Annotated in this window: 52 protein-coding genes and 1 pseudogene (2 of these 53 only partly in view); 31 read left to right on the top strand and 22 right to left on the bottom strand. The window is 55.7% G+C overall.

The features are described from left to right. A protein-coding gene (gene malE, locus NQ842_RS22740; protein ID WP_257256362.1) for a maltose/maltodextrin ABC transporter substrate-binding protein MalE crosses the window boundary here: on the bottom strand, nt 1-1139 show its 5' portion. Its footprint begins 52 nt before the window's first position; 1139 of the gene's 1191 nt are visible here — the first part of the coding sequence; the start codon lies at nt 1137-1139; the stop codon falls past the left edge of the window. A gap of 372 nt (nt 1140-1511) precedes the next feature. Between malE and malK the strand changes: the two genes are divergently transcribed. The 5 genes from malK (at nt 1512) to ubiA (ending at nt 6619) form a co-directional block, all read left to right on the top strand. After that, nucleotides 1512-2621 (top strand): maltose/maltodextrin ABC transporter ATP-binding protein MalK, encoded by a 1110-nt coding sequence (malK, locus tag NQ842_RS22735; RefSeq protein ID WP_008500080.1) that lies wholly within the window; start codon nt 1512-1514, stop codon nt 2619-2621. Between the two features lie 71 nt (nt 2622-2692). After that, entirely contained in the window at nt 2693-4000 is a 1308-nt protein-coding gene (locus tag NQ842_RS22730) for a maltoporin (protein ID WP_014830276.1), read from the top strand. Between the two features lie 114 nt (nt 4001-4114). Continuing rightward, a complete protein-coding gene (gene malM / locus NQ842_RS22725; RefSeq protein WP_014830277.1) occupies nt 4115-5059 on the top strand; it encodes a maltose operon protein MalM in 945 nt (314 codons plus the stop codon). 180 nt (nt 5060-5239) lie between these two features. Next, entirely contained in the window at nt 5240-5737 is a 498-nt protein-coding gene (ubiC, locus tag NQ842_RS22720; protein ID WP_014830278.1) for a chorismate lyase, read from the top strand. A gap of 12 nt (nt 5738-5749) precedes the next feature. Continuing rightward, nucleotides 5750-6619, top strand: coding sequence for a 4-hydroxybenzoate octaprenyltransferase (gene ubiA / locus NQ842_RS22715; protein ID WP_014830279.1), 870 nt, complete (start codon nt 5750-5752; stop codon nt 6617-6619). A gap of 98 nt (nt 6620-6717) precedes the next feature. On the opposite strand, the gene plsB is transcribed toward ubiA, so the two are convergent. Then, the gene (gene plsB, locus NQ842_RS22710; protein ID WP_014830280.1) at nt 6718-9138 is read right to left on the bottom strand and encodes a glycerol-3-phosphate 1-O-acyltransferase PlsB; all 2421 of its coding nucleotides are present in this window, start codon (nt 9136-9138) and stop codon (nt 6718-6720) included. Nucleotides 9139-9292: 154 nt separating this feature from the next. Between plsB and NQ842_RS22705 the strand changes: the two genes are divergently transcribed. The 5 genes and pseudogenes from NQ842_RS22705 to NQ842_RS22690 all read left to right on the top strand — a co-directional run bounded on the left by NQ842_RS22705 (nt 9293) and on the right by NQ842_RS22690 (nt 12110). Then, nucleotides 9293-9661 carry a diacylglycerol kinase gene (locus NQ842_RS22705; RefSeq protein ID WP_050859524.1) on the top strand — a complete coding sequence of 123 codons (369 nt, stop codon included), beginning with the start codon at nt 9293-9295 and terminating at the stop codon, nt 9659-9661. Between the two features lie 108 nt (nt 9662-9769). Continuing rightward, nucleotides 9770-10378, top strand: coding sequence for a transcriptional repressor LexA (gene lexA / locus NQ842_RS22700; protein ID WP_014830282.1), 609 nt, complete (start codon nt 9770-9772; stop codon nt 10376-10378). A 64-nt stretch (nt 10379-10442) separates the two neighbouring features. Beyond that, nucleotides 10443-11780 (top strand): MATE family efflux transporter DinF, encoded by a 1338-nt coding sequence (dinF, locus tag NQ842_RS22695; protein WP_014830283.1) that lies wholly within the window; start codon nt 10443-10445, stop codon nt 11778-11780. Then, nucleotides 11777-11851, top strand: a pseudogene (locus NQ842_RS23365) (hypothetical protein); the annotation flags it as partial. The gene dinF and the pseudogene NQ842_RS23365, both read left to right, overlap by 4 nt. A 49-nt stretch (nt 11852-11900) precedes the next feature. Further along, a complete protein-coding gene (locus tag NQ842_RS22690) occupies nt 11901-12110 on the top strand; it encodes a CsbD family protein (RefSeq protein WP_014830284.1) in 210 nt (69 codons plus the stop codon). Nucleotides 12111-12176: 66 nt separating this feature from the next. Here the strand turns inward: NQ842_RS22690 and zur are convergent, their stop codons facing one another. Further along, entirely contained in the window at nt 12177-12689 is a 513-nt protein-coding gene (gene zur / locus NQ842_RS22685; RefSeq protein ID WP_257256361.1) for a zinc uptake transcriptional repressor Zur, read from the bottom strand. A 114-nt stretch (nt 12690-12803) separates the two neighbouring features. On the opposite strand from zur, the gene NQ842_RS22680 reads away from it, so the two are divergent. From NQ842_RS22680 to pspG, 4 genes are all read left to right on the top strand, one after another. After that, complete coding sequence (locus tag NQ842_RS22680; RefSeq protein ID WP_014830286.1) at nt 12804-13292, top strand: cupin domain-containing protein; 489 nt, start codon at nt 12804-12806, stop codon at nt 13290-13292. Between the two features lie 220 nt (nt 13293-13512). Beyond that, nucleotides 13513-14772, top strand: a complete 1260-nt coding sequence (gene traF / locus NQ842_RS22675; RefSeq protein ID WP_373371744.1) for a conjugal transfer protein TraF — start codon at nt 13513-13515, stop codon at nt 14770-14772. 82 nt (nt 14773-14854) lie between these two features. Beyond that, nucleotides 14855-15850 (top strand): tRNA dihydrouridine(20/20a) synthase DusA, encoded by a 996-nt coding sequence (gene dusA / locus NQ842_RS22670; protein ID WP_014830288.1) that lies wholly within the window; start codon nt 14855-14857, stop codon nt 15848-15850. A 136-nt stretch (nt 15851-15986) separates the two neighbouring features. Then, nucleotides 15987-16229 (top strand): envelope stress response protein PspG, encoded by a 243-nt coding sequence (gene pspG / locus NQ842_RS22665; protein WP_013095061.1) that lies wholly within the window; start codon nt 15987-15989, stop codon nt 16227-16229. 185 nt (nt 16230-16414) lie between these two features. On the opposite strand, the gene NQ842_RS22660 is transcribed toward pspG, so the two are convergent. Further along, the gene (locus NQ842_RS22660) at nt 16415-17398 is read right to left on the bottom strand and encodes a quinone oxidoreductase (RefSeq protein WP_046887569.1); all 984 of its coding nucleotides are present in this window, start codon (nt 17396-17398) and stop codon (nt 16415-16417) included. Nucleotides 17399-17458: 60 nt separating this feature from the next. On the opposite strand from NQ842_RS22660, the gene dnaB reads away from it, so the two are divergent. The 6 genes from dnaB (at nt 17459) to NQ842_RS22630 (ending at nt 23106) form a co-directional block, all read left to right on the top strand. After that, nucleotides 17459-18871, top strand: a complete 1413-nt coding sequence (dnaB, locus tag NQ842_RS22655) for a replicative DNA helicase (protein WP_013095063.1) — start codon at nt 17459-17461, stop codon at nt 18869-18871. A gap of 16 nt (nt 18872-18887) precedes the next feature. Beyond that, nucleotides 18888-19967, top strand: a complete 1080-nt coding sequence (gene alr, locus NQ842_RS22650) for an alanine racemase (RefSeq protein ID WP_050859518.1) — start codon at nt 18888-18890, stop codon at nt 19965-19967. Nucleotides 19968-20092: 125 nt separating this feature from the next. Further along, nucleotides 20093-21286: an aromatic amino acid transaminase gene (gene tyrB, locus NQ842_RS22645; RefSeq protein ID WP_014830291.1), complete on the top strand. Its 1194-nt coding sequence runs from the start codon at nt 20093-20095 to the stop codon at nt 21284-21286. Between the two features lie 221 nt (nt 21287-21507). Further along, complete coding sequence (aphA, locus tag NQ842_RS22640; protein ID WP_096928752.1) at nt 21508-22221, top strand: acid phosphatase AphA; 714 nt, start codon at nt 21508-21510, stop codon at nt 22219-22221. A 112-nt stretch (nt 22222-22333) separates the two neighbouring features. Further along, complete coding sequence (locus NQ842_RS22635; protein WP_047360211.1) at nt 22334-22750, top strand: secondary thiamine-phosphate synthase enzyme YjbQ; 417 nt, start codon at nt 22334-22336, stop codon at nt 22748-22750. 2 nt (nt 22751-22752) lie between these two features. Then, entirely contained in the window at nt 22753-23106 is a 354-nt protein-coding gene (locus NQ842_RS22630) for an MmcQ/YjbR family DNA-binding protein (protein ID WP_257256359.1), read from the top strand. A gap of 3 nt (nt 23107-23109) precedes the next feature. On the opposite strand, the gene uvrA is transcribed toward NQ842_RS22630, so the two are convergent. Continuing rightward, on the bottom strand, nt 23110-25932 hold the full coding sequence (gene uvrA / locus NQ842_RS22625) for an excinuclease ABC subunit UvrA (protein ID WP_257256358.1): 2823 nt from the start codon (nt 25930-25932) through the stop codon (nt 23110-23112). Nucleotides 25933-26183: 251 nt separating this feature from the next. Between uvrA and ssb1 the strand changes: the two genes are divergently transcribed. Next, the gene (gene ssb1, locus NQ842_RS22620; protein WP_008503384.1) at nt 26184-26708 is read left to right on the top strand and encodes a single-stranded DNA-binding protein SSB1; all 525 of its coding nucleotides are present in this window, start codon (nt 26184-26186) and stop codon (nt 26706-26708) included. A 62-nt stretch (nt 26709-26770) separates the two neighbouring features. Here ssb1 and NQ842_RS22615 read toward each other — a convergent pair whose 3' ends face one another. After that, nucleotides 26771-27052: a YjcB family protein gene (locus tag NQ842_RS22615; protein WP_008503385.1), complete on the bottom strand. Its 282-nt coding sequence runs from the start codon at nt 27050-27052 to the stop codon at nt 26771-26773. A gap of 671 nt (nt 27053-27723) precedes the next feature. Between NQ842_RS22615 and NQ842_RS22610 the strand changes: the two genes are divergently transcribed. Next, the gene (locus NQ842_RS22610) at nt 27724-29289 is read left to right on the top strand and encodes an EAL domain-containing protein (protein ID WP_047360212.1); all 1566 of its coding nucleotides are present in this window, start codon (nt 27724-27726) and stop codon (nt 29287-29289) included. A gap of 6 nt (nt 29290-29295) precedes the next feature. Here the strand turns inward: NQ842_RS22610 and soxS are convergent, their stop codons facing one another. After that, nucleotides 29296-29622, bottom strand: a complete 327-nt coding sequence (gene soxS, locus NQ842_RS22605; RefSeq protein WP_013095071.1) for a superoxide response transcriptional regulator SoxS — start codon at nt 29620-29622, stop codon at nt 29296-29298. Nucleotides 29623-29719: 97 nt separating this feature from the next. Between soxS and soxR the strand changes: the two genes are divergently transcribed. The 4 genes from soxR (at nt 29720) to NQ842_RS22585 (ending at nt 34609) form a co-directional block, all read left to right on the top strand. Next, a complete protein-coding gene (gene soxR / locus NQ842_RS22600; protein WP_013095072.1) occupies nt 29720-30178 on the top strand; it encodes a redox-sensitive transcriptional activator SoxR in 459 nt (152 codons plus the stop codon). 314 nt (nt 30179-30492) lie between these two features. Beyond that, on the top strand, nt 30493-31164 hold the full coding sequence (locus NQ842_RS22595) for a glutathione S-transferase family protein (protein ID WP_014830297.1): 672 nt from the start codon (nt 30493-30495) through the stop codon (nt 31162-31164). A gap of 298 nt (nt 31165-31462) precedes the next feature. Continuing rightward, nucleotides 31463-32812, top strand: coding sequence for a guanine/hypoxanthine transporter GhxP (gene ghxP, locus NQ842_RS22590; RefSeq protein WP_014830298.1), 1350 nt, complete (start codon nt 31463-31465; stop codon nt 32810-32812). Nucleotides 32813-32962: 150 nt separating this feature from the next. Beyond that, a complete protein-coding gene (locus NQ842_RS22585) occupies nt 32963-34609 on the top strand; it encodes a Na+/H+ antiporter (protein WP_014830299.1) in 1647 nt (548 codons plus the stop codon). A 178-nt stretch (nt 34610-34787) separates the two neighbouring features. Here the strand turns inward: NQ842_RS22585 and NQ842_RS22580 are convergent, their stop codons facing one another. Continuing rightward, complete coding sequence (locus NQ842_RS22580) at nt 34788-35942, bottom strand: IS481 family transposase (protein WP_373371034.1); 1155 nt, start codon at nt 35940-35942, stop codon at nt 34788-34790. 468 nt (nt 35943-36410) lie between these two features. After that, the gene (locus NQ842_RS22575) at nt 36411-37298 is read right to left on the bottom strand and encodes a LysR family transcriptional regulator (RefSeq protein ID WP_013095076.1); all 888 of its coding nucleotides are present in this window, start codon (nt 37296-37298) and stop codon (nt 36411-36413) included. Between the two features lie 102 nt (nt 37299-37400). Between NQ842_RS22575 and NQ842_RS22570 the strand changes: the two genes are divergently transcribed. Both NQ842_RS22570 and NQ842_RS22565 read left to right on the top strand, forming a co-directional pair. Beyond that, nucleotides 37401-37811, top strand: a complete 411-nt coding sequence (locus NQ842_RS22570; RefSeq protein ID WP_196373016.1) for a CidA/LrgA family protein — start codon at nt 37401-37403, stop codon at nt 37809-37811. Then, nucleotides 37804-38493 (top strand): LrgB family protein, encoded by a 690-nt coding sequence (locus NQ842_RS22565; RefSeq protein ID WP_257256357.1) that lies wholly within the window; start codon nt 37804-37806, stop codon nt 38491-38493. Before NQ842_RS22570 ends, NQ842_RS22565 begins: the two co-directional genes overlap by 8 nt. A 31-nt stretch (nt 38494-38524) precedes the next feature. Here the strand turns inward: NQ842_RS22565 and actP are convergent, their stop codons facing one another. The 3 genes from actP to acs form a co-directional block, all read right to left on the bottom strand. After that, nucleotides 38525-40174, bottom strand: coding sequence for a cation/acetate symporter ActP (actP, locus tag NQ842_RS22560; protein ID WP_046889704.1), 1650 nt, complete (start codon nt 40172-40174; stop codon nt 38525-38527). Next, nucleotides 40171-40485 (bottom strand): DUF485 domain-containing protein, encoded by a 315-nt coding sequence (locus NQ842_RS22555; RefSeq protein ID WP_013095080.1) that lies wholly within the window; start codon nt 40483-40485, stop codon nt 40171-40173. The genes actP and NQ842_RS22555 overlap by 4 nt, the downstream gene beginning before the upstream one ends. 134 nt (nt 40486-40619) lie before the next feature. Further along, a complete protein-coding gene (acs, locus tag NQ842_RS22550; protein WP_014830304.1) occupies nt 40620-42578 on the bottom strand; it encodes an acetate--CoA ligase in 1959 nt (652 codons plus the stop codon). 423 nt (nt 42579-43001) lie between these two features. On the opposite strand from acs, the gene gltP reads away from it, so the two are divergent. Beyond that, on the top strand, nt 43002-44315 hold the full coding sequence (gene gltP, locus NQ842_RS22545; protein ID WP_014830305.1) for a glutamate/aspartate:proton symporter GltP: 1314 nt from the start codon (nt 43002-43004) through the stop codon (nt 44313-44315). 53 nt (nt 44316-44368) lie between these two features. Here gltP and NQ842_RS22540 read toward each other — a convergent pair whose 3' ends face one another. The 3 genes from NQ842_RS22540 to fdhF all read right to left on the bottom strand — a co-directional run bounded on the left by NQ842_RS22540 (nt 44369) and on the right by fdhF (nt 47786). Then, complete coding sequence (locus tag NQ842_RS22540; protein ID WP_014830306.1) at nt 44369-45043, bottom strand: tetratricopeptide repeat protein; 675 nt, start codon at nt 45041-45043, stop codon at nt 44369-44371. 121 nt (nt 45044-45164) lie between these two features. Beyond that, a complete protein-coding gene (locus NQ842_RS22535) occupies nt 45165-45317 on the bottom strand; it encodes a Hok/Gef family protein (protein WP_257256356.1) in 153 nt (50 codons plus the stop codon). A 321-nt stretch (nt 45318-45638) separates the two neighbouring features. Continuing rightward, nucleotides 45639-47786, bottom strand: a complete 2148-nt coding sequence (gene fdhF / locus NQ842_RS22530) for a formate dehydrogenase subunit alpha (RefSeq protein ID WP_257256355.1) — start codon at nt 47784-47786, stop codon at nt 45639-45641. Nucleotides 47787-48038: 252 nt separating this feature from the next. Between fdhF and NQ842_RS22525 the strand changes: the two genes are divergently transcribed. Further along, nucleotides 48039-48770 (top strand): response regulator, encoded by a 732-nt coding sequence (locus NQ842_RS22525; protein ID WP_257256354.1) that lies wholly within the window; start codon nt 48039-48041, stop codon nt 48768-48770. Between the two features lie 4 nt (nt 48771-48774). Here NQ842_RS22525 and lpxO read toward each other — a convergent pair whose 3' ends face one another. The 7 genes from lpxO to NQ842_RS22490 form a co-directional block, all read right to left on the bottom strand. Next, nucleotides 48775-49683, bottom strand: a complete 909-nt coding sequence (gene lpxO / locus NQ842_RS22520) for a lipid A hydroxylase LpxO (protein WP_046889701.1) — start codon at nt 49681-49683, stop codon at nt 48775-48777. Between the two features lie 142 nt (nt 49684-49825). Further along, nucleotides 49826-50833: a carbohydrate kinase family protein gene (locus NQ842_RS22515; RefSeq protein ID WP_046889700.1), complete on the bottom strand. Its 1008-nt coding sequence runs from the start codon at nt 50831-50833 to the stop codon at nt 49826-49828. Continuing rightward, the gene (locus NQ842_RS22510; protein WP_063411721.1) at nt 50833-51693 is read right to left on the bottom strand and encodes a ketose 1,6-bisphosphate aldolase; all 861 of its coding nucleotides are present in this window, start codon (nt 51691-51693) and stop codon (nt 50833-50835) included. Before NQ842_RS22510 ends, NQ842_RS22515 begins: the two co-directional genes overlap by 1 nt. Nucleotides 51694-51703: 10 nt before the next feature. Next, a complete protein-coding gene (locus NQ842_RS22505) occupies nt 51704-52390 on the bottom strand; it encodes a D-lyxose/D-mannose family sugar isomerase (protein WP_046889699.1) in 687 nt (228 codons plus the stop codon). Between the two features lie 83 nt (nt 52391-52473). Continuing rightward, nucleotides 52474-53415: an ABC transporter substrate-binding protein gene (locus NQ842_RS22500; protein ID WP_046889698.1), complete on the bottom strand. Its 942-nt coding sequence runs from the start codon at nt 53413-53415 to the stop codon at nt 52474-52476. A gap of 28 nt (nt 53416-53443) precedes the next feature. Continuing rightward, on the bottom strand, nt 53444-54439 hold the full coding sequence (locus NQ842_RS22495; protein ID WP_014830313.1) for a ribose ABC transporter permease: 996 nt from the start codon (nt 54437-54439) through the stop codon (nt 53444-53446). After that, on the bottom strand, nt 54436-55956 hold the full coding sequence (locus NQ842_RS22490; protein ID WP_257256353.1) for a sugar ABC transporter ATP-binding protein: 1521 nt from the start codon (nt 55954-55956) through the stop codon (nt 54436-54438). Before NQ842_RS22490 ends, NQ842_RS22495 begins: the two co-directional genes overlap by 4 nt. Before the next feature lie 183 nt (nt 55957-56139). Between NQ842_RS22490 and NQ842_RS22485 the strand changes: the two genes are divergently transcribed. Further along, nucleotides 56140-57333: the 5' portion of a hybrid sensor histidine kinase/response regulator gene (locus NQ842_RS22485; protein WP_257256352.1), read on the top strand. Its footprint extends 1083 nt past the window's final position; 1194 of the gene's 2277 nt are visible here — the first part of the coding sequence; it begins with the start codon at nt 56140-56142; its stop codon lies beyond the right edge, outside the window.

The following is a 57333-nucleotide window of genomic DNA, read 5'->3' as shown; positions in this document are numbered from 1 at the left end:
CGACCGCCTGCGGCGTTAATCACCGCAGTACGGGTGGCATACCAGAACGCGGCCATCTGTGGGATGTTCGGCATGATTTCGCCTTTCTGGGCGTTATCCATGGTTGCCGCGATACGTGGGTCTTTCGCCAGCTGATCCTGGAAGGATTTCAGCGCGACGGCACCCAGCGGTTTGTCTTTGTTCACTTCATCCAGACCCTGATCGGTCAGCAGGTAGTTTTCGAGGAACTCTTTCGCCAGCTCTTTATTCGGGCTGGCGGCGTTGATACCTGCGCTCAGCACGCCAACGAACGGTTTAGACGGTTTGCCGTTGAAGGTTGGCAGCAGCGTCACGCCGTAGTTGATTTTGCTCTTGTCGATGTTGGTCCAGGCCCACGGACCGTTGATGGTCATCGCGGTTTCGCCTTTGTTGAACGCTGCTTCCGCGATGGAGTAATCGGTATCCGCGTTCATGTGTTTGTTCTTGATCAGATCGACCAGGAAGGTCAGACCCGCTTTCGCACCCGCATTGTCCACGCCCACGTCTTTCACATCATATTTGCCGTTTTCAAACTTGAACGCGTAACCGCCATCGGCAGCAATCAGCGGCCAGGTGAAGTACGGCTCCTGCAGGTTGAACATCAGCGCGCTCTTACCTTTCGCTTTCAGCTCTTTATCCAGTTTCGGGATCTCTTCCCAGGTTTTCGGCGGGTTAGGCACCAGGTCTTTGTTATAAATCAGAGACAGGGCTTCCACCGCGATTGGGTAAGCGATCAGCTTGCCGTTATAGCGAACGGCGTCCCAGGTGAACGGGAACAGTTTGTCCTGGAAGGCTTTATCAGGCGTGACTTCCGCCAGCAGGCCGGATTGTGCATAACCTCCGAAACGGTCATGCGCCCAGAAGATGATGTCCGGGCCGTCACCGGTTGCCGCAACCTGCGGGAATTTCTCTTCCAGCTTGTCCGGGTGTTCTACGGTGACTTTGATACCGGTGTCTTTCTCGAATTTTTTACCCACTTCGGCCAGGCCGTTATAGCCTTTGTCGCCGTTAATCCAGATAACCAGCTTACCTTCTTCAATTTTGGCGAGAGCCGGTGCGGAAATCATCATTGCTGCCAGGGCGGACAATGCGAAAACGCGTGCGCCAGTCTTGATCTTCATATCTGCCATCCTTTTTTGGTGATGTGCTCGTGGATACACTGAGGTGGTTCAACGTGTCTCAGTCTCCTTATTTGACATCCTCTTTCCATCCTCCCAACCCCTACGCCCCACCCCCGGTTTGTGTGATCTGTGTTGCATAAATTTAAGTTATGAGTGCTGGCGCACATAAAAACACGCTGAATTTTGCAGGTGGCTTCACGAATTTTGCCTCAGCCCGCCAGCTGCGGTCGCAGAGCCTGCTCTCTCATCCTCCCGCCTCCTCCCCCATAAAAAAGCCGGGGGGTGGAGGATTCGCGAAAGTAATGGATACCCCATAGTGAACTTATCTTGAATGTTTCTGTCGGTGACAGGTTGTAACGAAGGGAGAAGGGCATGGCGAGCGTACAGCTGCGTAATGTAACGAAAGCCTGGGGCGATGTGGTGGTGTCAAAAGACATCAATCTCGACATCCACGAAGGTGAATTCGTGGTGTTTGTTGGCCCATCTGGCTGCGGTAAATCAACTCTGCTGCGTATGATTGCCGGTCTTGAAACCATCACCAGCGGTGATTTGCTGATTGGTGATACCCGAATGAACGACATCCCGCCTGCCGAACGAGGCGTCGGCATGGTGTTCCAGTCTTATGCACTCTATCCCCATCTCTCCGTCGCCGAGAACATGTCTTTTGGCCTGAAGCTGGCGGGGGCAAAAAAAGAGGTGATTAACCAGCGCGTCACGCAGGTGGCGGAAGTGTTACAGCTGGCACACCTGCTGGAGCGTAAACCGAAGGCGCTTTCTGGTGGACAGCGTCAGCGCGTCGCGATTGGCCGTACGCTGGTTGCCGAACCGCGCGTCTTCCTGCTGGATGAACCGCTTTCTAACCTGGATGCCGCGCTGCGCGTCCAGATGCGTATCGAAATCTCCCGTCTGCATAAACGTCTTGGCCGCACGATGATTTACGTCACCCACGATCAGGTCGAAGCGATGACGCTGGCCGACAAAATTGTGGTGCTGGACGCCGGCCGCGTGGCACAGGTGGGTAAACCGCTGGAGCTGTATCACTATCCGGCAGACCGCTTTGTTGCGGGCTTTATTGGCTCGCCAAAGATGAACTTCCTGCCCGTCAAGGTCACGGCGACAGCCATTGAACAGGTACAGGTGGAGTTGCCAAACCGTCAGCAAGTCTGGCTGCCGGTCGACAGCGCCAACGTACAGGTGGGGGCCAACATGTCCCTCGGTATTCGTCCTGAGCATTTACTCCCGAGCCACATCGCCGATGTGACGCTGGAAGGTGAAGTTCAGGTCGTCGAACAACTTGGTCACGAAACACAGATTCATATCCAGATCCCCGCCATCCGTCAGAACCTGGTCTACCGCCAGAATGACGTGGTGTTGGTAGAAGAGGGTGCCACATTCGCTATCGGTTTGCCGCCAGAGCGTTGCCATCTGTTCCGTGAAGATGGCACTGCATGTCGTCGGCTGCACAAAGAGCCAGGCGTTTAAGCAATCCCAAAAGAAGACACGAAACCGACAGGTCAAGTGTTCAAAGAAAAGCAATGATCTCAGGAGATAGAATGATGATTACTCTGCGCAAAGTCCCTCTGGCACTCGCCATTGCGGCAGGCATTATGTCTGCCCAGGCAGGCGCTGTAGACTTTAAAGGTTATGCTCGTTCCGGCATTGGCTGGACCGGGAGTGGCGGTGAACAACAATGTTTCCAGGCAACCGGTGCTCAAAGTAAATACCGTCTCGGTAACGAATGTGAGACGTACGCTGAGCTGAAACTGGGCCAGGAAGTGTGGAAAGAGGGCGACAAGAGCTTCTATTTCGACACTAACGTAGCGTATTCCGTTTCTCAGCAGAACGACTGGGAATCCACCAGCCCGGCCTTCCGTGAAGCTAACGTGCAGGGTAAAAACCTGATTGAATGGCTGCCAGGCTCCACCATCTGGGCCGGTAAGCGCTTCTATCAGCGTCATGACGTCCATATGATCGACTTCTACTACTGGGACATCTCAGGTCCTGGTGCCGGTATTGAAAACATCGATCTGGGCTTTGGTAAACTCTCTCTGGCAGCCACCCGCTCTTCTGAATCAGGCGGTTCTGCAACCTTCGCCGATCGTGATGCCAACGGCGACCGTATTTATGACAATGTTGTACCAAATGACGTCTTCGACGTGCGTTTAGCCGGTCTGGAAACCAACCCGGGCGGTACGCTGGAACTGGGCGTTGACTATGGTCACACCAACATTCCTGACGACTACTACCTGCAGCCTGGCGCTTCTAAAGATGGCTGGTTGTTCACTGCTGAACACACCCAGAGCATGATGAAGGGCTTCAACAAATTCGTACTGCAGTACGGTACGGACTCCATGACCTCTAACGGTAAGGGTATTCCACAGGGTGGCAGCGTTGATAACGACGGCTCCATGTGGCGTGTGCTGGACCACGGTGCAATCACCCTGGCAGACCGTTGGGACCTGATGTACGTCGGTATGTACCAGAACATCGATCGTGACAATAACAACGGTACCGAGTGGTGGACTGTGGGTGTTCGTCCGATGTTCAAATGGACGCCAATCATGAGCACCCTGCTGGAAGTGGGCTACGACAACGTCAAATCTCAGAGAACTGACGAGAAAAACAGCCAGTACAAAATCACCCTGGCACAGCAATGGCAGGCTGGCGACAGCATCTGGTCCCGTCCGGCTATCCGTGTCTTCGCAACCTACGCGAAGTGGGATGAGAAATGGGGTTACGCAAACAACAGCGACACTGGTTACACCTCTGGTGTGGCTTACAGTGACACCTCTGCGAAAACCTTCAGCCGTGGCGACAACGATGAGTGGACCTTCGGCGCCCAGATGGAAATCTGGTGGTAATTCGTTAGACCTGACGTAATGACCTGAAAAGAGGGGCGTAAGCCCCTCTCTCCTTAGGGTGCTGCGCGCTATTGCCTGGCCACCGCAGTGCTCACGCTATCAGAGGTAATAACAATGAAAATGAAGAAAAGTCTCGTCGCGCTGTGCCTCTCTGCGGGGCTGTTAGCCTGTGTTCCGGCCGTCTCCTTGGCAGACGTGAATTTCGTGCCACAAAATACCAGTGCTGCGCCGGCTATCCCGGCAGCGGCACTCCAGCAACTGACATGGACGCCGGTTGATCAATCCAAAACGCAGTCAACCCAGCTCTCTATGGGTGGCCAACAGCTGAATGTGCCGGGGATTTCTGGCCCCGTTGCGGCTTATAGCGTACCGGCGAACATTGGTGAATTGACCCTGACGCTGACCAGCGAAGTGAACAAACAGACCAGCGTGTTTGCGCCAAACGTCCTGATCCTCGATCAAAACATGACGCCATCGGCGTTCTTCCCGAGCGACTATTTTAGCTATCAGGAACCGGGCGTGATGAGTGCAGATCGGCTGGAAGGTGTTATGCGCCTGACGCCTGCCCTGGGTCAGCAAAAAATTTATGTTCTGGTATTCACGACCGAGAAAGATCTGCAGCAGACAACAAAGCTGGTTGACCCGGCGAAAGCTTATGCCAAAGGCACCGGTAACTCTGTCCCGGATATTCCGGATCCGCTTGCCCGTCATACCACTGATGGTCTGGTCAAACTGAAAGTTTCCACCAACAGCGCTTCCAGCGTACTCGTTGGCCCACTGTTTGGCTCGTCTGGTCCAGGTCCGGTGACCGTGGGGAATACCGCTGCACCTGTTTATACCGCGCCAGCGGCTACGGCAGCCGCGACCGCAGCCCCTGCTCCGGCGAAAAAAGCTGAGCCGGTACTGAACGACACCGAAGAATACTTCAACAACGCCATTAAGCAGGCGGTGAAGCGCGGTGATGTCGATAAGGCGCTGAAACTGCTTGATGAAGCCGAACGTTTAGGTTCAACCACTGCCCGTTCCACCTTTATCAGCAGTGTAAAAGGCAAGGGGTAACCGTTTCCCCACAGTGCTGATTTGTTAGTAGTTTAGTGCGCCTGAGTGGGCGCACTTTTTTTCGTGCCGCTCGCGCTGTTGCGCCCTTGTTGCAATCGTGATCGTTAAATAACGTTTGGCCCCCCTCAATCCGCGTTTCTGCGATACAATGCCAGTACGTTATGTATCGGAGAGTCCGGCATGTCACACCCCGCGCTAACGCAACTGCGTGCGCTGCGCTATTTTGACCAAATACCTGCGCTTGACCCGCAGCAGCTTGACTGGTTGCTGCTGGAAGATTCCATGACTAAACGTTTTGAGCAACAGGGCAAGACGGTTACGGTGACGATGATTCAGGAAGGGTTTGTCACTTCCGCTGACATTGCCAGTGAACTGCCGCTGTTGCCAAAAGAAGCACGCTACTGGTTGCGTGAAATTTTGCTCTGCGCGGATGGTGAGCCGTGGCTCGCCGGGCGAACGGTGGTGCCTGAATCCACCCTTTCCGGGCCAGAGCTGGCACTGCAACGGCTGGGAAATACCCCGCTCGGGCGGTACCTTTTCACTTCGTCTGAACTTACCCGGGATTTTATCGAGATTGGTCGCGATGCCGAACTGTTGGGACGTCGTTCCCGTCTTCGCCTGAGCGGTAAACCGTTAATACTGACGGAGCTTTTTTTACCGGCATCGCCGTTGTACTGAGAGGAAGAAAAAATGGAGTGGAGCCTGACGCAGAACAAGCTGCTGGCCTATCACCGCTTAATGCGTACCGATAAACCCATCGGCGCGCTACTGCTGTTGTGGCCGACATTATGGGCGCTATGGGTGGCGACGCCGGGCGTTCCACCGCTGTGGATCCTGGGCGTGTTTGTGGCCGGTGTCTGGCTGATGCGTGCGGCGGGCTGTGTGGTCAATGACTACGCCGATCGTAAATTCGACGGACATGTGAAACGGACAGCCAATCGTCCGTTACCCAGTGGGCAGGTCACAGAGAAAGAGGCCCGCGTGCTGTTCATCGTGCTGGTGCTGCTCTCCTTCCTGCTGGTGTTAACCCTCAACACCATGACCATCCTGCTTTCCGTTGCGGCTCTCGCGCTGGCCTGGGTCTATCCGTTTATGAAACGCTATACTCATCTGCCGCAGGTGGTGCTGGGCGCGGCGTTTGGCTGGTCGATCCCGATGGCGTTTGCGGCGGTCAGTGAGTCGGTACCGCTGAGCTGCTGGCTGATGTTCCTGGCGAACATTCTCTGGGCTGTGGCTTACGACACGCAATATGCGATGGTCGACCGCGATGACGATCTGAAAATTGGTATTAAATCGACCGCCATTCTGTTTGGTCGTCACGATAAGCTGATTATCGGTATCCTGCAGATTGCCGTGCTGGCACTGATGGTGGCGATTGGCCGCCTGAACGGGCTGAACTGGGAGTTTTACTGGTCAGTGCTGGTGGCGGGACTGCTGTTTGCTTACCAGCAGAAGCTGATCGCAAAGCGTGAGCGTGATGCCTGTTTTAAAGCGTTTATGAATAATAACTACGTGGGCCTGGTGCTGTTTCTGGGGCTGGCGATGAGCTATTTTGGCTAAAATAAAGCCCGGTGACGCTGAAGCTTACCGGGCCTGCATGATATGAAGCGTCAGATTGTGAGCCGGGTAAGGCGAAGCCGCCACCCGGCTTTTTCACATCACTCGCCCTGCGTCGCACTCTCAATCGTCAAACGCACGTCGGAGGTAATCAGCTCTGCCAGCATCTGATACACCTTCAGCGTCTCTTCCGGCTCGGCATCGCCCGTGTCGCTAATGAACCCTTCATCACGCAGCGTCAGTACCAGTGAACTGAAGACCGCTTTGTCGAAGAATTCCGGGGCGTTGATGCCGTGCAGAACGGACAGACGCTGCGCCAGCGTCCGACTCTCTTTCTCCAGCGTACCGCGGTTAATGGATGGGTTCGCGCTCAGCAGCCAGAAGGTGATAGCGTAGCGCTGCAGCGTTTCACGCGCACCCGCCGCCAGCAGTTGCAGCGTGCGGGAGCGTGACGGATTAATATGCAGCTCATCGTTAACGACGGTAATCAGCCCCTGACGACGCAACTCCTCGGTCATTTTATCCAGCTCAATCGCCAGTTCATCCTTGCTCCAGCGCAGGAACAGCTCTGCTTTCAGCATCGGATAGAGCGTCTCCACATGACGCAGCAGCTCCTGACGAGAAATACGGCGATGCTGGGTAATGATCGCCGCCATCAGCGACGGTAGCATCAGCATGTGGGCGATATTGTTACGATAGTAGGTCATCAGCACCGCCTGCTCGCGCGGGAGAATGATGATGTCGCCAATCGTATCTTTCTCGACTTCAAACTTGTTCATCTGCAGCGCATGGTCGATCAGCTCGCTCGCCGTGCTGGCAGGCGTCGTTGAATCCACCGAATAGGGAACGTTGCGCATCAGGTCAAGATAGCAATCCAGCTGCTCCGTAAGCTGTTCACGGGTCAGCGAGCGTTGACGTGACGCCAGCAGTGCAGTACAGCACAGGTTCATGGCGTTTGCGGCACCGGCGTTGTTAATACGCACCATCAGCTCAGCCGCGATACCGTTAACCGTTGGCGTCAGCCAGGCCGGACGCACCGCTTCGATAGGATCGATAGACTCGCGCCACTCAGGGACATGGTTGTTCAGGTACGTCATCAACGGCATTGGCTCGCCGAAGTTCACGTAGCCCTGGCCGAGATTGCGTAACTTGCTCAGACCGCGCAGCATCTGCGGCAGGCTCTCTTTCTCTTTGGTCGCCCCACGCAGCTCTTTGGCGTAAGTCCCCACTTCCATGACGTGCTCGTAGCCAATGTAAATGGGTACCAGCGTGATCGGACGGGTACCGCCGCGCAGCATTGCCTGGATGGTCATCGACAGCGTGCCGGTTTTCGGATCCAGCAGACGGCCGGTGCGTGAACGTCCCCCCTCCACGAAGTACTCAACGGAATAACCGCGGCTGAACAGCTCGCCCAGATATTCGCGGAACACGGTAGAGTAGAGCTTGTTGCCCTTAAAGGTACGACGAATAAAGAACGCCCCCAGACGGCGGAAAATCGGGCCTGCTGGCCAGAAGTTCAGGTTGATACCGGCCGCGATGTGCGGAGGCACCAGTCCCTGGTGATAAAGCACATACGAGAGAAGCAGGTAGTCCATGTGGCTGCGGTGGCAGGGCACATAAACAATTTCATGGCCGTCATGCGCCAGTTGGCGAACGCGCTCGGCGTTATGGACGTTAATGCCCTGATAGAGGCGGTTCCATGTGAAGCCAAGGATGCGGTCAGAAAGACGGATCATCTCATAGGAGAAGTTCGCGGCGATCTCTTCCATCAGCGCAATAGCGTTCTGCTGTGCTTTTTCGTGAGAAATCTTCTTAGTGCGCGCTTCGTCTTCAACGGCACGGGCGATCGCTTTGGAGGCCAGCAGCTTGTTGAACAGGTCCTGACGTGCCGGAAGACGCGGTCCCACGGCGGCCAGACGCTGACGAGCGAAATGCATGCGCGCCACGCGCGCCAGTTTTTGCGCGATGATCTTATCGGTGCCGTGCTCGTCCGCCATTCTGCGCAGCGAGACGGAAGGGGAGAAACGCACAAAGCTGTCGCGTCCCAGCCAGGAGACGGCGAAGAATTTCTGGATGCCATTAAGCATGCGTAACGGTGGGTTCTCTTCCCCTTTTTCGCGGCCCGGACGACGACCAAACATCACTGACACCGGCACCATTTGCACATCCAGATCGGGATTGCTGCGATGCAGGTCGAGATAGTCGTGGAACAGCTTAATGGACTCTTCTTTTGGCGTGTAATAGGTAAACACGCGTGGCCCACCGTGAATGAATACGTATCGCGGCAACAGCGTACCGTCGACTTCTAACGGTTCAAGCGGGTCAGGTAAGTCATGCGCCAGACATTGGGCGCGAAGCGTCAGCAAGTCTGCCTTCGAGTTGTAAGGCAAAACATACATAATAGGGCGCGACGTATCGAGCCCCAATTCCAGCGCGGGTTCTGCTGGGATAGACTTACTTTTTACCAGGACGCTTAATGGTAAATTAAGTAATTTGTAGTAAATTCGTGGCCAGCCAGACATAAACGATGTAAAGCCTCTGGTTAATAATGCAATTGCGGCGCAAGGATAACAGAAAGCGCGCGAAATTACTGTTGTTACCCGTCATACTTCAGGCTACAGCGCAACACGTTGCGCCTCCTGTTATTGACGCTATTTCAAATAAAAGGTTCTTTTAATGGCCAATAATACCACTGGGTTAACCCGAATCATCAAAGCCGCCGGCTATTCCTGGAAAGGTTTCCGTGCCGCGTGGATCAACGAAGCCGCATTTCGCCAGGAGGGCATCGCCGCAATTGTCGCCGTGATTATCGCCTGTTTCCTTGATGTTGATGCGATGACCCGCGTGCTGCTGATCGGCTCTGTACTGTTGGTGATGATAGTGGAAATTCTTAATAGCGCTATTGAGGCCGTTGTAGACCGTATCGGCTCTGATTTCCATGAGCTCTCTGGCCGGGCGAAAGACATGGGGTCTGCTGCCGTGTTGCTGGCGATTATTACTGCAGCTATTACCTGGGTCACGCTGCTTTGGTCACATTTCCGATGAGCCTCGAGGAATAATTAAGTCCCTGGTTTTTTGTGCAGTTTTTGGTTCCAAAATCGCCTTTGACTGTATATACTCACAGCATAACTGTATATACACCCAGGGGGCGGAATGAAAGCGTTAACGACCAGGCAGCAAGAGGTGTTTGATCTCATCCGGGATCATATCGGCCAGACGGGTATGCCACCCACGCGTGCGGAAATCGCTCAGCGTCTGGGCTTCCGTTCTCCGAACGCTGCCGAGGAACACCTGAAAGCGCTGGCGCGTAAAGGCGTGATTGAAATTGTATCGGGTGCTTCACGCGGTATCCGCCTGCTGGTGGAAGAAGAGACAGGCATTCCGCTGATAGGCCGCGTCGCTGCAGGTGAACCTCTGCTGGCGCAACAGCATATCGAAGGCCACTACCAGGTTGATCCTGGCATGTTCAAACCGAGCGCGGATTTCCTGCTGCGCGTAAGCGGTATGTCCATGAAAGACATCGGTATTCTTGACGGCGATCTGCTTGCGGTGCATAAAACGCAAGACGTGCGTAACGGCCAGGTTGTCGTGGCACGCATCGATGATGAAGTGACGGTTAAGCGTCTGAAAAAACAGGGCAATACCGTCCAGTTGTTGCCGGAAAACAGCGAGTTTTCCCCCATTGTGGTTGACCTGCGCGAGCAAAACTTCTCTATCGAGGGGCTGGCAGTAGGGGTTATTCGCAATGGAGAATGGCTGTAATCTCATCCTGACAGGCTACGGATCCGCCGTGGCCTGATCCCTCATCCACTCCCGGTATTTTTTCATGTCACTGCTGACGGCATCCGATAAGGCATTGTGGCGTCTTGCACTGCCGATGATTTTTTCCAATATCACCGTTCCGCTGCTGGGGCTGGTGGATACGGCAGTTATTGGTCACCTTGATTCACCCATCTATCTGGGCGGCGTGGCGATTGGCGCAACGGCGACCAGCTTCCTTTTTATGCTCCTGCTTTTTTTGCGCATGAGCACCACCGGACTCACGGCGCAGGCGTACGGTGCTAAAGATCCTTTGCGTCTGGCGCGTGCGCTGGTTCAGCCGTTAATTCTGGCGCTTGGGGCCGGCGCGTTAATCGCTATATTGCGTACCCCACTGATTGACCTGGCGCTGCATATCGTTGGCGGCAGCGAAGCGGTACTGGAGCAGGCACGACGCTTCCTTGAAATTCGTTGGCTCAGTGCGCCCGCGTCGCTGGCCAATCTGGTCCTGCTGGGGTGGTTACTCGGCGTGCAGTACGCCCGCGCGCCCGTGATCCTGCTGGTGGTAGGCAACCTCCTCAACATCGTGCTCGATCTCTGGCTGGTGATGGGCCTGCACATGAATGTGCAGGGTGCGGCACTGGCGACGGCGATTGCTGAATACGGGACGTTTATCCTCGGTCTGTGGATGGTCTGGCGGGTGCTGGTCATGCGCGGGATCTCTCTTGCGCTGCTGAAGAGCGCATGGCGCGGTAATATTCGCACGCTGTTGGCGCTCAATCGCGACATCATGCTGCGCTCCTTGCTGCTCCAGCTCTGCTTCGGCGCACTGACGGTCTTTGGCGCACGGCTTGGGCCAGACATCGTTGCGGTGAATGCCGTTCTGATGACGCTGCTGACCTTTACCGCCTATGCGCTGGATGGCTTTGCCTATGCTGTCGAAGCGCATTCCGGCCAGGCATATGGCGCACGTGAAAGTGGTCAGCTGCGGGATGTCTGGCGGGCGGCCTGTCGGCAGTCGGGGCTGGTGGCGCTGGTGTTTGCGCTGATTTACGCCTGTTTTGGCGAACAGATTATTGCGTTACTGACCTCCCTTCCTGCACTGCGCGAGCTGGCAAGCCATTACCTCATCTGGCAGGTCATTTTGCCGGTGGTGGGGGTCTGGTGTTACCTGCTGGACGGCATGTTTATTGGCGCGACGCGAGGTGCGGAGATGCGTAACAGCATGGCGGTGGCGGCGGCTGGTTTTGCCCTGACGTTACTGACGCTCCCCTGGCTGGGTAACCATGGCTTATGGCTCTCTCTGGCGGTCTTTCTCGCATTGCGGGGGGTGTCGCTGGGCTTTATCTGGTACCGTCACTGGCAAAACAATACCTGGCTTCCTTCCCGTCACGATATATCGTGACGGTTAAAGATTCCGAATATGAAATAAACCGCCGAATCCTTAACTACAATTATTATCACGTCCAGCAGAAAAGAACGTAACGGACGTTACGAACCGACGCTTAACTATGAGGACACGATGATGAATAAAGACGAAATCGGCGGCAACTGGAAGCAGTTCAAAGGTAAAGCGAAAGAACAGTGGGGTAAGCTGACGGATGACGATATGACGGTCATCGAAGGTAAACGCGATCAGCTTGTCGGGAAAATTCAGGAACGTTACGGCTACGCGAAAGACCAGGCTGAAAAAGAAGTCGGCGACTGGGAAAAACGCAACGACTACCGTTGGTAAGCGGATAATACCCGCAAGTACAAGGAAGTACTCCCTGAGGGCGGCCATGAGCCGCCTTTACTATGATTAGCGTGGCTTTTTCTTTACGAGGATCGAGTGGTCGTGGTGGCATTCATCCTGATGCCGACAGGCCTCTACTTCGACACACACTGAGCACAGACCATGCGCTTCAATCACATTATGACGCAAAGCAAAGCCCATTCTGGCTGCGAGCGTATGCATAATATCTTCTACGCCTTCCGCACCTTCTTCTTTCACCACGCCACAACGGTCGCAGATAAACATGGCCGATGTGTGGGTTGGCTGGTCAAAAAGATGACATAGCACATAGCTGTTTGTGGATTCGACCTTGTGTACAAACCCTTGTTCTAACAGGAAATCGAGTGCACGATAGACCGTAGGCGGTTTAGCCTGCGGCTCGCTTTCGCGCAGCAGATCGAGCAGGTCGTATGCGCTGATGGCGCCCTGTTGCAGGCTCATCAGGCGTAATACTTCAAGGCGCTGCGGAGTCAGGCGCACATTGCGTTGCGCGCACAGCTTCTCTGCCTGCGCTAACAGCTCTTTTGTGGACTTATCCATTCAGCACCTCGGATGTTATAGGATGGAAACCCTCACTTTATCATGTTCTGGTAAAAACGCCGAGATCCGCCAGGCTGTGCTATACCTGACCCATCGCAAACCGGGAAATTAACCATGAAAAAACCTGACTGTATTCGGCACTGGCGAGATGTGGAAGAGCCAGATAATTCAACCTATCCCGACAGTAACGAGCTTTTCTCTATCGGTGCACCGCTGGCCCGCCACCTTGGCCTTCGGCGGATTGGTATTCACCACGAACGTTTGCCGCCCGGACGTCGAACCTCCTATCCCCACGCGGAAAGCGACGAAGAGGAGTTCATCTATGTGCTGGAAGGGTATCCGGAAGCCTGGATTAACGGCTATTTGTGGAAGCTCGAACCCGGCGACAGCGTAGGCTTTCCCGCTGGTACAGGCATCTGCCATACCTTTATTAATAACACTGAAGAAGAGGTGCGATTACTGGTGGTTGGCGAGGCTAATAAGAAGCACAACCGAATCTACTATCCGCTTAATCCGGAGTATGCCGCCACGCGTGAAGATCGCTGGGTTGATCATCCCCCTCAGTTCTTTGGGCCGCACGATGGAAAACCTGGGAAAAAATAATTTCCTCTTCTATAAATATTGAGGGCCGTCACAAATAACAACAGGCCTGTCCGGAGTTTTACTTAAGGAAATAGCGGGTCTTTTTGTACTTATTCACAGCAATAGTTCGTTCCTGTTTGGGTGATAACAGACAGGGTGATGTTATTAACGACAATAAGACGAGCATACTGTGAAAAAACATTTTAAATTTTCGGTGGTTAGCATCGCTGTCTCCCTGTTTATGGCAAATCAGGCGGGAGCAGCCAATACCTGGACAGAATCACGTAGCGACGCAATGGGTGGCACGGGCGTTGCTTCAGGCAGCTATGGCAGCGGGGTGTTAATCAACCCCGCGCTGCTGGCAAAGGCAAAACCGGACGATGATGTGACGGTTATTTTACCGTCCGTCGGCGTGCAGGTGACGGATGAAGACAATCTTCAGGATGAGATTGATACCATCAACGACAAAATCAAACACTACAAGGATGTGGTTGATAGCCTTACCCCCATTGAAGTGATTACCAACCCGCTGGGCTCAATCGATCAGTTCCAGGGCGCGGCAAAAGATCTTGCCGATGAACTGGACTATCTCAAGGGCAAAACTGCACGTGCAACGGCAGGCGCGGGGATTGCGGTGAGTATCCCTAACGATGGGCTCTCCGTGGCCTTTATGGCGAAAGGCTATGCCCACGGGCGCGTCAGCTCTTCTATTGATCAGCAAGATATTGACTACCTGCGCGGTATTCAAAACAGTGATGCGGTGGCGGCGGGGGTTGCACTGGATGCGGCCCTGAACGGTACCGATCAAATCACAAAAAACCTCAACTCTACGGCGTCTGGCCGGGCGGCGATTGTCTCCGATTATGGTGTTGCGATTGCCCGTCAGTTCGATCTGGGTGGCGTCCCGGTTTCCCTTGGCGTCACGCCGAAGCTGCAGAAAACATGGGTCTATAACTACACCACCTCCATTTACGATTACGACAGTAACAAGTGGAACGACAGCCGCTACCGGACAGACGATACCGGCTTTAACGTGGATGCGGGTATCGCGGCAGATTTCGGCGAACACTGGACGGTCGGGGTGAGTGGGCAAAACCTGATGTCACGCGATATCGACACCAAAGATATTCGCATCCGCAACGGGCGCACGGGGGAAGTGGTGAGCTATAAAGACACCTATCAAATCCGTCCGCTGGTGACGGCGGGGGCTGCCTGGCACAACGATCTGGTGACCCTGACCGCCGATGGCGATCTGACAGAAACCAAGGGCTTTAAAAGCGAGGATACCTCGCAGTATGTTGGCGTAGGTGCGGAAGTGACGCCGCTGAGCTGGCTGGCCGTGCGTGCGGGTTATCGCGCCGATATGAAAGGGAATGACAGTAACGTCTTTACCGGTGGTGTCGGTTTTGCACCGTTTAACACGGTTCACGTCGACCTGATGGGGCTCTACGGTGAAGATGAAACCTGGGGCGCCGGGGCGCAGTTGAGTATGACGTTCTAAAGGGCACCGGAGGCGTTGCGCCTCCGGCTTTTCTTTATGCTATAGTAGCGCCCCTTTTCCACCAGATGCTTAAAACTTCGCCATGTCGTCAGAACACCAGACTGCTTTTCCTGCACACCGTTTCTCCATTGCGCCCATGCTCGACTGGACGGACAGACACTGCCGCTATTTCCTGCGCCAGCTTTCCCGCCATACGTTGCTGTACACCGAAATGGTCACCACTGGTGCGATTATTCACGGGAAGGGCGACTATCTGGCGTACAGCGAAGAAGAGCATCCGGTAGCCCTGCAGCTGGGCGGCAGCGATCCGGCCGCGCTGGCGCACTGTGCAAAGCTGGCAGAAGCGCGTGGCTACGACGAAATTAACCTTAACGTTGGCTGTCCGTCCGATCGCGTGCAAAACGGCATGTTCGGCGCCTGTCTGATGGGGAACGCACAGCTGGTAGCGGACTGCATCAAGGCGATGCGCGATGTGGTCTCCATTCCCGTGACGGTGAAAACCCGTATCGGTATTGACGACCAGGACAGCTACGAATTCTTGTGTGATTTCATCAATACGGTTGCCGGAAAGGGCGAGTGCGGGATGTTTATCATCCACGCGCGTAAGGCCTGGCTCTCTGGCCTGAGCCCGAAAGAGAACCGTGAAATTCCGCCGCTGGACTACCCTCGCGTGTACCAGCTGAAGCGTGATTTCCCGCATCTGACGATGTCGATTAACGGCGGCATCAAGTCGCTCGACGAGGCCAAAACACATCTGGCGCATATGGATGGTGTGATGGTCGGTCGCGAGGCATATCAGAATCCGGGCATTCTGGCGACGGTCGATCGCGAAATCTTTGGCGTTGAAGGGGCAGACAGCGATCCGGTTGCGGTAGTGAGAGCCATGTATCCGTACATCGAACGCGAGTTGAGCAACGGTACGTATCTCGGCCATATCACCCGCCATATGCTCGGCCTGTTCCAGGGGATCCCCGGGGCGCGCCAGTGGCGTCGCTATCTCAGCGAGAACGCCCATAAAGCCGGTGCCGATATTGAGGTGCTGGAACACGCGCTGCGTCTGGTCGCAGATAAACGATAAATCTCACTAAAAAATCGTCAAATTCACCACGCCCCGCACAGCATTGCGGGGCGTTTTGCTTTAAGAACAATGGGTTAGTGTTGGCATGGATCTTGTAATGCTTACTGCATTATTCGGGAACTCGTGGGAGAGCACCATGCTGGAACTACTTTTTGTGATTGGCTTTTTTGTCATGCTGTTAGCGACAGGCGTTTCGCTGCTCGGCATTCTGGCAGCGCTTGTGGTGGCGACGGTAGTCATGTTTATTGGTGGATTATTTGCCCTGACGATCAAACTTCTGCCGTGGCTGCTGCTGGCCGTTGCAGTGGTGTGGGTGATACGGGCGATTAAATCACCAAAACTGCCCACTTATCAGCGTAATAACCGCTTTCGTTACTAAGGTATTGAGGGGTTCGTCACATACCTGCAACTTTCCCGGCGGCATTGCTTAGAACGGAATAGGATTTACTTATCGAATCTGTCACTATGACTGCCGCTAAAGAATTCATCGAGCTGTACCCTACATACAGCCGAACTAAAAAAAAGAAAGGGCTTCCTCAGGGAAGCCCAATTTCTTTTATGGGATCAGGGAATTAACAGACTTGACCCCTGCGTTGACCGGCTCTCCAGCACCTCATGCGCACGTTGCGCATCGCTTAGCGCGTACTTCTGCGCATCTGCCACATCCACTTTGATGACCCCGCTTGCAATCAGTGAGAACAGCTCGTTGCTGGCTTCGAGCAACTCTTCGCGATTGGTGATGTAACCCTGCAGGGATGGGCGCGTGACATACAACGAGCCTTTCTGGTTCAGAATACCCAGATTTACCCCGGTCACCGCACCTGACGCGTTGCCGAAGCTCACCATCAGACCGCGGCGCTGCAGGCAATCCAGAGACGCTTCCCAGGTATCTTTCCCTACCGAGTCATACACCACGCGCACTTTCTTGCCGCCGGTTACCTCTTTTAAGCGTTCAACAATGCTCTCTTCCCGGTAGTTAATCACCTGCCATGCACCGGCCTGCAGCGCACGCTGGGCTTTTTGCGCGCTTCCTACGGTGCCGATCAGTTTTGCGCCTAGCGCTTTGGCCCACTGGCAGGCGATCAGCCCCACGCCGCCTGCCGCAGCATGGAACAGGAACTGCTCGTCGGGTTTGATTTCATAGGTTTTGCGCAGCAGATAATAGACCGTCAGCCCTTTCAGGAAGGAGGCCGCGGCCTGTTCAAACGAAATGGCATTGGGCAGGAGGGCAACTTTGTCAGCCGGAACGTTGTGCACGGAGCTGTAAGCGCCCAGCGCCGATTGCGCATACACCACGCGATCGCCTTCTTTAATATGCTTAACGGCGCTGCCCACTTTGCTGACCACGCCCGCCGCTTCGGTGCCCAGACCGCTCGGCAGTGACGGCGGTGGATAGAGGCCGCCGCGAATATAGGTGTCGATGTAGTTAATGCCGATGGCTTTATTTTCAACCTGTACTTCATTTTCGCCAGGCGCGGCGGGGGTAAACTCCACCGCGTTGAGTACGTCAGGGCCACCATGCTTGTGAAATTCAATACGTGTTGCCATGCTTCCTCCAGAATGTGGTAATCTTTCGACCCACTCTTTATCTCGGTAACTCCATTCACTATGGCAGGAAACAAACCCTTCAACAAACAGACTGAACCTCGTGAGCGTGATTTTCAGGTCGCCGGGTTAAAAGTCCCGCCGCACTCGATTGAAGCGGAACAGTCGGTGTTGGGCGGTTTAATGCTGGATAACGAGCGCTGGGACGACGTTGCCGAGCGCGTCGTGTCCGACGATTTCTACACCCGCCCGCACCGCCACATCTTCACCGAAATGGCGCGTCTGCAGGAATCCGGTAGTCCGATTGACCTGATTACGCTCGCGGAATCGCTGGAGCGGCAGGGGCAACTGGACAGCGTTGGCGGTTTTGCTTATTTAGCGGAACTTTCGAAAAACACACCAAGTGCGGCGAACATCAGTGCCTATGCGGATATCGTCCGCGAACGTGCCGTTGTTCGTGAGATGATCTCCGTTGCGAATGAAATCGCCGAAGCGGGCTTTGATCCGCAGGGTCGCACCAGCGAAGACCTGCTCGATCTCGCAGAATCCCGTGTCTTTAAAATCGCCGAAAGTCGCGCCAATAAAGACGAAGGCCCGAAAAATATCGCCGATGTCCTTGATGCCACCGTTGCCCGTATTGAACAGCTCTTCCAGCAGCCGCACGATGGCGTAACCGGGGTTAACACCGGCTATGACGATCTCAATAAGAAAACCGCAGGCCTGCAGCCGTCGGATTTGATTATCGTCGCTGCGCGTCCGTCGATGGGTAAAACCACGTTTGCGATGAACCTCGTCGAAAACGCGGCGATGTTGCAGGATAAACCGGTCTTGATCTTCAGTCTGGAGATGCCATCAGAGCAGATCATGATGCGTTCTCTGGCGTCGCTGTCACGTGTGGATCAGACCCGAATCCGTACCGGTCAGCTCGACGATGAGGACTGGGCGCGTATCTCCGGCACCATGGGGATCCTGCTGGAAAAACGTAACATCTATATTGATGACTCCTCCGGCCTGACGCCGACAGAAGTGCGCTCCCGTGCGCGCCGTATCGCCCGTGAGCACGGCGGTATTGGCCTTATCATGATCGATTACCTTCAGCTGATGCGCGTGCCGTCGCTTTCCGATAACCGTACGCTGGAGATTGCGGAAATTTCCCGCTCGCTCAAGGCATTAGCCAAAGAGCTGCATGTGCCGGTCGTGGCGCTCTCGCAGCTTAACCGCTCCCTGGAACAACGTGCCGACAAACGCCCGGTCAACTCCGACCTGCGTGAATCCGGCTCCATCGAGCAGGATGCCGACTTAATCATGTTCATCTACCGTGATGAGGTTTATCACGAGAACAGCGACCTGAAAGGGATCGCCGAAATTATTATCGGTAAACAACGTAACGGCCCTATCGGTACGGTACGTCTGACCTTTAACGGACAGTGGTCGCGTTTTGACAACTATGCCGGTCCTCAATATGATGATGAGTAATTTCTAAGGAAATCAAATGCAAGCGGCAACTGTTGTGATTAACCGCCGCGCTCTGCGACACAACCTGCAACGTCTGCGTGAACTGGCGCCCGCCAGTAAACTTGTTGCAGTCGTGAAAGCGAACGCTTACGGACACGGTCTTCTTGAGACCGCGCGAACGCTCCCCGATGCCGACGCCTTTGGCGTTGCCCGTCTTGAAGAAGCCCTCCGCCTGCGCGCGGGGGGGATCGCCCAACCGATTTTATTGCTCGAAGGTTTTTTTGAGGCTGCAGACCTGCCGACCATTGCAGACCAGCATCTGCACACGGCGGTACACAACGAAGAACAGCTTTCCGCACTCGAAACCGCTGAGCTGAGTGAGCCAGTCACCGTCTGGATGAAGCTCGACACGGGCATGCACCGTCTGGGTGTACGCCCGGAAAACGCGCAGGCGTTTTATCAGCGTCTGTGCCAGTGCAAAAACGTCCGCCAGCCGGTGAATATCGTCAGCCATTTTGCCCGGGCTGATGAGCCTGATTGCGGCGCCACTGAACAGCAGCTCGATATCTTTAACACCTTCTGCGAAGGCAAGCCGGGTATGCGCTCTATCGCGGCTTCTGGCGGGATTTTACTGTGGCCGCAGTCGCACTTCGACTGGGCGCGTCCGGGCATTATTCTTTACGGCGTATCGCCGCTGGAGAACAGACCCTGGGGGCCGGACTTTGGTTTCCAGCCGGTGATGTCTCTGGTGTCTAAGCTGATTGCAGTGCGCGAGCATAAAGCGGGTGAGCCGGTGGGTTACGGCGGCACCTGGACCAGCGAGCGTGACACCCGACTGGGGGTGGTAGCGATGGGGTATGGTGACGGTTATCCACGCGCCGCGCCGTCCGGTACGCCGGTTCTGGTCAATGGCCGCGAAGTAACGATTGTCGGTCGCGTGGCGATGGACATGATTTGCGTAGATCTCGGCCCCGATGCGCAGGACAAAGCAGGCGACGATGTGATGATGTGGGGTGACGGTTTGCCCGTCGAACGCATCGCGGAAATAACGAAAGTGAGTGCTTACGAACTTATTACGCGCCTGACGTCAAGGGTGGCGATGAAGTATATCGACTAAACTGCTGTGAATGCCGGGGGGCAGCGTTGCCTGACCCGGCATGAAACAGGTTAAACGCTCGATCTTCTGTCATATCCGGTTTATTGTTGAATTCCCTGCCTCATCGAATTCCGGAGAACCATCGCGTGTTTCAGAAAGTTGACGCCTACGCCGGCGACCCCATTCTCTCCTTAATGGAGCGTTTCAAAGAAGATCCTCGCAGCGACAAAGTGAACCTCAGCATTGGTCTGTATTACAACGAGGACGGCATTATTCCTCAGTTGAAAGCGGTTGCTGAAGCGGAAGCGCGTCTTAGCGCCGCCCCGCACGGTGCTTCTCTTTATCTGCCGATGGAAGGGCTCAATACTTACCGTAACGCCATCGCGCCGCTGCTGTTTGGTGCCGATCACGCGGTGCTGGCGCAAAAGCGCGTGGCGACTATCCAGACGCTGGGCGGTTCAGGCGCGCTTAAAGTGGGTGCGGATTTCCTGAAAAAATACTTCCCGGATTCAGGGGTATGGGTCAGCGATCCTACCTGGGAAAACCACGTGGCGATCTTTGAGGGTGCCGGCTTTAAGGTGGCGACCTATCCATGGTTCGACAGCGAAACCAACGGCGTACGCGTTGACGCGCTGCTGGAAAAGCTGAATACCCTGCCAGAGCGCAGTATTGTGCTGCTGCATCCGTGCTGCCATAACCCGACGGGGGCAGACCTTACCAACGCCCAGTGGGACGCGGTAATTGAGGTGCTGAAGGCGCGCAACCTGATCCCATTCCTCGACATCGCCTATCAGGGCTTTGGTGCCGGGATGGAAGACGATGCCTATGCCATCCGCGCCGTGGCCAGCGCCGGGCTGCCCGTTCTGGTCAGCAACTCTTTCTCAAAAATCTTCTCCCTGTACGGCGAGCGCGTAGGTGGCCTTTCCGTGGTGTGCGAAGACGCCGAAGCGGCGAGCCGTGTGCTGGGTCAGTTGAAGGCGACCGTACGTCGCATCTACTCCAGCCCGCCTAACTTTGGCGCGCAGGTGGTGGCGACCGTGCTCGGTGACGAACAGCTGAAAGCCAACTGGCTTGCCGAAGTGGAATCCATGCGTAAGCGCATTCTGTCGATGCGTCAGGAGCTGGTTAATGTCCTGAAGGAGGCCGTACCGGGACATAACTTTGACTATCTGCTTAAACAGCGCGGGATGTTCAGCTACACCGGTCTGAGCGCCGCACAGGTCGATCGTCTGCGCGAAGAGTTTGGTGTCTACCTGATTGCCAGCGGACGTATGTGCGTGGCGGGTCTGAATGCCAGTAACGTTCATCGCGTGGCGCAGGCGTTTGCTGCTGTAATGTAAGTACTCACTATCATTTATTCCTCCCTCTCCCTGTGGGAGAGGGCCGGGGTGAGGGCATCAGGCCGTTCAGGTCGACATCTCGCTTTGTGATCTTCTTCTTTTTATTCAGTTTCATAAGCAAAAACTCCTTCCCTTCATCTCCCGCTGGGGTTATGGTCGGATAGATTTTTGACCAGTCGCTCAAATTAAAACGATAACAAACTGAATATTCAGGGGAAAATATGCGCAAGATCACACTGGCGCTCAGCGCCGCCTGCTTATTGTTCTCGCTTAACAGTACGGTCGTCGCGCGCGCTTCCGCACCGACGCCGCTTTACACCGGCACCACTGCTGCCATTCTGGCTGAACAAGCCCCCATTCACTGGGTTTCTGTGGCTCAGATTGAAAACAGCCTGATGGGTCGCCCGCCAATGGCCGTGGGCTTCGACATTGACGATACCGTCCTCTTCTCAAGCCCGGGTTTCTGGCGTGGTAAAAAAACATACTCACCGGACAGCGAAGCGTATCTGCAAAATCCTGAGTTTTGGGAAAAGATGAACAACGGCTGGGACGAATTCAGCATCCCGAAAGAGGTGGCCCGCGCGCTCATCGATATGCACGTTAAGCGTGGCGACAGCATTTACTTCGTAACCGGGCGCAGCCAGACCAAAACGGAAACGGTCTCTAAAACGCTGCAGGACGATTTCCGCATCCCGGCGGCCAGCATGAACCCGGTGATTTTCGCTGGCGACAAACCGGGACAAAACACCAAAACCCAGTGGCTGGAGCAGAAAAATATCAAAGTCTTCTACGGCGATTCTGATAACGATATCAGCGCCGCGCGTGATGTGGGTGCCAGAGGAATCAGGGTGTTACGCGCCTCTAACTCGACCTATCGACCGCTGCCGATGGCCGGGAAGTTTGGCGAAGAGGTCATTGTGAACTCTGAATATTAAACCGTTGGCGGCGAGTTTGGCTCTTTTTTAAGCAAATCTCGTCGCTGCGGGTTTTACCTTTCGCCTTCTTGCTGCACACTTAGAAAGATTCACTTTCATAACGGAGCAGCACATGTGGTACCAACAGACCCTGACCTTAAGCGCTAAACCTCGCGGATTTCATCTGGTGACTGACGAAGTTATCGGGCAAATCCGCGACCTGTCGCGCGTCAAAACGGGTTTGCTGCATCTGCTGCTTCAGCACACGTCGGCCTCTCTCACGCTTAATGAAAATTGCGATCCCACCGTCCGGTCTGACATGGAGCAGCATTTTCTGAAGACCGTTCCGGACAATGCCCCTTACGATCACGACTATGAGGGGGCGGATGACATGCCTTCGCATATCAAATCTTCGCTGCTGGGCGTATCGCTGATGCTGCCGGTTCATAACGGGCGGCCATTGCTGGGAACATGGCAAGGGATCTGGCTGGGAGAACATCGCATTCACGGTGGTTCGCGTAAAATTATCGCAACGCTACAAGGGGAATAAAGATGACAATTTCGGAGCTACTTCAGTACTGCATGAGTAAGCCTGGCGCGGAGCAGAGTGTGCACAGCGACTGGAAAGCTACGCAGATTAAAGTGGGAGATGTCTTGTTTGCGATGGTGAAAGAGGTGGAAGGCCGCCCGGCGGCATCGCTGAAAACCAGCCCGGAACTGGCGGAGCTATTACGTCAGCAGCACGATGACGTCCGGCCAAGTAAACATCTGAACAAAGCGCACTGGAGTACGGTCTATCTCGATGGTTCCATCCCGGGGTCGCAGATTTACTACCTGGTGGACGCATCTTATAAGCAGGCGGTTGAGCTGCTGCCGGAAGCGACCCGACAGCAACTCTCCGTGTGACGATTACAGCAACGGTTTGAGGAAGCGTGCGGTGTGCGAGACTTCGCACTCTGCAACGGTCTCTGGCGTACCGGAGACGAGGATTTCACCGCCGCCGCTGCCGCCTTCCGGGCCGAGATCGACGATCCAGTCCGCGGTTTTAATCACGTCCAGGTTGTGCTCAATGACCACAATGGTGTTGCCCTGATCGCGAAGCTGATGCAGAACGTCGAGCAACTGCTGGATATCCGCAAAGTGCAGACCGGTGGTCGGCTCATCGAGAATATACAGCGTCTGCCCGGTACCACGTTTGGATAGCTCACGCGCCAGCTTCACGCGCTGCGCTTCACCTCCAGAGAGCGTGGTTGCTGACTGCCCCAGACGAATGTAGGTCAGACCTACGTCCATCAGCGTTTGCAGCTTACGCGCCAGCGCAGGAACGGCATCAAAGAACTCGCGCGCCTCTTCAATGGTCATATCCAGCACTTCGTGGATGGTTTTGCCTTTGTACTTAATCTCCAGCGTTTCACGGTTATAGCGTTTGCCTTTGCACTGGTCGCACGGCACGTAGATATCCGGCAGGAAGTGCATCTCAACCTTGATCACGCCGTCGCCCTGGCATGCTTCGCAGCGGCCGCCGCGAACGTTAAAGCTGAAACGTCCTGGCGTGTAGCCGCGCGAACGCGCTTCCGGTACACCCGCGAAGAGTTCACGGACGGGCGTGAAGACGCCGGTATAGGTTGCCGGGTTGGAACGCGGTGTACGGCCGATCGGGCTTTGATCAATGTCGATAACCTTATCGAAATGCTCCAGCCCCTGGATATCGCGGTACGGTGCAGGTTCGGCAAGCGTCGCGCCGTTCAGCGCCGTCTGCGCAATCGGGAACAACGTATCGTTGATCAGCGTCGACTTACCGGAACCGGATACACCGGTGATACAGGTAAACAGACCCACCGGCAGCGTCAGGGTCACGTCTTTCAGGTTGTTGCCGCGAGCGCCGGTGAGCTTAAGCACTTTTTCCGGGTTCGCCGGCACGCGCTGTTTCGGCACCTCAATCTTGCGCTTGCCGCTCATGTACTGGCCGGTTAACGATTCGGGCACTGCCATAATGTCTTTCAGGGTGCCTTCTGCGACCACCTGGCCGCCGTGCACACCCGCACCCGGGCCGATGTCGATAACATGGTCGGCAGCACGGATGGCATCTTCGTCGTGCTCGACCACAATCACCGTGTTGCCGAGGTTACGCAGGTGGATCAGCGTACCGAGCAGACGCTCGTTGTCGCGCTGGTGCAGGCCGATGGACGGTTCGTCCAGGACATACATGACGCCCACCAGGCCGGCACCAATCTGGCTGGCCAGACGGATACGCTGGGCTTCACCGCCGGACAGCGTCTCTGCGGAGCGAGAAAGCGTCAGGTAGTTCAGGCCGACGTTCACCAGGAATTTCAGACGATCGCCGATCTCTTTCAGCACTTTTTCGGCAATCTTCGCACGCTGGCCGGAGAGCTTCAGGTTGTTGAAGAAGTCCATCGCGTGGCCGATGCTCATGTCTGAGATGGTCGGCAGCGCCGTGTTTTCGACAAACACGTGGCGAGCTTCACGACGCAGACGCGTGCCGTCACAGGTGGCGCAGGAGCGGTTGCTGATGAACTTCGCCAGCTCCTCACGCACCGCGCTGGATTCAGTCTCTTTGTAGCGCCGCTCCATGTTGTGCAGCACCCCTTCGAACGGGTGGCGACGCACGGAGGTATCGCCGCGATCGTTCATGTATTTGAACTCGATGTTCTCTTTACCGGAACCGAACAGGATCACTTTGTGCACGTTCGGGCTCAGGCTGGCCCACGGCGCTTCCACGTCGAACTTATAGTGCTCTGCCAGCGATTTGAGCATCTGGAAGTAGTAAAAGTTACGCTTATCCCAGCCGCGGATCGCACCGCCAGCCAGCGACAGTTCAGGATTCTGGATCACCCGATCCGGGTCGAAATACTGCTGTACGCCCAGACCGTCACACGTCGGGCAGGCACCCGCCGGGTTGTTAAAGGAGAACAGACGTGGCTCCAGCTCGCGCATACTGTAGCCGCAAATCGGGCAGGCAAAGTTGGCGGAGAAGAGCAGTTCTTCCGCGTTCGGGTCGTCCATATCGGAGACCACCGCCGTACCGCCAGAGAGTTCCAGTGCGGTTTCAAAGGATTCCGCCAGACGCGTCGCCAGATCGTCACGCACTTTAAAGCGGTCAATCACCACTTCGATGGTGTGCTTCTTCTGCAGCTCCAGCTTGGGGGGATCCGACAGGTCACATACCTCGCCATCAATACGGGCGCGGATATACCCCTGGCTTGCCAGGTTTTCCAGCGTTTTGGTGTGCTCGCCCTTACGCTCTTTGATGATGGGCGCAAGCAGCATCAGGCGTTTGCCCTCCGGCTGCGACAGCACGTTATCCACCATCTGGCTCACGGTCTGCGCCGCCAGTGGGACGTCGTGATCCGGGCAGCGCGGCTCACCCACACGGGCGTAGAGCAGACGCAGGTAGTCATGAATTTCGGTAATGGTACCGACCGTTGAACGCGGGTTGTGGGAAGTAGACTTCTGCTCGATAGAGATAGCAGGAGACAACCCTTCAATGTGGTCGACATCCGGTTTTTCCATCAGCGACAGGAACTGACGCGCGTACGCAGAGAGTGATTCAACGTAACGACGCTGTCCTTCGGCATATAAAGTGTCGAAAGCCAGTGAGGATTTGCCAGACCCCGAAAGCCCGGTCACGACGATGAGTTTGTCGCGAGGGATTATGAGGTTGATATTCTTGAGATTGTGGGTGCGGGCGCCCCGAACTTCGATCTTATCCATTCACCTTTCCCGGTTGGAACACGGATTGCCTGGTTTGTTTGAAGGACAACCGGCTGTCAGAAACGGCTAATTATGACACAATTTAACCTGTTTGAATATACAGTATTGGAATGCATTTTCTGTTTAGCTGTGTAACAATGTCGAGTTCGCGAGAGATTTCTGAACCCGCCACGCAACTATGCAAATTGACGCGTGGAAATGGTACACTCGCGCGTTTACACTATTAAGAAACGTATTCAGGAGACACGAACATGGCCAGCAGAGGCGTAAACAAGGTGATTCTCGTCGGTAATCTGGGCCAGGACCCGGAAGTACGCTACATGCCGAGTGGTGGTGCAGTTGCCAACATTACGCTGGCTACTTCCGAATCCTGGCGTGACAAAGCGACCGGTGAGATGAAAGAGCAGACCGAATGGCACCGCGTTGTGCTGTTTGGCAAACTGGCAGAAGTGGCCGGTGAGTACCTGCGTAAAGGTTCTCAGGTTTATATTGAAGGCCAGTTGCGTACCCGCAAATGGACCGATCAGTCCGGCGCTGAGAAATACACCACTGAAGTGGTGGTAAACGTTGGCGGCACCATGCAGATGCTGGGTGGCCGTCAGGGCGGTGGCGCACCAGCAGGTGGCGGCCAGCAGCAGGGCGGTTGGGGCCAGCCTCAGCAGCCACAGGGCGGCAACCAGTTCAGCGGCGGCGCGCAGTCTCGCCCGCAGCAGCAATCCGCACCGGCACCGTCTAACGAACCACCAATGGACTTCGACGACGACATTCCGTTCTGATTCACGGATATGCAAAATAAAAAACCCAGACATCGGTCTGGGTTTTTTTATTCAGTCAGGTATCAGGTAATTACCATCGGCCAGTCTGGTGGCGTATGGCTCATTGCCTCAACCATCACTACTTTAATATTTTCCCAGACGGCGGCAATATCCAGCAGGGTGATACCAAGCAGACCCGTTGCGAACCAGCAAGCCGCGCCCAGTCCTAACAGCGTACTGATAACCGCAAGACCCGCGTAGTCAGATTTACGAAACTGAATGTTCAGCGTGCTGGCTAAAAACATCAGTACCGCACTCAACAAAGGCCAGCGCAGGAGAACCATGCTGGTAGTAATGGTTGCCATAAAACCCATCCTCTCCAAAACAGACGAACTGAATGAAACAGTGTTTCTCGTTACATGATATGTGTGAACTATATCACATTTGTTGATTTATTCGCCAGTGCCTGTGTGCGCATAATGGGCATTTTATTGCTCTGGAAAAGAGAGGTTACAGGAGGGAACGGCTTCGACATCCGCGGGAGCGAACCCACAACGTGCCGGATCCAACGTCCTCTGGGCGAGCGGGGGGAGAGCAACGGTGGAGGAACGGACTCGCCGGCGATGGCACTTTTATAAGTGGAACGTTATTCTCGGCTAATCCTGGAAATATTGTGGTAATAGCTGAACATTTATAAAACATTGATCAAAATACACCCGCGAAAATAGTATAAAACGTCATGTTGACGTTGTACTTTTTTCATGCTGCCAGAAGTTTGGCTTAATCAACGATCCTCTGTTGCGTTATCTTCAAACCCCGGGTCCAGGCTGGATAAATATTTCCCTTAATAGAAACGGAACGAATACTTTTAGTTTAGCTTACGGACAAATATTATCGTCATAACGAAATTTAAGATTTTTAATACTAAAAGTCAGTTGCTAACTTCGCATGATTCATGCAACGTAATCACCTGTTTATCAAAGCATCCGGCCTTCAATACTACAGGCGTACAACATGCAGGGATATAGGGCGGGAAATGAATCGTAGCGCGCGGCGCAAGATGCTCAGAGTGGTAGGGATCATCATGGTAGTTATGCTGCCGGTGATGCTTGCCCTATGGTTTGCCCAGCTTAGAGCCGTGTCGGAAACAAGCGCGCAGTTACGCACCTTTGCTGAACTGGCTTTAGACAAAACTGAACTGGTTATTGAACAGGTTGATCTGGCCCGGGGCGAGGCGGAAAAATATCAGGGTAAAGTTTGTACGCCGTCACATCGCCAATATATGTTGAACGTGGTTCGTGGCCGTCTGTTCATCGCTGATTTAATTTATGCCGAAGGTCAGAATTTTCGTTGTTCATCCATTTTTACCCCGGATCAGCCCTACGCGATCTCCCCCGCTAATTACACCCGTAAACCCGATATCGCTATCTATTATTATCGTGATACGCCATTTTTCACTGGCTATAAAATGACATATATGCAGCGCGGGAATTATGTCGTGGTGGTTAATCCGCTTTCGTACAGTGAAGTGATGTCGAACGATCATTCCCTCTCCTGGGGAGTGTATGACACGGTGACGAATGCCTTCTTTTCCGTCAGTCAGAAAGCCAACGTTTCTTTATTAAACTCGATGATTCGGGATAAGGACGTGGTATTTCAAAAAGATGACCGTTTTTATACGGTGGTGAAGTCTGATAAACGTCCTATCGCCGCCATCGTTTCCACATCGAATAAACGCTTTTATGAAACGCTCTACCATCAGGCGACGCTGACGCTGCCGTTGGGAATGATCTGCAGTATCATTATTTTGTTGGTCTGGTCTCGCACTCATCGTGAACTCAACTCCCCCGGGCGGTTACTGCACCGGGCGCTCAATAAACGCCAGCTATGTGTCCATTATCAACCGATTATTGATATCAAGAATAACCGGTGCGTTGGAGCAGAGGCGTTGTTGCGCTGGCCTGGCTTTAACGGGCCGGTCATGAGCCCGGCGGAATTTATTCCGCTGGCGGAAAAAGAGGGGATGAGCGAACGGATTACGGATTATGTGGTGGAAGAGGTGTTCAGCGATCTGGGCCATTTCCTGGCGACGCATCCGGACCTCTATATTTCGATTAACCTGTCGGCCACTGATTTCCACTCCTCGCGATTGATCGCCATGATTTCCGACAAGGCGCGGCACTATGCCGTGCGTGCGCAGCAGATCAAAATCGAGGTCACGGAACGCGGATTTATTGATGTGCCGAAAACCACGCCGGTCATCCAGGCCTTCCGTCAGGCAGGTTATGAAGTGGCGATCGATGATTTTGGTACGGGTTACTCGAACCTGCACAACCTCTACTCGCTGAATGTCGATATTCTGAAAATCGACAAATCCTTTATCGACACCTTAACCACCAACAGCACCAGCCATCTTATCGCCGAGCACATTATCGAGATGGCGCAGAGCCTGCGGCTCAAAACCATTGCGGAAGGGGTAGAAACTGCCGAGCAGGTAAGCTGGTTGTTGAAGCGCGGCGTACAGTTCTGTCAGGGATGGCACTTCGCGAAAGCGATGCCGCCCCAGGAGTTTATGACCTGGCAGCAGCAACCTTTACACTGATAAACCTTAATTCAACTGGTGACGGTAATCGCTCGGCGTGCGATCAAACTCGCGGCGAAACACGCGGGAAAAGGTTTGTTGCGACACATACCCCAGATCCATCGCGATATCAAAAATGGGCCGCTGCGTAGAGCGTAACGCCTGCGCCGCCAGCAGTAACCTGCGCTGACGAATGTACTCACCCAGCGTCTGGTGCATAACGGTCCGGAACATTCTCTGTAAATACCATTTCGAATAGCCCGACTTTTTAGCGACCACATCAATGTTCAACGGTTGGTCGATATGTTCATCAATCCATTCAATAAGTGTCTGAATAATTTGCTGATGCGACATACGGTTGCCCTCTGTAGATACAACTTTCCTGGTTGATTCGTCGTTTTCTCTGCGGGGGAGTATAATTCCTCAAGTTAACTTGAGGTAAAGAGGTTTTATGGAAAAGAGATTGCCGAGAATAAAAGCGCTTTTAACCCCGGGTGAAGTGGCTAAACGAAGCGGTGTGGCGGTATCGGCGCTCCACTTCTATGAAAGTAAAGGGTTAATTAAAAGCATTCGTAATGCCGGAAACCAGCGGCGCTACACCCGTGACGTACTCCGCTACGTAGCCATTATCAAAATTGCGCAACGAATCGGAATTCCCCTGGCCACCATCGGCGAAGCGTTCGGCGTGCTACCGGAAGGCCACACGCTAAGTCCGAAGGAGTGGAAAGAGCTGTCATCCCAGTGGCGTGAGGAGCTGGACCGGCGTATTCATACGCTGGTGGCGCTGCGCGACGAGCTGGACGGCTGCATCGGTTGCGGCTGTTTGTCGCGTAGCGATTGCCCGTTACGCAACCCCGGTGACAAATTGGGCGAACAGGGGACGGGGGCGCGGCTGCTGGAGGAGGATTGAGATCTGTTTTCCGGGTGGCGGTTGCGCCTTACCCGGCAAAAAGCATAATAAAGAACTAAAGCGCCACATAAGGGCGCTTTAGTTTTTTCCGGTCTTTGTCTTTCTCTCTATCCCGCTGGCTCACGGGAGGGTTTCCCCCGACATCAGCACCCCTCATGTCGAGCTGGTTGAGGAGGTTCCGGTTTGTGCTGACACTTTAATTCTACGCAAGGTCCGTTTTTTCGCCAGCCGACCTGACCGTTTTTTAGGCGAATTTTTTTCGCGGTGTTGTTCAATTTTCTATAGTTAAAAAGTATGAATAACAGGAGAGAACCATGCTCACGGTACACCATCTCAACCAGTCGCGCTCGCACCGCGTGATCTGGGCTCTGGAAGAACTTTCTCTGCCCTATGAGATCGTTCACTACCAGCGCGAAAAGAACATGCTGGCTCCCGAGGCCCTTAAACGCGTGCATCCGTTGGGCAAGTCTCCGGTCATCGAAGACAACGGGCTGATCCTTGCCGAATCGGGTGCCATTCTGGAGTACCTGCAGGAAACCTACGACACAGAATCGCAGCTTAAGCCGCTGGATCCTGCCCATAAAGTGCAATACCGCTTCTGGCTGCACTATGCAGAAGGTTCACTTATGCCGCTACTGTTAATGAAGCTGGTTTTTAACAGCCTCGGTAAACCGCCTGTGCCGTTTGGAATACGAACGCTGGGGAAAGCGCTGGGACAGGGAGTACAAAAAGCGTATCTCAACCGCCAGCTGGAAACCCACGCGCGGTTTATTGAGTCACACCTGGCTCAACATAGCTGGTTTGCCGGAGATAAACTCAGCATGGCCGATATTCAGATGAGTTTCCCGATTTTTGCCCTGCTGGCGCGGGGCGGTATCGAGGATCTTCCGCACACCCATGCATGGAAGAAAAAGGTCGAAAGTTGTCCTGCCTGGCAGAGAACGCTGGAACAAGGTGGGCCATTAACGATTCCGGGGGAAGGGTGATTTGTAACCTGATTGCGCATTAACGATAACGTTTGCGCATCCTCTGCTTATTTCTTCGTCGTCATAAGGGAAATTTAGCGAAAAACGAGAAAGTTCAGTTGAAAAGGGCGGTGATTAGGCTGGATAATCGTTTGCCTAAATTTGACCACCCGTTTTGTAAGCGCGGAGCTAAACGTTTGCTTTTTTTGTGACGCCCCTTTTCGTCGCAAACGCAGCACAAGGATTTGACGTTTTGCTGGCAGTGGAGTCTCCACCACGCTTACGGACTTTCTATAAAAACTCTCAGGGGATGTTTTCTATGTCTACGCCATCCGCGCGTACCGGCGGTTCACTTGACGCCATCTTTAAAATTTCTGCTCGCGGCAGCACCGTGCGCCAGGAAATCGTTGCCGGTCTGACAACGTTTCTGGCAATGGTGTACTCCGTCATCGTTGTGCCGGGCATGCTCGGTAAAGCAGGCTTCCCACCGGCAGCGGTCTTCGTTGCAACCTGTCTGGTCGCCGGTGTTGGCTCCATCGTAATGGGGCTGTGGGCGAATCTGCCGATGGCGATTGGCTGTGCCATTTCCTTGACCGCCTTCACCGCGTTTAGCCTGGTGCTGGGCCAACACATCAGCGTACCGGTTGCCCTGGGCGCCGTCTTCCTGATGGGCGTGCTGTTCACCATTATCTCGGCAACCGGCATTCGTAGCTGGATTTTGCGCAATCTGCCGCACGGCGTGGCGCACGGCACCGGTATCGGTATCGGGCTGTTCCTGCTGCTGATTGCCGCCAACGGCGTGGGTCTGGTCATTAAGAACCCGCTGGACGGTCTGCCGGTGGCGCTGGGCCACTTCGCCAGCTTCCCGGTGATCATGTCCCTGATTGGCCTGGCGGTGATTATTGGTCTGGAAAAACTGAAAGTCCCTGGCGGCATTCTGCTGACCATTATCGGTGTGTCCATTGTCGGCCTGATTTTCGACCCGACCGTGCATTTCTCCGGTATTTTTGCCATGCCGTCACTGAGCGATGACAACGGTAACTCACTGATTGGCAGCCTGGATATTGTCGGCGCGCTGAACCCGGTGATCCTGCCAAGCGTGCTGGCGCTGGTGATGACGGCGGTGTTTGATGCCACCGGTACCATCCGTGCGGTGGCCGGTCAGGCGAACCTGCTGGATAAAGACGGTCAGATTATCGACGGTGGCAAAGCGCTGACCACCGACTCCCTGAGCAGCGTCTTCTCGGGTCTGGTCGGGGCTGCTCCGGCTGCGGTCTATATTGAGTCCGCTGCGGGGACGGCAGCAGGCGGTAAAACGGGTCTCACGGCCATTACCGTTGGTGTGCTATTTCTGCTGATCCTGTTCCTCTCGCCGCTCTCTTACCTGGTGCCAGCCTACGCTACGGCTCCGGCACTGATGTACGTCGGCCTGCTGATGCTGAGCAACGTGGCGAAAATTGACTTTGCGGACTTTGTGGACGCGATGTCAGGCCTGATCACGGCGGTGTTTATCGTGCTGACCTGTAACATCGTGACCGGCATCATGATCGGCTTCGCGTCACTGGTGATTGGGCGCCTGGTCTCCGGTGAGTGGCGCAAGCTGAACATCGGCACCGTGGTCATCGCCGTTGCGCTGGTGGTGTTCTACGCGGGCGGCTGGGCTATCTAAATTGTCCTTTGATGCGAAAACGGGTGGCTCAGGCCGCCCGTTTTTATTTTCAGGACTCATCCCGTTGCCTTTTGCGTTACTCTGGGGAGGATAGAATAAAAGGCACGACGCCTTCCGTAGTACATAAGTAACACAGCAAACAGGGAACGCATGGAAATCTTTTTCACAATACTCATCATGACCCTTGTGGTCTCATTATCCGGGGTGGTTACACGCGTACTGCCCTTTCAGGTCCCCCTGCCATTAATGCAAATTGCCATCGGCGCGCTGCTGGCGTGGCCGACGTTCGGCCTGCACGTTGAGTTCGACCCGGAACTGTTCCTCGTGCTGTTTATCCCGCCACTGCTGTTTGCCGATGGCTGGAAAACACCCACACGCGAGTTTCTGGAACATGGGCGCGAAATCTTCGGTCTGGCGCTGGCGCTGGTGGTTGTGACCGTGGTCGGGATTGGTTTCCTGATCTACTGGGTGGTCCCGGGGATCCCGCTTATACCCGCTTTTGCACTGGCCGCAGTCCTGTCGCCAACCGATGCCGTGGCGCTGTCCGGCATTGTGGGTGAGGGGCGAATTCCGAAGAAAATCATGGGCATTTTACAGGGAGAGGCGCTGATGAATGACGCCTCCGGTCTGGTTGCCCTGAAGTTCGCCGTGGCCGTCGCGATGGGGACCATGATCTTTACTATCGGTGGCGCAACGCTGGAATTCTTCAAGGTGGCTATCGGCGGTATCCTGGCCGGGTTTGTGGTGAGCTGGCTGTATGGCCGTTCGCTGCGCTTTCTCAGCCGCTGGGGTGGCGATGAGCCGGCTACGCAGATCGTGCTGCTGTTCCTGCTGCCGTTTGCCTCTTATCTGATTGCCGAACACATTGGGGTATCGGGCATTCTGGCGGCGGTTGCGGCAGGGATGACCATCACCCGCTCTGGCGTAATGCGCCGTGCACCGCTGGCCATGCGTCTGCGTGCGAACAGCACCTGGGCGATGCTGGAGTTTGTCTTTAACGGCATGGTGTTCCTGCTGTTGGGCCTGCAGCTGCCGGGCATTATGGAATCCTCGCTGGTGGCGGCCGAAGCCGACCCGAACGTAGAAACCTGGATGTTGTTTACCGATATCGTGCTGATCTATATGGCGCTGATGCTGGTGCGTTTTGGCTGGCTGTGGACGATGAAAAAGTTCAGCGTGCGCTTCCTGAAGAAAAAGCCGATGGAGTTCGGTTCGTGGACAACGCGTGAACTGCTGATTGCCTCCTTTGCAGGCGTACGCGGGGCGATCACCCTTGCCGGTGTGCTCTCCATTCCGCTGCTCTTGCCTACCGGGGATGTCTTTCCGGCGCGTTACGAGCTGGTCTTCCTGGCGGCGGGGGTGATCCTCTTCTCCCTGTTCGTCGGGGTAATTATGCTGCCGCTGTTGCTACAGCATATTGATGCAGGCGACGCCACCCAGCAGCATAAAGAGGAGCGGATTGCCCGCGCCGCCACCGCCGAAGTGGCGATTGTGGCCATCCAGAAAATGGAGGAGCGCCTGGCCGCCGATGCCGAAGAGAACATCGACAATCAGCTGCTGACGGAAGTGAGCTCACGCGTGATTGGTAATTTGCGTCGCCGCGCAGACGGGCGTAACGATGTGGAAAGCTCGCTGCAGGAGGAGAACCTGGAGCGCCGGTTCCGTCTGGCGGCGCTGCGCTCCGAGCGTGCCGAGCTGTACCACCTGCGCGCCACGCGGCAGATCAGCAACGAGACGCTGCAAAAGCTGCTGCACGATCTGGATCTGCTGGAAGCGTTGTTGATAGAGAATCAGTAACGCTGTTTTTGCCCGGTGGCGCTGCGCTTACCGGGCCTACGTGCGCGATCGGTTCCCTCTCCCTGTGGGCTGAGGGTTCCCCACAAAATAATGCCTGCACGGAGGCCCCCCCTCTCCCTTGAGGGTGTACGGTCCGGGGACATGGTAGACAGGTGTTCGGGGACATGGTGAACACTTTTTAACATCCTTTACCCATGGTGATCGACTTTTTCTTCAGGTCGATCACCCCCACTTTTGTGCTGTACCACCACACCTCGTAGCGGCCGTCTTCCTGCATCTCCTTCAGCCCGACCCGTTCTCCCCTGAACGCCTTGCCTGCGCTCAGACTTACCCCTTTCACGCTCAGCTTTCCGCTGATATCCACTTTCCTGACCATCACGCCCTCGTCGTATTCCGGGGGCGTTGTGTTGCCGCTGTACCGTCGCGATGACGGCTGATACCGCGAGCCCGGTACCGCCATATCCAGCGCCTCATGCGGGCGTTCAAGGTTATAGACCGTCCGCCAGTGGTCGAAGGCGCGCTGCAGTTCGCCCTCACTCGCGAACCATTTACCCTGCAGCACCTCCGTCTTCAGGCTGCGGTGAAAACGCTCCAGCTTGCCCTGCGTCTGCGGATGATACGGCCGGGAGTGTCCCACCCGGATACCATGGCGCATCAGCCACAGCTCGAGCGCCGTCCAGGTGCCGGTGGTGTCTCCCCACGGGGCGCCGTTGTCCATCGTCATCCTGTCCGGCAGGCCGTAGCGTTCAAACACGCTGACCAGTTGTTGCTGCACGGTCTCACGCCGTTCATCGCTACAGTGCGCCAGGCACAGGGAAAAACGGGAGTGGTCATCCAGCAGGGTGAGCGGATGGCAGCGGCCACCGCCAAAGGGAAAGTGGCCCTTAAAATCCATCTGCCAGAGCCGGTTCGGCGCGTCATGTTCGAACCGTCCCGTGGCGGGAATGCCCGGTGAAGTGCCCGGCAGCAGGCCGTGACGGGCCATCAGGTTATGAACGGTGCTGAAGGCGGGCATACGGTGCCCCTGGTCTTCCAGCCAGCGCTTTATCTTGCGTGCGCCCCAGCGTTCATGGCGGTCATGGGCCATACGCAGCAGGGCAGTGATGTCGTCAGATGAGCGGTTCGGGGAATGGTGCGGTATGCGCGGGCGGTCCTGAAGGCCGGAGGAACCTTCCTCCATCCAGCGACGAAGCCACTTGTAGCCGGTGGCAGGTGAAATGCCGAAGCGACGGCAGAGGGAACGGATGTTCGCCCCGTCCTGCGAGGCGAACAAAACAAACTCGGTACGTAATGACATGGTATCTCTCGCATCCCAGGGCATAAGCGACTCCATAAACGGGTTCTTATGCCTTAGTTGTAAGTGTCTACCATGTCCCCGAACAAGTGTTCACTATGTCCCCGGACCGTACAGAGGGAGAGGGTTGGGGTGAGGGGGAACATATGGCTGTAGAGGTAATTCCGTTCACTTTATGTTCCTTGCTACTCTGTAACGACATAGCCCGTGAACGTGCCAGGGTGGCTCAGTCGCCACCACCCTGGCGACCCGGGCTCCCGGCGGTAAATCGCCGCTTCGCGGTGCCCTCGTCTTATTCCTTCCGGCTTATCGGGGACGGGCGGATGTAACGTCCCTGTAAAGCCGCCCTCTCGGCGCATCCCTGCGCCTCGCCCCGGCCTGCAGGAAACGCCTCAGCGATTTACAGCCGGACCAGGGCGTCGCTGTAAGTCATTAATTTTCCTGAAACAACTTTCGTCGCTTTCGGTAAAAAAATTACTGGGGATCCCTCAACCCTGTGGGAGAGGGTTAGGGTGAGGGCACCCAAAATCCCTCACAACATTGCAGCCACGCCTGGGCGCTGTGCGACAAATATATCCCTTCTCGCCAGATCATCCCCAGTTGCCAGTGCAAATCGCTTTCGAGTGGGATCCAGCGCAACGTGTTTTTATCCAGACGCTCGCAAATGGGTTGCGGCAGAATGGCAATCCCCACGCCTGCCTGCACCATCGCTGCCAGGAAATCCCACTGGCCGCTGCGCACCGCAATGCGCGGCTTCACGCTATGTTGATTAAACAGCGTCATTAGCTGGCGGCTGAGGGCGAAATCTTCGTTGTAGATCAACAGAGGGTATTCACCGAGCAGTTCAGGTTTCACTGAGTCTCGCTTCAGCCAGTCACCGGAGCGGGGAACCAGCACGCACAGCGGATGGCTAAAGAGCGGAAGCGTCGCCAGACCGCTCTCTTCCTCAACGGGGAGGGCTGTCATGGCGACGTCCAGCTCGCCGTTAGTAACCGCCTGCTGGACGGTTAACCCACCAAACTCCGAAATTTTGAGTTCGACGCCGGGGTAACGCTGGCGAAACAGGCTAATCGGCCCGGCCATCATCATCCCGACCATTGGCGGGATGCCAAGGCGCAGCACCCCTTTGGTCAGATGATTTATATCATCAAGCTCCGCTTCCAGCTGACGAAACTCGGCCAGGATCGCCAGCCCCCGTTCGAACACCACGCGCCCGGTATCGGTGAGCAACAGCTTGCGTCCGTCGCGGATAAGCAGGGTACAGTTGAGTTCATCTTCGAGGTTTTTCAGCATCTTGCTGATGGTGGGTTGGGTTACGAATAACTTCTCCGCTGCGCGGGTAAAACTCTGCTGGCGAACCACTTCGACAAAATAGCGCAGCGTTCTTATGTCCATGATTATTCCTCGAAACTATACCTTCGATGATTTTAATTCATTTCAGTCCATACCGTGCGCTCACTATACTAGCGCCTCGTCTCATTCTTGAGGAAAACCCCCATGGCCGTGGCGTTAAGCCGTGTTACGCCTGCCGTTGTGCAAAGACTCCTGGTGCCGCTTCAGGTACTGCTCTACGCGGGACTGTTTGTTTTTGCAGAATATCTTGTCGGCTGGCTGCATCTGCCGCTGCCTGCCAACCTGGTGGGAATGCTGCTGATGTTGACGCTCATCCTCTGTCGCGTAATCCCCCTCAACTGGGTACGCGCCGGCGCGCGCTGGCTGCTGGCGGAGATGCTGCTGTTCTTTGTCCCTGCCGTGGTGGCGGTGGTAAATTATGCGCAACTGCTGATGGTGGACGGCTGGCGGATCTTCGCAGTCATCGCGCTGAGCACGTTGATGGTGCTGGGCGCTACCGCCTGGGTAGTGGACAAAGTCTATCGGTTCGAAATCAGCAGGCAAAAAAATGACTAACTTTCAAATCAGCGTGCTGTGCCTGATTGCCACCCTGGTTATCTACTTTGCCAACAAGCGCCTGTATCGTCGTTTTCACGCCTTGCCGCTGATGCCGCTGGTCTTTACGCCGATCCTGCTGGTGCTGATGCTAGTTTTCGGCCATATCTCCTGGCAGAACTACATCGGTGAATCCCACTGGTTGCTGTGGCTACTGGGTCCGGCCACCATCGCCTTTGCAGTGCCGGTGTACGACAATCTGGCGATTATCAAACGCCACTGGATGTCGCTCAGCGCGGGTGTGATCACCGCCACGGTGGTGGCGGTCTGTAGCTCGGTCTGGCTGGCGCGGTTGTTTACGCTGCCCGATGAAATTCAGCGCAGCCTGGCTGTGCGCTCGGTGACGACGCCATTTGCACTGGCGGCAGCCAAACCACTCGGCGGCCAGCCGGATCTGGTGGCGTTGTTTGTGGTCGTTACCGGTGTCTTCGGCATGGCGGTGGGCGATATGCTATTTCTGCGGCTTTCTATCCGTGAAGGGTTGGCAAAAGGGGCGGGATTTGGCGCGGCGTCACACGGCGCGGGAACGGCACGTTCTTATGAGTTGGGTCAGCAGGAGGGCGTGGTAGCAAGCCTGGTGATGATGCTTTCCGGCGTGTTGATGGTGCTGATTGCGCCGCTGGTGGCGTGGGTGATGTTCTGAACTCCCCGGCCCGAAGGCCGGGGATCAAGACTCAGTGTGCGCGGCCTTGTTCCACGCCCAGGCCGGTTTGCGAGCGGATAAACTGGGCGCGGAATTTCTCGCGTTCCAGATTACCCTCCGGCGAGTTGTCGGTTGCGGAGAAGACCCAGATCCCGATAAACGCCACGGCGATAGAGAACAGCGCCGGGTACTCATAGGGGAAGAGCGCCTTTTCGTGACCGAGGATCTGCACCCAAATCGTCGGGCCGAGGATCATCAGGATCACCGCCGTCAGCAGCCCCAGCCAGCCGCCGACCATTGCGCCACGGGTGGTCAGCTTAGACCAGTACATGGAGAGCAGAATGATAGGGAAGTTGCAGCTTGCCGCAATCGAGAAGGCCAGCCCCACCATAAAGGCGATGTTCTGCTTCTCGAACAGGATCCCCAGCAGTATCGCCACCACACCCAGTATCAGTACGGTGATTTTTGAGACCCTCAGCTCTTCACGCTCGGTTGCGCCTTTGCGGAACACGTTCGCGTACAGGTCATGTGACACCGCTGACGCTCCAGCCAGCGTCAGTCCGGCAACCACGGCAAGGATGGTGGCGAAGGCCACGGCCGAGATAAAGCCGAGGAACAGATTGCCGCCTACCGCATCGGCCAGATGCACTGCCGCCATGTTATTTCCGCCAATCAGCGCGCCTGCCGCGTCTTTAAACGCCGGATTTGCGCCTACCAGCATGATGGCGCCAAAACCGATGATAAAGGTCAGAATGTAGAAGTAACCCATAAACCCGGTGGCGTAGAAGACGCTCTTGCGCGCTTCACGGGCATCGCTCACGGTGAAGAAACGCATCAGGATATGTGGCAAGCCTGCGGTACCAAACATCAGACCCAGACCGAGTGAAAGCGCGGATATCGGGTCTTTCACCAGCCCGCCCGGACTCATGATTGCTTCCCCTTTCGGGTGGACCGCCATCGCTTCGGTGAACAGATTATTGAAGCTGAAGCCGACGTGTTTCATCACCATAAAGGCCATGAAGCTGGCGCCGAACAGCAGCAGTACCGCTTTGATAATTTGCACCCAGGTGGTCGCCAGCATGCCGCCGAACAGGACGTACATCACCATCAGTACACCTACCAGCACCACCGCAATGTGGTAGTTCAGGCCGAACAGGAGTTCGATCAGTTTGCCCGCGCCAACCATCTGAGCGATCAGATACAGCGCGACCACCACCAGCGAGCCGCAGGCGGAGAGAATGCGAATCGGGCCCTGCTTCAGGCGATAGGAGGCGACATCAGCAAAGGTAAAACGCCCGAGGTTACGCAAGCGTTCGGCGATCAGGAACAGAATAATCGGCCAGCCGACCAGGAAGCCGAGAGAGTAGATCAGTCCATCGTAGCCGGAGGTGTACACCAGCGCGGAAATCCCGAGGAAAGAGGCGGCGGACATAAAGTCACCCGCAATCGCCAGCCCGTTCTGGAAACCGGTGATATTGCCGCCCGCGGTGTAGTAATCGTTACGGGAGCGCACGCGTTTTGACGCCCAGTAAGTGATATACAGGGTCAGCACCACGAAAATCAGGAACATGACAATCGCCTGCCAGTTGGTTGGCTGGCGCTGTACCTCACCGGTAATGGCATCCGCGGCGTTTGCCGCGAAGGGAAGTGTGGCGGCAAGCGCCGTCAGGACTCTCTTCATGATGCTTTTACCTCACGCAGTACCGCTTTATTAAGACGATCGAATTCGCCATTCGCACGCCAGACATAAACACCGGTCAGCACAAACGAAATCACGATGACGCCAATACCAATCGGGATGCCCCGCGTGACGCTGGTGCCCTCATGCAGCGGCGTACCCAGCCAGTGCGGAGCGAAGGCAATCAGCAGAATAAAGCCGACGTAGATAATCAGCATGATGATGGAAAGTAAGAAGGCAAACCGTTGCCGTTTATCGACGAGCTCCCTGTAGTGCGCACTATTCTCTATCTGCTGACAAATATCGTTATTCATCACAGAAATCTCCAGAAGTAAGGTTGGTTTGTTTTATCCCCTCTCCCCTGTGGGGAGAGGGTTAGGGTGAGGGGAGGAAGGTGCGGTCTGATGCCCTCACCCCGGCCCTCTCCCACAGGGAGAGGGAGAAAAGATTACGATGGCATTGCGATGGCCTGCTTCTCTTCGAGCAGTTTTTCCACCACACCCGGATCGGCGAGCGTTGAGGTATCGCCGAGGTTGCTGGTGTCACCTGCCGCGATTTTGCGCAAGATTCGGCGCATAATTTTTCCTGAGCGGGTTTTCGGCAGAGAGTCAGTCCAGTGCAGCACATCCGGCGTGGCAAGCGGGCCAATCTCTTTGCGGACCCAGTTGCGCACTTCGGCATACAGCTCTGGCGACGGCTCTTCACCGTGGTTCAGGGTGACGTAGGCGTAAATCGCCTGGCCTTTAATGTTGTGCGGAATACCCACGACCGCGGCTTCGGCGATCTTCGGATGCGATACCAGCGCGGATTCAATCTCCGCGGTGCCCAGACGGTGGCCGGAGACGTTTAGCACGTCGTCCACGCGCCCGGTGATCCAGTAGTAGCCATCCTCGTCACGACGCGCACCGTCGCCGCTGAAGTACATGTTTTTAAAGGTTGAGAAGTAGGTCTGCTCGAAGCGCTCATGGTCGCCGAACAGCGTACGCGCCTGGCCCGGCCAGGAATCGGTGATCACCAGGTTGCCTTCGGTGGCACCGTCCAGCGGATTGCCTTCGTTATCCACCAGCGCAGGCTGGACGCCAAAGAACGGGCGGGTTGCGGAACCGGCTTTTAGCTGGGTGGCGCCAGGCATCGGGGTGATCATGAAGCCGCCGGTTTCGGTCTGCCACCAGGTGTCCATGACCGGGCATTTCTCGTTACCGATTTTTTTCCAGTACCACTCCCAGGCTTCCGGGTTGATGGGCTCACCCACGGAACCGAGGATGCGCAGGGAAGAGCGGTCCGTGCCTTCGATGGCCTTGTCACCTTCCGCCATCAGCGCACGGATGGCCGTTGGCGCGGTGTAGAGAATGTTAACCTGGTGCTTATCGACCACCTGACACATTCGCGCCGGGGTCGGCCAGTTCGGCACACCCTCAAACATCAGCGTCGTTGCGCCACAGGCCAGCGGGCCGTACAGCAGGTAGCTGTGCCCGGTGACCCAACCCACGTCGGCGGTACACCAGTAGATATCGCCCGGATGGTAGTCGAAGACATATTTGAACGTGGTGGCCGCATAGACCAGATAGCCGCCGGTGGTGTGCAGCACGCCTTTGGGTTTGCCGGTGGAGCCGGAGGTATAGAGAATAAACAGTGGATCTTCCGCGTTCATCTCTTGCGGTTGATGCTGGTCGCTCGCTTTCTCAATCAGATCGCTCCACCACAGGTCACGCCCTTCGTTCCAGTCGATCTTGCCACCGGTACGCTTAAGGACAATAACGTTGCTGACGGTTTTGACGTTCGGATTTTTCAGCGCTTCGTCGACATTTTTCTTCAGGGGAATACCGCGCCCGGCACGCACGCCTTCATCGGCGGTGATCACCAGTTTCGAACTTGAGTCGACAATACGCCCGGCAACTGCTTCCGGCGAGAACCCGCCAAAGATAACGGAATGGATCGCGCCGATGCGCGCGCAGGCCAGCATCGCCACCGCCGCTTCCGGCACCATTGGCATATAGATAGCGACCACATCGCCTTTTTTGATGCCCCTCTCCAGCAGGACGTTGGCGAAGCGGCATACGTCACGGTGCAGCTCTTTATAGGTGATATGTTTGCTCTGAGAGGCGTCGTCGCCTTCCCAGATGATAGCCGTTTCGTTACCGCGTTCGGCAAGATGGCGATCGAGGCAGTTCGCCGCAAGGTTCAGCGTGCCGTCTTCATACCATTTAATAGAAACGTTACCCGGCGCAAAGGAGGTGTTCTTCACCTTCTGGTAAGGTTTGATCCAGTCAAGAATATGGCCCTGCTCGCCCCAGAAGGCGTCAGGGTCAGAGACAGATTGCTGATACTTCTCGTGGTATTGCTCCGGGTTTATCAGGCAACGGTCCGCAATGTTAGCGGGAATGTCATGTTTGTGTATTTGGCTCATGGCTTTTTTTCTCCTTGTAAGATGTTAATAATATGTCGCAAAAACGTTAATAGTAGGGGCTTTACAAGCTTTGTTTATTATTTGGGCTACAGATCACGCATTGTTTGAATAGTATGAAAAATGAGCGAATGAAACTTTGAAGGAAAATAATTTACCGTGCGGATTATTCACATTTGCGTTTAAAAAAGCGTTTTTATAACAAACGGTTATTTATAAGAATTATCATAAACTCGCGTCATCGCGGCTTTTCGTAGTGAAATGCGTCGTTCTTTAAGGCTTGCGCAACATACCGCGCAAATGATACTCATACGCCGCGTTAAAAAATCCCATAAACCAACGCAACACAATTCATACCCTTTCAGTATGTCTCCATATTCATGCAGTTTGTGTGAATAAGGTGCTTCATTGAGGAAGTCAGTTTCTATGAAAAACGTTAAAGTCAGCCTGGCCTGGCAAATCCTGCTGGCCCTTGTGCTGGGTATCCTGCTGGGGAGTTATCTCCATTATCACAGCGACAGCCGTGAGTGGCTGATTGCGAACCTGCTCTCACCGGCGGGTGATATCTTTATTCATCTGATCAAGATGATTGTGGTGCCGATTGTGATCTCTACGCTGGTGGTGGGTATCGCCGGTGTCGGTGATGCAAAACAGTTAGGCCGCATCGGTGCAAAAACCATTATCTATTTCGAAGTGATCACGACGATTGCCATCATTCTCGGCATCACCATGGCGAATGTCTTCCAGCCAGGCTCCGGGATTGATATGTCGCAACTGGCGACGGTGGATATTTCGAAATACCAAAGTACGACCGCTGATGTGCAGAGCCATGCGCATGGCCTGATGGGTACGATCCTGTCGCTGGTGCCGACCAACATTGTGGCGTCGATGGCGAAGGGCGAGATGCTGCCTATCATCTTCTTCTCGGTGTTGTTTGGTCTGGGCCTCTCCTCTCTGCCGGCCACGCACCGTGAACCGCTGGTCACCGTGTTCCGTTCTATCTCTGAAACCATGTTTAAAGTCACTCACATGGTGATGCGGTACGCGCCGGTAGGGGTGTTTGCGCTTATCGCGGTCACCGTGGCGAACTTTGGTTTTGCCTCCCTGTGGCCGCTGGCGAAGCTGGTGATTCTGGTGCATTTCGCCATCCTGTTCTTCGCGCTGGTGGTGCTGGGCATTGTGGCGCGCCTGTGTGGGCTGAGCATCTGGATCCTGATCCGCATTCTGAAAGACGAGTTGATTCTGGCGTACTCCACGGCCAGCTCTGAAAGCGTGCTGCCGCGAATTATTGAGAAGATGGAGGCCTATGGTGCCCCGGCTTCTATCACCAGCTTCGTGGTGCCAACCGGCTACTCCTTTAACCTGGACGGCTCGACGCTGTACCAGAGCATTGCAGCCATCTTTATCGCCCAGCTGTACGGCATTGATCTGTCGCTGTGGCAGGAAATTGTGCTGGTGCTGACGCTGATGGTGACCTCAAAAGGCATTGCGGGTGTGCCGGGCGTCTCCTTCGTGGTGCTGCTGGCGACGCTTGGCAGCGTCGGTATCCCGCTGGAAGGTCTGGCGTTTATCGCCGGTGTTGACCGTATCCTGGATATGGCGCGTACGGCGCTGAACGTGGTCGGAAACGCGCTGGCGGTACTGGTTATCGCCAAATGGGAACACAAGTTCGACCGTAAAAAAGCGCTGGCGTATGAACGCGAGGTGCTGGGTCGTTTTGATAAGACGGCTGACCAGTAATGTAACGTATTCTTCCCTCTCCCCTGTGGGGAGAGGGTTAGGGTGAGGGGATTCTACTCCCCACTCAACGCATCAAACTCTTCACACCCCGTATCAAACCCTTCGGTACAGCTCAGGTTTAACCAGTAGAGCGCTTTCTGTTTATTGGGCGTAATAAAGCCTTTCTCACCCTGCTGGAACAGCATCCCCGCCCAGTATTCGGCATAGCCGGTGCGTGACAGAGACGAGCTGCGCTTAAACCACGATGCCGCCAGAGCATCGTCCTGGGCCACTTCTACACCGTTGGCATAAATCAGACCCAGCAGCATTTGCGCATCTACCGCAGAGTCGTTGTCGATATCTTCGGTGGCCGTCTGCAGCAGTTTGATGGCCTGCGGGTAGTCTGTTTTGCCACCCTGGGTATTCACCAGGACGCGTGCCAGCATAATGGCGCCACGCTTGCTGCCCGCAATCGTGGCCTGCTGCGCCAGCGCTTTGGCCTGGGCGTAATCACCCTGGGTAAACTGGATTTGGGACAAGAGCGCCATGGCATCGACATCTCCCCCTTTTGCCGCTTTCTCTGCCCACATCGCTGCCTGCTTGCTGTCGCCGGAGCTGAACCAGGTGTCGGCGAGATAATACTGAGCGCGTGCATCGCCCGCCTCCGCCTGCGCTTTGTACTGGCTGCCAATCTCATCGGCATGGACGAACGACGTAACAAGTAATAACAACAGTAAAAATGGTTTCATGGATTCTTATCATCTGGGTACACGCCGCGCAGTATAATCGCGGCCATAGAATAAAAAAACGGGTGCGTTAAGACCTCAGCATCCTGCAAGCCGGGCGGAACTGTCATTCCGCCCGCAGAGGTTAGCCTGCAACGCAGGCTAATTTCGTCGCCACCTCCTGATGTTCACTCTTTATTGTCAGTTCGCATAACTTTCCGCGAGTAATAAAGGTAAAGATCACTATCGTCAGGCAGATAATAAAGACAATGCCTAACGCAGTTTTTAATGGCGTCATGCCTTTTACTCCTTGTCAAAAAAAGAATAAGAGGCTACTCTCAACCTGTTGGTTGTTGGGGGTAGCCTCGGGTAAATGACTATTTCCCCGGGGCTTTCCACTTTCTGTCCCTCAACAATGCTCAAGACAGAAAGTCTTAAGCACCCGCCGCACATCTTATCCATTTGAATCAAAATACAAAGATGTAATTCTCTTTCGTGAAATTTACATTGTTTCTGCGAGCGGCTTTCCAGAACAATAATTGATATTTTTAATGAGTTAAGCGGAAATAAAAAGGGAGTGAATATTTCACTCCCTTTATTCATCGATTAAATAACATCGTTATCCCATCGCACTTTCGCGTAACCGGGCTTTCAGCTTGTTATATTCGTCGATCACATACTGTTCCGCCGCCTGCTGATCCGCTATCGGCTCCACGTTGACGGCGCAGTACTTATACTCCGGCGTTTTGGTTATCGGACTTAAGTTCTCCGTCACCAGCTCGTTACAGGCACCAATCCACCACTGGTAGGTCATGTACACCGCCCCTTTGTTGGGACGATCGCTGACCTGCGCACGGGTAATGATCCTGCCTTTACGCGAGTTCACCCATACCAGCGCTTCGTCTTCAATGCCAAGACGTTCAGCGTCGGCGGTGTTGATCTGCGCATAACCCGGTTCGTCCGCCAGCGCTGCCAGCGCCGCGCAGTTGCCGGTCATCGAACGACAGGAGTAGTGGCCCACTTCACGCACGGTGGAGAGCACCATCGGATACTCGTCAGTGAGCTTGTCGATGGGGGCAACCCAGTCGCAGGTGAAGAACTGCGCCAGCCCGTTCGGGGTGTCAAATTTCTCTTTAAAGAGATACGACGTGCCCTGGTCGGCTTCGGATTCATCCCGGCACGGCCACTGGATATACCCCAGCTCACCCATTTTTTCATAAGTTGCACCGTAGAAGTCCGGACACAGATGCCGCAACTCGTCCCAGATCTCCTGGGTGTTGTTGTAGTGCATCGGGTAGCCCATACGGGTGGCAATTTCGCTGATAATCTGCCAGTCGGTTTTCAGATCCCACTTCGGCTCCACCGCTTTAAAGAAACGCTGGAAGCCGCGGTCTGCCGCCGTGTAGACCCCTTCATGCTCACCCCAGGACGTTGACGGTAAAATCACATCCGCCGCTGCCACGGTTTTGGTCATAAAGATGTCCTGGACAATCACCAGCTCCAGATCCTCAAACCCTTTCCGCACCGCAGAGAGCTCGGCGTCAGTCTGGAGGGGATCTTCACCCATGATGTAAGCCGCCCGCACTTCACCATGTGCCGCCCGGTGCGGCAGCTCGCTGATGCGATACCCGGTGTGCTCCGGCAAACTCTCCACGCCCCACGCTTTGGCAAACTTCGCGCGGTTTTCCGGGAACTTCACGTACTGATAGCCCGGATAGGTGTCCGGCAGCGCGCCCATATCGCAGGCACCCTGCACGTTGTTCTGACCGCGTACCGGGTTCACGCCGACGTGTGCCTTGCCAAGGTTGCCGGTCAGCATGGCAAGGCTGGTCAGGGAACGCACGGTTTCCACGCCCTGATAGAACTGGGTCACGCCCATGCCCCACAGAATGGCGGCGGTTTTCGCTCCGGCGTACATCCTTGCTGCCTGACGGATCTCCTGTGCGCTGACGCCGGTTATCGCTTCGACAGACTCTGGCGTATAGCCTTCGACAATTTTCCGATACTCTTCAAACCCTTCCGTACGGGTGGCGACAAACGCCTGGTCGTAGAGGTTCTCCTCAATAATGACGTGCCCCATGGCGTTCAACAGCGCGATGTTCGAGCCGTTTTTCAACGCGATGTGCATATCTGCAATACGTGCCGTTTCGATTTTGCGCGGATCGCAGACGATGATTTTCGCCCCGTTCTGTTTGGCGCGAATAACGTGGTTCGCGACAATCGGGTGAGAATCCGCCGGGTTATAGCCGAAGATAAAGACGAGATCGGTGTTGTCTATCTCGTTAATTGCATTACTCATTGCGCCGTTTCCGACCGACTGGTGCAGACCTGCAACCGATGGGCCGTGTCAGACGCGAGCGCAGCAGTCGACGTTATTGGTTCCAATAACGGCGCGCGCGAATTTTTGCATTACATAGTTGGTTTCGTTACCCGTCCCGCGTGATGACCCGGTGGTCTGGATCGCATCCGGGCCATATTTAGCCTTAATGGCGCTCAGGCGAGTGGCGACGTAGTCCAGCGCCTCGTTCCACGAGACGGCTTCCAGCTTGCCACCGCGTTCACGGCGGATCATGGGGGTTTTCAGGCGCGGGGTGAGGATTTGGGTATCGTTAATAAAATCCCAGCCGTAGTAACCTTTCAGGCACAGCGTGCCCTGGTTGGTTTTTCCCTGTGCGGCCTCCGCCCGGACGATTTTGCCGTTATCGACCACCAGGTGGATCTTGCAACCTGAGGCACAATAAGGGCAAACCGTGACGACTTTTTTCATCAGTCTGCTCCAGTTAATCATTTCGCAGCCATAATGCAGCTTTTATGCCATGTTTTCAGTGTGGGTATCACCCGACTTTACGGGCGATCTCACGGCAAAACCCTGACAAAAAGCAGGCAATCGTCAAAATTGACGTGTCGAAAAGGCAGCGGATGTGACATGGGTTGTAATTCCGTCACGTAAAAATCCATTTGGCTGGAGCCGACGGCAGAATAGTTCAGACTTAACATAATCCCCTGACGGAAGCATGCGATGAAACCGGCGATTCTGGTGGTTGATGACGATACGGCAGTGTGCGAGCTGCTGCAGGATGTGCTCAGCGAGCACGTCTTTACGGTGCTCGTCTGCCATAACGGACAGGATGCACTGAACCGGGTTCATCAGGAACCGGAAATTGCCCTGGTCCTGCTGGACATGATGCTGCCGGATATCAACGGCCTGCAGGTCCTGCTGCAACTGCAAAAGCAACGCCCGGATCTGCCGGTTGTGATGCTTACCGGGCTGGGCAGTGAGTCTGACGTGGTGGTCGGGCTGGAGATGGGGGCCGACGACTACATTGGCAAACCGTTTAATCCGCGTGTGGTGGTCGCCCGGGTTAAAGCCGTGCTCAGGCGTTCCGGGGCGCTGGCGGCCGACACGCCCGCGCCACGGATGGCGGGCATTGCTTTTAATGGCTGGACGCTGGATACCACCCGCTGCGAGCTGATCGATCCGCAGCGTAACCCCGTACCGCTGACCCAGGGTGAATACGGCCTGCTGCTGGCGCTTACCCAGAATGCCCGCCGGGTACTGAGCCGCGAGCAGTTGCTTGAGTTGACCCACAGCGAAAGTGCCGATGTGTTTGACCGCACTATCGACGTATTGATCATGCGCCTGCGCCGGAAAATTGAAGTCAATCCTCACCAGCCACTGCTTATCAAAACCATCCGCGGGCTGGGCTACGTCTTTGCCGCCGATGTCTGTCATCCCGATAGGGCGGCGTAAGTGCTTACGTTATGGCAGCGACAATAAGCGCGGCGAAAATCGCCGTGATGACCAGGTACTTCAGTGCGTAATAGAGTTTTCGATTGCGCTTCTTCAGTCGCTGACCGCGTTCTCGCCCGGCGTGCACATATTTGAAGATACGGTTAATTCCCCCGGTGCGGTCGTTATCGTCATTGGGGGAGCTGGCCGCTGACATCAGCGTTGTCCCGACCCAGTGGTTAACCGCCTGCGCCCAGCGCCATTTCATCGGACGTTCGATATCGCAGAAGAGAATAATCCGCGTGTGATCCGCTTTATTCTCCGCCCAGTGCACGTAAGTTTCATCAAAGATGACAGCCTCACCGTCACGCCAGCTGTGGCGCTGCTGGTCAACCTCTATAAAGCAGCGATCGTCATTTGGCGTGACCAGGCCTAAATGGTAACGAACCGAGCCGGCGTAGGGATCGCGATGCTTGCCGAGCTTCGCGCCCGCCGGGAGTTCGGCAAACATTGCCGCTTTCACGGATGGGATCTCACTCACCAGTTGTGTCGTAACGGGGCACAGGGTCTGAGCCGAGGGATGCGCATCGGCATACCATTTGAGGTAAAACCGTTTCCAGCCGCGTTTAAAGAAGGTGTTAAAACCGGCATCGTTATGATTTTGTGCCGCCTTAATATGATCCTGCAAACGCAGCGCCTCTTCGCGAATGACCTCCCAGTTTTCCGTCAGTTTATTTAATTCCGGAAAGCGCTCGGTTTCAAAAAAGGGCTGTCTGGCGGGCAGCGAAGAGAACGCCGTCATAAACATATTGATGGGCGCCATAAAGGTGGAGTGGTCGAAAAGTTGACGGGAAAGCGTCTGTTTTTCTTTGCCGCGCGAATGCGCATAAATAACACTGATAATAAATATAGCGATGATAATTGCTGCGAACATTTTTCCTTGTCCTCTGTACCTCTCATTTCGGAAAAGCGTGTGGGCAATATGTTGCCCACGCCGAATGTGCCAGACGCAGAGAGTGTAGTTCGGCTATGCAAAATTCATAGAACTGTAATCAGAAATCGCAATTTTTGTTAATTTAGGTGTTGCTCTCCTGAATAAAGCGCGTCAATTCCTCCAGCGTTTTTGCTCCATCAATGGCATTCGCGGCCAGCAGGCTTGCCCGGGCGCAGGCATGCGCCAGGTAAATACTCTCTGCCAGCGGCAGCGATTCATGGCAGCCATATAAAAAGCCAGCACAAAAGGCATCACCCGCGCCGACGCTGCCAATAATCTCCTCCTGCGTCAGCCGCCATGAGGGGATCCAGCGTCCTTCTTCGTTTGCGGCTTCTCCCCAGGCGCCTTCCGGGCAGTGGATCACCACCCGCTGCCGGACGCCTGCCGCCAGCAGCTGCGCGGCGGCTTCAGCGATGTGGGCAACGTGCGGTGCGTCGTTGCTGTCGCGCATCTCAAGGCCGCTAAACTCTCCGGCTTCCAGTTCGTTAATGACCAGATAATCGAGATGACGCAGGGCAGGGAGGACCAGCGGCTGATAGCGCGGATCGCCCTTGCGGGAGACCAGATCGAGCGAGGTTTCATACCCCTGCTCGCGCATCTGCGCCAGCAGACGTGCGCTGCGGGTGCCGTATTCGTCATCTGGCATATCCAGACTGTCGAGCAGCAGCAGGTAGCCGAGGTGGAAGATTTTCATTGTGCCGTCGAGACGGTCAAACGCGGGGAGATCCAGCAGGCGGTTGGCCCCGGGTGAGTGGAAAAAGGTGCGCTGTCCGCTGGGGTCGGTCATCACCTGCGACATGGAGGTTGGCGCAAAGGTGGTGCGCTGTACGCGCTGCCGGTTGACGTGATACTGGTCGAGCATCGCCAGAATGTAATCCCCGTCGCTGTCTTCGCCAATCAGCCCCACAGCCTGTAGCGGCAGGCCGACATGCATTTTCGCCAGCGTCAGCAGGACGTTGAGCGGCGCGCCGCCGGTGGAACGTTCGCTGTGGGTAATTTCTGCCAGCCAGCCGCGTTCCGGCCATTGCACGATCTGGTGAACGTGATCCACCAGCATATTGCCCGCGGCGATGATCCCTTTGCGTTCCATTATGCCTGCCCCGCGCTGCCAAAGATGCGCATCTGTTCGGCAACCGTATCGGTAATCGCCTCTTCTATGCCCAGCAACAGCTCGGCAAACTCATCGTACAACGGCTGGCGGTTGGCCATACGCTGCTCAACGGCGGAAAGCGCGGCCTGGGACATGCCGGTATAGAAATTGATTTTATGAATACCAAGTTCAATGGCGCGACGAAAATCAGCATCGCTGATCCCGGAGCCGCCGTGCAGCACCAGTGGCAGGCCGGTCTGCTGGCGAATGGCGTCCAGACGGGGGAAATCGAGCTTCGGCTCGCCTTTGTATTTGCCGTGTGCGTTGCCAATGGCGACGGCCAGCGCGTCAATACCGGTTGAATCGACAAATTCCCGCGCCAGCTGCGGGTCGGTAAAGTACGCTTCATCCGCATGGCCGTAGAGCGCCCCGCCTTCATCGCCACCGACGGCACCTAACTCTGCCTCCACCGACACGCCCACCGCGTGACACATCTTCACTACTTCACGCGTCTGACGAAGATTCTCTTCGTAGCTCAGTGTCGAGCCATCGAACATCACGGAACTGAACCCTAAGCGCAGGGCGCGTACCACGGCGTCAAAGTGCAGGCCGTGGTCGAGGTTGAGTACCACGGGGATCGCGTGGCGGGCGGCTTCGTACTTAACCGCTTCGACAAGCGACTCCAGCGACACGTATTTAAAATGCACTTCGGCGATGTTGATGATAAAAGGCGAGCGCTCCTGCTTCGCCGCGGCAAACAGGGCGCGCAGGAAGTGGGTGTCGAGAACGTTGAACGCGCCCAGCGCGTAGCGATGTTGCCTGGCGTGCGCAAGACCGTCGGCAAGAGAAATCAATGGCATCATTTACCCCTTATATCCGAAACAGGTTGTACTCGTTGCACAGCACCAGCACCGCCGGCTCGTCTTCTTCGATGTTGTTATAGCGGGCAACGGGCTGCAAAAAGTGGTTGTCGTGTTCATCGTCATTGACCGATGAAACTTCGCCCACCAGCACGTCGCCAAAACCGCGTTCACCCCAGAAACTGTGGTACAGGCCGGGTGTCAGGCATATGCTCTCCCCTGGTGTGAGGCGCAGCTGGCTGCCGGGGGCGTGAGTCTGCTGGCAACCGTCGATCGTGACGGTGACGTCGGTGTTTTCGGTCTCTTCATGGGCGCCGGCATTCCATAACTCAATAATGAGATTTCCACCGCCGCGGTTGATGATGTCCTCCCGTTTGCGCCAGTGAAAATGCATGGGCGTGACCTGGCCGTCGCGTACGTGCATGATTTTTTCGGCATAGCATTTTTCATACGGCGTGCCGTTTGGGGAGCCGTTGCGCAGGGTAAACAGCGTGAGTCCCTGCGCGGCAAAGCTGCTGCCGCCAAAGGCCGTTACGTCCCAACCGAGCTTAAGGTCAAACACTTCCTGCCAGGCGGCCTGATCGAGCTGCTGCCATTTTGTAGGCGGAAAGCTGGCAAAAGGGGGGAGATGCACGTCGTGCATGGAGAAAAACTGCCGCGTGTGGCCGAGGATTTCGTTGATTTCGGAGCGTTTCATGGGGACTCCTTGTGTTTTTTGTCGGCCCAGTCCCCTCTCCCTGTGGGAGAGGGTTAGGGTGAGGGCATCGGGCCGCACAATCGTTACTTAACCGTCCACCCCTTATACGTGCCGACGTTCTTTTTATCGATCATCGTCACCGGGATCAGCACAGGCGCTTTCGGTGCCGGTTTGCCCTGTAGAATGTCATAGCCGATCTCAACCGCTTTTGCCGCCATGACCTGCGGATCCTGTGCCGGCGTCGCCACAAACAGGGAGTTTTCCCGCTTCAGGGCTTCTTCTCCGTCCGGGCTACCGTCCACACCAACGATAAAGAACTCGTTGCGTTGCGCTTGCTTCGCCGCCAGATCGGCACCGATCGCGGTCGGATCGTTAATCGCGAAGACGCCATCGATCTTCGGATTGGCCGCCAGCAGCGAGGTCATGACTTCCAGACCCCCTTCACGGCTGCCCTTGGCGTTCTGGTTATCCGACAGTACTTTGATATCCGGGTGTTTTTTGAACTCTGTCTGGCAACCTTCCACGCGGTTTTGTACGGCAGACACCGGCGGTCCGTTGATGATCACCACATTGCCTTTGCCGTTCAGGCGGTCAGTAATGTACTTACAGGCCATTTCCCCCGCCTGGGTGTTATCGGAGGTGATCGTCGCATCTGCACCTTCTGCCGCCACGTCAACCGCGACCACCACGATCCCGGCCTCTTTCGCGCGTTTTACCGCCGGGCCGATCCCTTTGGAATCTGCGGCGTTAAGAATGATCATGTCCACTTTGGCGGCAATGAAGTTGTCGATCTGCGCCACCTGCTGGCCCAGATCGTACCCGCTGGAGACCAGCGTCACTTTGACGTTATCCCCCGCCAGTTTGCGCGCCTCCAGCTCGGCACCTTTGGTGATCTGTACGAAGAACGGGTTGGCCAGGTCACCCACCGTTACGCCGATGGATTTCAGATCTTTCGCCTGCGCAAACGGCGTTGCGGCAAGCAGCGCGCCAGCACAGAGCGCGGTCACTAAGGGCTTCAATCTCATGCTCTCTTCCTCAAGTAGGGTATTGTTGTTATGCACTTTGATGGTGTCGGGTACGGTATTTGTCGATCAGCACCGCAATGATGATCACCGCCCCTTTGATCACCAGTTGCCAGAAGTAGGAGACGCCCATTAGCGTCATGCCGTTGTTAAGTGTGGCGATAATCAGCGCCCCCACCAGCGTGCCGGTGATCGTGCCGATCCCGCCAACGAAGCTGGTACCGCCGAGGATCACCGCCGCAATCGCATCCAGTTCGTAACCCATGCCCAGGTTTCCGTTGGCGCTGTAGAGACGCGAGGCACTCATCACGCCGCCTAACCCGGAGAGCAGGCCGCTCATGCCATATACAAACAGCAACACCAGCCAGACTTTGATGCCCGTTAAGCGCGCCGCCTGCATGTTGCCACCCACCGCATAGATGTGAACGCCAAGCGTGGTGCGGCGCAGGATAAACCAGCACACCGCAATCACCGCCAGGGCGATCACTACCAGCCACGGCACGGGGCCAAGATAGTTATTGCCTATCCACTCAAAATTGATGTTCGAGTTAATCACCGTCGTGCCATCGGCCAGCAGGTACGCCGCACCGCGCAATGCCGTGTAGGTGCCGAGGGTGACAATAAACGGTGGCAGTCCGGCAAAGGCCACCAGCGCGCCGTTGAACAGCCCCAGTACCAGGCCGAGCATCAGCGCGGCGGGAATAGAAAGCCCGGCGAATTCCGGCATTAACGACACCACCATCGCAGCGACCGCCGTGGTGCCCAGAATCGATCCGACGGAGAGGTCGATCCCGCCGGTGAGAATGATGAAGGTCATCCCTGCGGCCAGCACGATGTTGATCGACGCCTGGCGGGTAATGTTGAGCAGATTGCTTTCGGTAAAGAAGTTGGGGGCGATAAACCCAAAAACCGCCACGATCAGGATGAGAATGGGCAAAATGCCGACCGTTTGCATCAGATCGCTCATCAGCATTTTTTTGGCGGAGGCAGATTTTGCCACCTGTTGCGGATGGGTTGGAGTTGTCATAGTTGCACCGCCTGATGATGTGAGTCGTTCACGCCGGTTGCCAGCGTCATGATGTTTTCCTGAGAGATGTCGTGTCCGTGGAGTTCCCCTGCGATGCTGCCTTCACGCATGACATAGACGCGGTCACTCATGCCCACCACTTCCGGCAGCTCGCTGGAGATCATCAAAATCGCCACGCCCTTGCGCGCCATCTGGTTCATGATGCGGTAGATTTCGCTTTTTGCGCCGACGTCGACACCGCGCGTTGGTTCGTCGAGGATCAGAATACGCGGGCCAATCGCCACCCAACGGGAGATCAGCAGTTTCTGCTGATTACCGCCTGACAGACCGCCCGCACGCACCTGGGCGTGAGGCACGCGGATGTTAAGCAGGGCGATGGCATCGTCAGAAATGGACTGCGCTTTTTTGCGGTTAAGCATGCCGAAGGTCGCATCGCGTTCCAGCGTCGCCATGGTGATGTTCTCCTGCGCCGCCAGCTCCAGGAACAGCCCCTGCTCCTTGCGGTTCTCGGTGAGAAAACCGATCCCGTTTTCAATGGCCGCGCGTGGGGAGTGGATCACCACCGGCTCACCGTCCACTTCAATCATTCCTCCCGTGGCTTTACGTACCCCGAAGATGAGCTGTGCCAGCTCGGAGCGACCGGCACCGACCAGCCCCGCCAGCCCGACGATTTCCCCGGAACGCACCTGCAGGCTGCAGGGCTGGACTTTTTTACCGTCGGTGAGGTGATGCACGTTAAGGCGCGGGCTGCCAGGCGGAATATCACGCTCTTTGTTGAACAGATCGCTTAAGGGGCGACCCACCATCATTTTCACCAGCTCAGACGCGTTCAGTTTGTCGCGCGTCAGGCTGCCTACGTATTGCCCGTCGCGCAGGACGCTGACCCGGTCAGAGAGTTCGTACACTTCCGCCATGCGGTGGCTGATGTAGATGATCGCCATCCCTTCATCCCGCAGGCGCAGGATCAGTTCAAACAGACGATGGGTTTCACGCGAGGAGAGGGCGGCAGTGGGTTCATCCATCACCAGAATGCGGCTGTTACGGTGCAGCGCGCGGGCGATTTCCACCTGCTGTTGTTCGGCGATAGTCAGCTTCATCACCAGGTCGGTGGCGTTGAAGTGTGCACCCAGACGGTCGATGACCGCCTGAGCCTGGGCGGCCATCTCTTTACGCTGCACCAGTCCGCCGCGCGAGAGTTCGCTGCCAAGAAAGATGTTTTCGGCAACCGTCAGGTTGGGGGCGAGCTGCATCTCCTGATAGATCAGGGTAATGCCTGCGGCCAGCGCATCCTTCGGGCCTTTAATGTGATACAGCTGACCGTCAATCAGGATCTCGCCGCTGGTCGCGGTGTAGGCGCCGGCGAGGATCTTCATCAGCGTGCTTTTTCCCGCGCCGTTTTCGCCCATCAGCGCGTGGATCTCACCGGGAAAGACCGTCAAATCCACACCCTTGAGCGCGTGGAAGTTGCCAAACGTTTTGGCAATGCTGCGCATCTCCAGTACCGGGGTTCTGCTCATGGCGGATCTCCTGTGAAGGTTGATATCTGCACTTCATCACAGGTGCGTAAATGCAAAATGTCAGAAGCCGTTCATATTTGTCATAGTTATGAATAGTTAATCGCTGTCACATTTCTCTTTTCCCTCTCCCTGTGGGAGAGGGTTAGGGTGAGGGGACACCAAATCGCAGAGGAGCCCAAATCCATGCCATCACGCCCCCCGTTTTTCGCCAGCGCCCGCGGACGCCTGCTGATTTTCAATCTGCTGGTGGTCGCCGTTACGCTGATGGTGAGCGGCGTGGCGGTACTCGGCTTTCGTCACGCCAGCCAGATTCAGGAACAGGTTCAACAGCAGACGCTGGATGACATGACCGGCAGCATGAACCTCGCCCGTGATACCGCCAGCGTGGCCACTGCAGCGGTACGGCTTTCACAGGTGGTGGGGGCGCTGGAATACAAAGGGGAGGCCGAGAGGCTGAAGCAGACCCAAATGGCGCTGCGGCACTCGCTGGAGCAGCTCGCGGACGCGCCCTTAGCGCAGCAGGAGCCGGGGCTGGTGGCGCGTATTATTCGTCGCAGTAATGAGTTACAGCAAAGCGTGACGGGCATGCTGGAGCGCGGACAGCGGCGCCATCTGCAGCGTAACGCGCTGCTGAGCTCGCTGTATCAAAGCCAGAGCTATTTACGCCATCTGCAGGATATTAACCGTCGGTTTGGCAGCAACATCCCGGATGCGCAGCAGCTCGTGGAAATGGACAGGCTGATTCTCGCCGCCATCGATACCCCCTCACCGCGCGCGACCCTACAGCAGCTGGACGCCGTTACTGCAACGTTGCCCCAGCGCGCGACGCAGCCCGTTGTGAATCTTGTTCTGCCCGATTTCAACGACGAGTTGCGCAGGCTTGCCCCGCTGTCAAAGCAGCTCGAAGAGAGTGACCTGGCGATAAGCTGGTATATGTTTCACATCAAGGCGCTGGTGGCGATATTAAACAGCGATATCAATCAGTACGTTGAGCAGGTGGCGGAGGCTTCCCGGCTGCGCACTGCCCAGAGCCACCAGGAGCTGCGGTCCATCAGCGTGTTTATCAGCATATTCGCCGTGCTGGCGTTGATCATCACCGGATGCGCCTGCTGGTATATCTACCGCAACCTCGGCTCTAACCTGACGGCGATCTCCCGGGCGATGTCGCGTCTTGCCCACGGTGAGCAGGATGTTTCGGTGCCCGCGCTGCAGCGGCGTGATGAGCTGGGGGAGCTGGCGCGTGCGTTTAACGTCTTTGCCCGCAATACCGCTTCACTGGAGCACACAACCCGGCTGCTGAAAGAGAAAACCTCCCAGATGGAGATCGACCGCATTGAGCGTCAGGGACTGGAGGAGGCGCTGCTGCACAGCCAGAAG

This window comes from Enterobacter cloacae complex sp. R_G8, assembly GCF_024599795.1.
GTDB classification, from domain to species: Bacteria; Pseudomonadota; Gammaproteobacteria; order Enterobacterales; family Enterobacteriaceae; genus Enterobacter; species Enterobacter dissolvens.
The sequence above is the reverse complement of the archived record's forward strand: the minus strand, read 5'-3'. Positions and strand labels throughout refer to the sequence as shown.

Excerpts from the sequence above, each read along its gene's own strand:
- malK (WP_008500080.1), top strand. The coding sequence starts at position 1,512 with ATGGCGAGCGTACAGCTGCGTAATGTAACGAAAGCCTGGGGCGATGTG.
- NQ842_RS22730 (WP_014830276.1), top strand. The coding sequence starts at position 2,693 with ATGATGATTACTCTGCGCAAAGTCCCTCTGGCACTCGCCATTGCGGCA.
- malM (WP_014830277.1), top strand. The coding sequence starts at position 4,115 with ATGAAAATGAAGAAAAGTCTCGTCGCGCTGTGCCTCTCTGCGGGGCTG.
- ubiC (WP_014830278.1), top strand. The coding sequence starts at position 5,240 with ATGTCACACCCCGCGCTAACGCAACTGCGTGCGCTGCGCTATTTTGAC.
- ubiA (WP_014830279.1), top strand. The coding sequence starts at position 5,750 with ATGGAGTGGAGCCTGACGCAGAACAAGCTGCTGGCCTATCACCGCTTA.
- plsB (WP_014830280.1), bottom strand. The coding sequence starts at position 9,138 with ATGTCTGGCTGGCCACGAATTTACTACAAATTACTTAATTTACCATTA.
- NQ842_RS22705 (WP_050859524.1), top strand. The coding sequence starts at position 9,293 with ATGGCCAATAATACCACTGGGTTAACCCGAATCATCAAAGCCGCCGGC.
- lexA (WP_014830282.1), top strand. The coding sequence starts at position 9,770 with ATGAAAGCGTTAACGACCAGGCAGCAAGAGGTGTTTGATCTCATCCGG.
- dinF (WP_014830283.1), top strand. The coding sequence starts at position 10,443 with ATGTCACTGCTGACGGCATCCGATAAGGCATTGTGGCGTCTTGCACTG.
- NQ842_RS22690 (WP_014830284.1), top strand. The coding sequence starts at position 11,901 with ATGAATAAAGACGAAATCGGCGGCAACTGGAAGCAGTTCAAAGGTAAA.
- zur (WP_257256361.1), bottom strand. The coding sequence starts at position 12,689 with ATGGATAAGTCCACAAAAGAGCTGTTAGCGCAGGCAGAGAAGCTGTGC.
- NQ842_RS22680 (WP_014830286.1), top strand. The coding sequence starts at position 12,804 with ATGAAAAAACCTGACTGTATTCGGCACTGGCGAGATGTGGAAGAGCCA.
- traF (WP_373371744.1), top strand. The coding sequence starts at position 13,513 with ATGGCAAATCAGGCGGGAGCAGCCAATACCTGGACAGAATCACGTAGC.
- dusA (WP_014830288.1), top strand. The coding sequence starts at position 14,855 with ATGTCGTCAGAACACCAGACTGCTTTTCCTGCACACCGTTTCTCCATT.
- pspG (WP_013095061.1), top strand. The coding sequence starts at position 15,987 with ATGCTGGAACTACTTTTTGTGATTGGCTTTTTTGTCATGCTGTTAGCG.
- NQ842_RS22660 (WP_046887569.1), bottom strand. The coding sequence starts at position 17,398 with ATGGCAACACGTATTGAATTTCACAAGCATGGTGGCCCTGACGTACTC.
- dnaB (WP_013095063.1), top strand. The coding sequence starts at position 17,459 with ATGGCAGGAAACAAACCCTTCAACAAACAGACTGAACCTCGTGAGCGT.
- alr (WP_050859518.1), top strand. The coding sequence starts at position 18,888 with ATGCAAGCGGCAACTGTTGTGATTAACCGCCGCGCTCTGCGACACAAC.
- aphA (WP_096928752.1), top strand. The coding sequence starts at position 21,508 with ATGCGCAAGATCACACTGGCGCTCAGCGCCGCCTGCTTATTGTTCTCG.
- NQ842_RS22635 (WP_047360211.1), top strand. The coding sequence starts at position 22,334 with ATGTGGTACCAACAGACCCTGACCTTAAGCGCTAAACCTCGCGGATTT.
- NQ842_RS22630 (WP_257256359.1), top strand. The coding sequence starts at position 22,753 with ATGACAATTTCGGAGCTACTTCAGTACTGCATGAGTAAGCCTGGCGCG.
- uvrA (WP_257256358.1), bottom strand. The coding sequence starts at position 25,932 with ATGGATAAGATCGAAGTTCGGGGCGCCCGCACCCACAATCTCAAGAAT.
- ssb1 (WP_008503384.1), top strand. The coding sequence starts at position 26,184 with ATGGCCAGCAGAGGCGTAAACAAGGTGATTCTCGTCGGTAATCTGGGC.
- NQ842_RS22615 (WP_008503385.1), bottom strand. The coding sequence starts at position 27,052 with ATGGCAACCATTACTACCAGCATGGTTCTCCTGCGCTGGCCTTTGTTG.
- NQ842_RS22610 (WP_047360212.1), top strand. The coding sequence starts at position 27,724 with ATGAATCGTAGCGCGCGGCGCAAGATGCTCAGAGTGGTAGGGATCATC.
- soxS (WP_013095071.1), bottom strand. The coding sequence starts at position 29,622 with ATGTCGCATCAGCAAATTATTCAGACACTTATTGAATGGATTGATGAA.
- soxR (WP_013095072.1), top strand. The coding sequence starts at position 29,720 with ATGGAAAAGAGATTGCCGAGAATAAAAGCGCTTTTAACCCCGGGTGAA.
- NQ842_RS22595 (WP_014830297.1), top strand. The coding sequence starts at position 30,493 with ATGCTCACGGTACACCATCTCAACCAGTCGCGCTCGCACCGCGTGATC.
- ghxP (WP_014830298.1), top strand. The coding sequence starts at position 31,463 with ATGTCTACGCCATCCGCGCGTACCGGCGGTTCACTTGACGCCATCTTT.
- NQ842_RS22585 (WP_014830299.1), top strand. The coding sequence starts at position 32,963 with ATGGAAATCTTTTTCACAATACTCATCATGACCCTTGTGGTCTCATTA.
- NQ842_RS22580 (WP_373371034.1), bottom strand. The coding sequence starts at position 35,942 with ATGGAGTCGCTTATGCCCTGGGATGCGAGAGATACCATGTCATTACGT.
- NQ842_RS22575 (WP_013095076.1), bottom strand. The coding sequence starts at position 37,298 with ATGGACATAAGAACGCTGCGCTATTTTGTCGAAGTGGTTCGCCAGCAG.
- NQ842_RS22570 (WP_196373016.1), top strand. The coding sequence starts at position 37,401 with ATGGCCGTGGCGTTAAGCCGTGTTACGCCTGCCGTTGTGCAAAGACTC.
- NQ842_RS22565 (WP_257256357.1), top strand. The coding sequence starts at position 37,804 with ATGACTAACTTTCAAATCAGCGTGCTGTGCCTGATTGCCACCCTGGTT.
- actP (WP_046889704.1), bottom strand. The coding sequence starts at position 40,174 with ATGAAGAGAGTCCTGACGGCGCTTGCCGCCACACTTCCCTTCGCGGCA.
- NQ842_RS22555 (WP_013095080.1), bottom strand. The coding sequence starts at position 40,485 with ATGAATAACGATATTTGTCAGCAGATAGAGAATAGTGCGCACTACAGG.
- acs (WP_014830304.1), bottom strand. The coding sequence starts at position 42,578 with ATGAGCCAAATACACAAACATGACATTCCCGCTAACATTGCGGACCGT.
- gltP (WP_014830305.1), top strand. The coding sequence starts at position 43,002 with ATGAAAAACGTTAAAGTCAGCCTGGCCTGGCAAATCCTGCTGGCCCTT.
- NQ842_RS22540 (WP_014830306.1), bottom strand. The coding sequence starts at position 45,043 with ATGAAACCATTTTTACTGTTGTTATTACTTGTTACGTCGTTCGTCCAT.
- NQ842_RS22535 (WP_257256356.1), bottom strand. The coding sequence starts at position 45,317 with ATGACGCCATTAAAAACTGCGTTAGGCATTGTCTTTATTATCTGCCTG.
- NQ842_RS22525 (WP_257256354.1), top strand. The coding sequence starts at position 48,039 with ATGAAACCGGCGATTCTGGTGGTTGATGACGATACGGCAGTGTGCGAG.
- lpxO (WP_046889701.1), bottom strand. The coding sequence starts at position 49,683 with ATGTTCGCAGCAATTATCATCGCTATATTTATTATCAGTGTTATTTAT.
- NQ842_RS22515 (WP_046889700.1), bottom strand. The coding sequence starts at position 50,833 with ATGGAACGCAAAGGGATCATCGCCGCGGGCAATATGCTGGTGGATCAC.
- NQ842_RS22510 (WP_063411721.1), bottom strand. The coding sequence starts at position 51,693 with ATGCCATTGATTTCTCTTGCCGACGGTCTTGCGCACGCCAGGCAACAT.
- NQ842_RS22505 (WP_046889699.1), bottom strand. The coding sequence starts at position 52,390 with ATGAAACGCTCCGAAATCAACGAAATCCTCGGCCACACGCGGCAGTTT.
- NQ842_RS22500 (WP_046889698.1), bottom strand. The coding sequence starts at position 53,415 with ATGAGATTGAAGCCCTTAGTGACCGCGCTCTGTGCTGGCGCGCTGCTT.
- NQ842_RS22495 (WP_014830313.1), bottom strand. The coding sequence starts at position 54,439 with ATGACAACTCCAACCCATCCGCAACAGGTGGCAAAATCTGCCTCCGCC.
- NQ842_RS22490 (WP_257256353.1), bottom strand. The coding sequence starts at position 55,956 with ATGAGCAGAACCCCGGTACTGGAGATGCGCAGCATTGCCAAAACGTTT.